The following is a 57,671-nucleotide window of genomic DNA, read 5'->3' as shown; positions in this document are numbered from 1 at the left end:
TGGTGTCCAAATCAAATGTATAGGTGCCAACTTTTGCGGAGTCTAAGACTAACTGTAGTTTGCGTTCTTTCTGAGCGACTATTTTGTGAAAAGCGTCGGTTTTATCTTTGATAGCTACGGCCTGTGTGATATCAAGCACTATTCCAGAAAAATAAATCGGTTCATCATGCTCGCTGAAATAGGCTTTTCCTTTGGCATGAATCCAGGTAGGTTCTTCTCTATTTTCGTGTATAATACGGAAAGTAATGTCATAGTCTTCCTTGAGTTCTGGAGATAATGCACGCGTAATAGCTTTTTCGACACGTGGTCTATCTGAAGGATGCATGTGTTGAAGAACGTGTTCAAATTCAACTACATCCAATAAAGAGAACCCATATAATTCTTTTGTACGGTTGTCCCAATGAACTTTAGAACTTCTAACGTCCAACCGCCAAGTGCCTATTTTCGCCGAAGTTATTGCTTGGTTTAAGCGTTCTTCGTTCTCTACAATTTGATCATTGGCTACTTTAAGAGATTCGATTAAATTTTGTGTGGTATATTGGGAGGAGAGTAGCATTTCGTTAGTGACTTGATACTCCTCATTTATCGCCATAAGCTCTTCATTGGTGGTAGCCAACTCTTCGTTGACAAGTTGAAGTTGCTCGTCGCGGTTTTGTAAATCTTCGATCATTTTGACCTCTGCGGATCTATCTCGCACCGTTCCTATAAAATTAATAGGGCGAGATGCACTATCAAAATACACCTTTCCGGTGGCATGTACGTGACGAATTACACTATCCATCGCACCAATAGTACGATAGAAGATATCAAAATTACCTGATGATTTACCTTCTTCGTAGGCTAGCTCGATAGCACTTAAAACCCGGGTTTTATCTTCTGGATGAAGGCCATTAACAAAATCTGACGAATACGAAACTTCTTTCATAACAGGAACACCAAACAGCTCCTTGCAGCGCTCATCCCAGACCAGTTTGTCGTTAGCTACATCAAGGTGAAATGTTCCCAGACCACCAGATATTTTTGCTAATCGTAACTGATTATATGATAATTCCAATGCTGCTTTCGCCTCACGTTGGGCAGTGACTTCCGTGGCAGCGATTAACACACAATCTACCGCTCCTGACTTATCAAATATTGGCTGATAAGCAACATTATGATAATATGTATTAGGGTCGTCTGCAAAGTATGTTTCGACTTCGCTACGAACAAAATGTTCTTTGTTAGTTACAATTTTAGATATTAACTTCGATAATAACTCGCTTTTTTCCCTGGATAATACGTCAATAAATCGCTTTCCAATGGCTTGTTCATCGGCATGTATAAGTTTTAGAAAATGCCTGTTTGCATACTGAATGTTTTGTGTTTTTACATCAATTACACCTAATCCCAGTGATGCATTTTGTATTATTTGGCGTAATTGATTTTCTGAAGATTCGATCTGATCGTATGAATTTTCGAGCTTTTGTACTGTTTCACCTAACTCTTCCATAGTAGAGTGCAGTTCTTCATTGCTAGCTCTGAGTTCTTCATTAATAGCAGCTTCGCTGGCTTCACGTTCGAGCACTGTTTTCCAGGCGAGCATGCGGTCCGAAACTTCGGTTGCTGTATGCAACACTGCGATAGTTTTGCCTTGATTATCTTGAAGTGCGCGATATTCAAAATCAAAGTAATGAGTCTTAAGCTCACCATCTATTAAAATGTTAGCGGGCGTCTCCTTTGCAGTATAAGTTGTACCAGATAACCAGACATTTCGTAGCAGCGCATCGAAACCTTGTCTAACATGTTCAGGAAATACATCACCAAAATTTCTTCCTACGAGATTGTCTTTACGATTCCAGATCTCTAGCATTTGTGCATTTACAAATGCAATGTTGAGATCTTTACTGTCATATATTGCTACTGCGTGAGGTAAATGGAAAAATACTTCGACGATTCCCGTTAAGGTGATGTTCATTTGAGGTAGATATAGTCTGTAAAGATAATCTTAAAAACACTTACAAAAAATAGCTGTGCATATAGTTGGGAATAATGATATTAATAAATTGCAATTTTAGAGTTTATCGAATGGTAGTATTGATCTATCAGTACCTTCGTGACATTAAATCTTCTGCTGAGACGCTGCTTTTTCCTTAAATACCCTACTAGCATATCATTAATTTCCTACAGAGATTGCCGATATGCAGGATGGTATAGAGCCTTACTCTTTCATCCAGCTATGCATACAGCACAGCGATCGCATTTACCACTGGCGTCCTATAGAAATCGTTATCCAATAAAAAAGCCTTCTGCTGCAACAATTGGCAATAAAAAAATATAGTGCATGGAAAGGTTCTTCTGTTCGAATACTTTTTTCAGTGCGGCAATGGCTTTGGAGCGGGCGAAATACACGGTGCTTGCACTAGTCTGCAACTCATCGCATATCTCTTGCGTATTGCGTCCTTCCATCATCGCTAGCTGAAATACCTTGGCTTGCTGTTTAGGTAGTTTTTTGATCTCAAGAACGATAAGCTCTATCAGTTCGTTGTAAATAATCTTTTTAAGAATGTCGCTATCGGAAGCCACTAGATCCTCGAGAAAAGTCTCCTCGTGGGCATATTTATTTCTGCTCTCCTTCAGGTGGTCCAAACATGCATTTCGGGTAATCAGGTATAGAAAGGATTTTATGCTGTATGCCTCGTGGAAATGGGTGCGTCGATCCCATAGTTTCACGAATGAGTCGGAAACAATTTCTGCGCTAGCTTCCTTATGTCCGATCATTTTGAAGGCAAAAAACTGCAGCGCAGCGGCATACTCATCCATAAAGAAACACAGTGATGTTTCTTTGCCTTGTTGCAAATCAACAATCTGTTTGTCAAACTTGTCCATACCGGTAGATGGTTTATAGCAGGTTTATACTACATAGGTTTATACCCAAATCTACTGTAAATTGTATACAATTAAAAGTGCTTTTGCTGATTTTTTTACATCTAAGCACGCGTATTGGAAACGGCTTTTTCTTGCATCTGGAAAGAAAAACGCCTGGTCTTTCGGCCAGGCGTCTTAATATGTAGCGTTGGTGCGCGTTGCTTATTCTGCGCGGAATACCCAAAACCAGGCGGTACCCCATGCACCGGCGCCTGGCTCGGCATAGGATAGCACCATTTCCGTATCATTGATGAGCAGGATATCGTACTCGTATACGGGTGCGTTCCCTTCGTTAGGTGATATTCCGCAAAGAACGGTAACTCCTTTGGTGGTTAATTTACCTTTGGCCCAAACGGTACCATCGTCGAGCGTTACTTTTTTGGTCATATCAAAAGAGAAGGAGCCAACTTCCGTTTGTCCGTTCGATTTGATTTTGGAGAGCCTGGCACCGCGCAAGGCAAATTCCATTTTTGCGCCTGTTCCTTCTCCAGCAGCCTGCCCATTAATATCAGCTTCTCTCAAGGTCCACCACGCGGGAGCATTGTTGCCCATGTAGCCACCATTGCCCCAAACTGCCGGTTTACTGTTGTCCCAAACCCAGTTTTTCTCGGCTCCGCCGGTGAGCATGCCCCATTCCAGTGGAACGGGAAAAGTTAATTCATCCACCGTGACTTGCAGCGACTTGGTAATCTTGCTGCCATCAGGATTCAAGCCGGTGAAAATGATCTCATTGTCGCCAGTAGATACCAGCAACACCGTATCGGTCTTGCGCTGTGTAAGCCCCACGCCATAGTCCCAGGACGAAAGTACCGGACTTTTGTTGTCTAACACGACCTTGTTGCTTTTCTTACCGTCGACAACGACGGGAGTAGCAGTGAGTTGTAATTGTTCGGCGCTAATGGCCGATCCCAAATCCATTCTGTCTTCAATTGCCTCACAACCTGCCATGAGCAGGGGAAGACAAATACAGAGGGTATACCATAATTTTTTCATAATGTGTTTTCTAAAAGATTACCAACCTGGAAATTCATGTGTAGACTCGCCCCAACCTTTGTTTTGCGTAAGCACGCCATTGGAGAGTGCGATCTGCGAGGTAGGAATAGGCCAGAAGCCACCTGTAGCCTCATAACGTGCCCGGTATCCGCCTCCAAAACCGCGCATTTGCGTATCGATTCCTTTGTTGCGGATGGATACACCTTCTTGGCGGCCGAGCGATGTGCCTGCTTCTTGCCAGCGCATCAAATCGAAATAGCGCAATCCTTCAAACGAAAGCTCCCACCGGCGCTCGCGTTTGAGGGCCGCTAGTGAGTAGCCTATAGGAGCCAGATTGGCGCGCGCACGTACCCGGTTCAGGTTGGTGTTGCTTTCGGAAAGCTCTGCGTGCATCAAAAGCACATCTGCAAAGCGAATCAATACCAGATCCTGTGTATGGGCCAATTGGTATTCCGCGGCTGCGGCATCGGCCAAGATCGCGTAGGAAGGGATTAGCCTGCCGCCATCGTAGGCCGTGATGGCGATATATTTCTTCTGCCAAAAGCCGGTTTCTTCCATTTGATTGTCGGCGCCGAAGATATAGCTATCTACATCGGTCGCTACATTGATAATTGATCCCGCGCGGCGTACATCGGTAGGCTCGGCCTGGCGCCACTCATTCCACAGACTAGTATTGACCGGACCGGCACCCCAGCCCTGTCCGAAAGGGAAGGTGCCTGCCTGCCCATTATTGGAACGCAGGCTGAAATGCAGGTTAAGCTGATTGGAATAACCCAACATATATTGATCACCCCAGTCGACCAGCGTACCAAATTTGACCGCGAATACGGTTTCTCTGTTGCCATCGCCAGCATAACTCAGGTTATTGTCCTGGGCGTACGGGTAATCCTTCTTGGTAAACTCGTTGGAGTAAGGCCATAGGTTCCGGAAATCGGCTACCAAATCGTGTCCGCTGTTGGCAATACATTCTTCCAATCCCTGCTGCACCTGAGCTTTGGTGATGCTGCCGCCGGAGGCCAGAGGTAGCTCGCTTTTGTTGTAATAGCCGGTGTAGAACAAGTATACTCGTGCCAGCAGCGCTTGCGCAGCCCATTTCGTGGCATGACCCGAAGCTACGCTGGTATAGGGATTCGCAGGCATCAGGCTGATTGCTTTTTGAAGATCGTCGGCAATGAGTGCGTACGTTTCATCGGCCGGAGCCTTGGGCAGGTTGGTCACGTCGGTGCTACTGACCAAGGGTACCTCGCCAAAAAGTTGAGATAGCTCAAAGTAATAGAGCGCCCGGAGGAAGTACACTTCGCCCAGCACTTGGTTTTTCTGTGCGTCGTTGGCCCAGCCAGAGACCTGATCCAATGTCTCCAGCGCGGTATTCGCGCGAAAAATACCTTGGTAGCGCGCGGTCCAGAAGGTCAAAAAGCGATCGGGTTGCGTATTCATGAGGTGATCGAGTCCTTGCATGTCGCGGTCATTTTCACCTCCGCCACCAAAGCGATCGTCGGAGGCCAGCTCGGCCATATAGAAATGGGAGTGCTGTACATTGGAGATGGCGGCATTCAGGCTGGAATAGATACCCACGAGCATGCTATTGGCGTCGGCCACGGTAACGGGAAAGTTTCCGGTATTCTTTTTATCGTAGCTTTCTGTATCCAGAAACTTGTCGCAGGAGCTCAATAGTCCTAAAGCGAGTACGATGAGTAGGGTCTTTTTCATGTCTTTCATTAGAATTTAAGGTTCATACCAAACATTACAGTACGTGGTTGTGGGTAGAAGCCTAGGTCAATACCATTCACCCATGGCTGATCATAGCCGTATCCGATCTCTGGATCCATGCCGCTATAGTTGGTGAAGGTAAATAGGTTCTGCACGGTGGCATAAATCCGTGTTTGGCTAAAAGGTGCCTTTTTCCAGATTTGCTTGAGATCATACCCCAGCGTGATATTCTGGATTTTGACGAAGTCCCCATTTTCGATGTAGATGTCGGAGATATACTGGTTATTGGTATGGCTTCCGCTGGTTAAGCGGGGCAAGCGATTCGATGTGCCTTCCCCGTGCCAACGCCCGAAGACTTCCGTGGTGTAGTTTTGCAACGGGCTATCGGCAAACGAACGGTATGACTTCGCGATTTGGTGGCCGAAAGAACCGATAGCGGTGACGGCCAGGTCAATACCTCTATAACCGAATGTCAGATTTAATCCACCGCTGAAAGCAGGATGCGGATTACCGATCATCATGCGATCATCGTCGGTAATTGCACCGTCCCCATTGATATCACGGAAGAATACATCTCCCGGCTGGGCGCCAGGAAGAACGCCATGTCCTGATGCACGCACGGCATCGATCTGTTCCTGTGTTTGAAAGATGCCGTCGGTTTTAAAGCCGTAGAAATAGCCGATCGGGTAGCCCACCTGTGCGCGGTACATCTCTTTGGTACCCTGACTCAACACATCAGGATTACCATGGATAATGCCCTCGCTGTTTGCGATGCGCGTAACCTCGTTTTTGTTGTACGCACCGTTGATGCCGATGCCATAACGAAACTCACCTTTGGTATCGTTCCAGTTGACGCCCACTTCGAAGCCCTTATTCACGATGTCACCCCCATTGATAAATGGCGCTTGGGTACCATAAATCGCCAAAATTGGTGCCTGAACCAGCCAGTCGATCGTGGATTTGCGGTACCAGTCCAAAACTACAGATAGCCTGTTGTTCACAAAGCGCGAATCCAAACCGATATTCAGCTGCTCCGAAGTTTCCCAGCTCACGTTTGGATTGGGTAGAATCTCGGGATAAGCACCGCGGAGCAGGGTACTTTTGCTGTTGCCGAAGTAATAGCCGTTTCGGGTATCGATGGCTACGGTGGCTAAATATTGGAACGGCAGGATGTCCGCATTTCCATTCTGGCCCCAGCTTCCGCGAAATTTTAAGAAATTCAGCCAGGACTGATCCTGCAGGAATGCCTCATTGCTGGCTACCCAGCCTAATGAAGCGGAGGGGAAGTAACCCCAACGATGGCCGGGTGCGAAGTTGGACGAGCCATCGGCGCGCAGCACAAACGACGCGAGGTAGGTTTCTCTGATGTTGTAATTGAGTCGACCAAAGTACGAAGCAATGTTGAACTCGGGCCAATGCGCGCCGCTTACAGTAGGTACAAAGCCGTCATAGCCCTGCCCGTTGCCCAACCAGGCTTTGTCCCACTGCCCAGGGAAGGAGGAGTTGGCCGTTGCAGCACCTATCCCTTCACCCAGACCATTTTTCTCGATAGACTGTCCTATCACCATATCTAACTGATGATCTGTGAAAGGTTGAATCTTATAGCTCAAGGTGTTTTCCCAGAGAAACTTGTACCCGAGATCCTGATTTTGGGAAATATCGTCTATGGCGTTGACCGTGGTGGTCGACAACTCGAACGCTGGGGTATACTGGCGGTAGGAAGAGGCCGTAAGCCGATAACCGAAGTTAGATCGAAAGATTAGATCTTTGATCGGTTGTACCTCCACGTAGGCGTTGATCGATAGCGCGTGGTTCTTGCTGAGGTTCTGTCCGCGGCGGTAATCCATGTCGGCCACCGGATTGGCAGTAGCGCCATCTAGCGCCCAACCATCGGCCACCTTGCTGGCCTGATCGTAGTAGCCACCGTTGGCGTTACGGATTGGCAGGAGTGGATTGCCCACCAGCATATTATGGATATCGTTCCAATAAATGTTGCCGATGCCGATGCCCGAACGTTTTGTGTAAGAGTAGTTAAGGTTTTCGCCAAATTTAATGATATCGAAGTCATCATTCTTAAGCAGGATGTGCTCCGAGTTAAGGCGTGCGGTTTGCCGCTGAAAATCGGGCTGTACCGGAGCACCGAGGATACCGTCGCGGTTGGTGATGGAGTAACCCATCGAAAAGCGGGACTGCTCATTGCCGCCCATCATATTGAGCGAAGTGTTTTGTAGCAAAGCATTTTCATTTTGGATCTCTCTCATCCAGTCTGTCCCGTTCCAGCTGCCGTTCATAATTTGCTCGTACTGTTTCGGAATAAGCTGCTCCCAGTTGAAGGGCGCTGCGCCTTCATTAAAGCGTCGCTCATCCTGGATGGTCATATATTCTCTTGCCGTTAATAGCGAGGGCATTTTATAGACGTTTTGAAAACCGGCATAGCTGTCGAGGTGCAGCGAAAGTTTGCCATCGCGGCCTTGCTTGGTGGTGACAAGCACTACACCATTGGCGGCACGCGACCCATAAATGGCGGCCGAGGCGGCATCCTTGAGTACGTCGATACGCTCGATATCGGAAGGATTTAATGTGTTGATGTCGCCACCGGGAATCCCGTCGATCACGTAAAGTGGGGAAGAATTGTTGATCGTACCCAAACCGCGGATGGTGACTTTAAAACTTTCGCCGGGCATACCGGAGTTTTGCGTGATCTGTACTCCGGGAGATTGGCTCTGCATCGCCTCCAAAATGCTCGGTGTACTTAGTCTTTCCAGATCCTCACCCTTGATTTCTATGGTGGCACCAGTGACTAGTTTTTTCTTCTGTGTACCGTAGCCTACAACCACCACTTCATCCAGATCACCCAAGCTAGCCTTCAGCGTAATTTTCAACGTTTGTTGATCGCCGACATTCACTTCAGCACGTAGGAAACCTACATAGCTAACCTGTAACACGGATTGCGCGCCGCTCGGCAGGGTGAGTTGAAAATTACCCTGCTCGTCGGTATTGGTGCCCACGCTGCTGCCGGCAACTTGTACGGATGCCCCTTGAATAGGGACGCCACGCTCATCGGTCACCGTGCCACTGATCCGGCGCTGTTGCCTCTCGGCAGGTACTGCAGGGGCTGCTACGGCTGCCGATTGCCGACGTAGGATGATGGTACCATCGGAAATTTCCCATGCGATGGGCTGGTCAACGAACAGCAGGTTGAGTGCTTTTTCTAGCGGTACTTGCTTGATGTCGGCCGTAAGCTTGGCGCCAGCAATGTCTTTGCCGCTAAGCAGAAAAGGCATGCCGCTCTGCTTCTGTACGGATTGCATAATATTTATCAGTGGGGTGTTGGCAGCTTTGATAGAAATTTGCTGCGCAAAGCCACTGGCGGTCAATTTTAAAATACTTAAAACGGTAAAAAAGATGGTTAGCTTCATAATGATTACCCAACGTTTAATTTTAGATCTGGCCGTATTTTGAGCACAATCGATCTGTTGTATAAAAATCATATTTTCGTACAATTATAGATGTTGATGAATAAAGGTTTATTTAGGTTAGTAGCGCTTTTCTCGACAGGTGAGTAATAGGACTGAACATAGGCGTGTGAAACCCGGTCAATTTTTTACTCCCCGCCGTTTCGCTACGTAGGATAGCTTTTGGTAGATGTTTTCATAGTTTTGTAGATTTGTATTTAGTCATGTTTAACCTGAAGACGCACGTGGCTGCCTTCTTTGTTTAGTTCAAATTTTACACCTGCCTTTTCTAAGATGCGCAGTACCTCGGCCAGGTTCTTTTCGCGGGAAATCTCGCCATAGAAATAAGTAGGAGGTATATCCTTTGGATAGCTGACCTCAACGGCATACCACCGGCTCACTTGTTTCATCAAGTCGCGGAGTTCAGTTTCAAAAAATAAAAAGGTATTGTCTTTCCAAGCAATGTATTGTTGTACGTCTATAGACTTCTTGTTTAAACTGCCCTCTCGTACCGACGCCTGCTCGTTAGGACGTAGCGATAGCCGGCCTGTAGCAGTCTCGATTTCTACAGAGCCCTCCACGAGTGTGGTGTATGTATACGTGTCATCGGCATACGCCGAAACGTTGAAGCTGGTGCCCGTGACACGGATGACCTGATCTTTGGAGCTGACCTCAAAGGGTATCCGCCTGTTTTTTTCATATTGTTGCGATACCTCGAAGTAGGCTTCACCGGCTATACTCACTTGTCTTTTCTCGTGATTAAATACGAGTGGATACACTAATTTGGACTGTGCATTAAGATGTACACGAGTGCCGTCGCTTAGCGTTACTTTGTATTTTCCGCCCACAGGAACAGTAATACTGGCTGTCATTTGTGCAAGCTTTGCCTTATCGATGGCAAGCAGGGGCGTGCCGTCCGAATAGCTCAGCTCATCGGAGAGGATAATGCCATCTTTGTCGCTACGCAGGTTGATCTTTTGTCCATCGGAAAGGAGCAGTTCGGCTTTATTGCTGCCGGGAAGTACGCTGGATGCTTCGATAGGTTCGGACCATGTTGGATGCTGCCGCCAATGAAAGTAGCCGAATAAGGATGCACAAAGGAATAGGGCGGCGACTCCCCGGTAGATCAGTCTCGAGCTCCAGCGGCGACGCATCGGAAACGGCTGTGCGGTACGAAGCTTGCCGAGGGTTCGTTGCTTGATGTTTTCAAGCTGCTGCTTGGCATCCTCATCCTCCATATCTATCCAGCGCAACGCATCGGCAAAAACCGCTTCGCCCTGCGTAACCTGTTGGAAGAAGACTTCGTTGGCAGCATCATCCTGTCGCCAACGTGTTAATGCATCCGATTCTTCGGGCGTAAGCTTGCCTTCGATATGTCGTTTGATAAGCTCGGCTATTTTTTCCGTAGCATCCATAGGTGGTTATAGTGGTTATTGATACTATAACGACTGATCGTATTAAATCTTAGTAGATATTTTTCTTTTTTTGAAATACGATTTAATAAATAGGTCAGTAAAAAATTGGAGAAGGTTCCGTATTTTGTATGATTATCCCACTTTCACTATAGCTGCAATATTATATGGAAAACCACGAAACATTCATGCATCGCGCTATAGCCCTTGCAGAACAAAACCTAAAAACATTAAATGGAGGGCCTTTTGGCTGCGTGATAGTGAGAGATGGAAAGATATTGAGTGCTAAAGGCAATTCTGTTACATCGGATTGTGATCCTACCGCTCATGCCGAAATCAACGCGATACGTGCTGCTGCAAAAAAGATTGGTAAACCAGACTTGAGTGGCTGCATATTATATACAAGCGCGGAGCCTTGCCCAATGTGTCTGAGTGCCATATATTGGGCAAACATCACTCATGTTTATTATGGCAATACAAAGCGAGATGCAGAATGGGCTGGGTTTGGAGACGAGTTTATATCAGATGAATTAAAGAACAAGATTGAAGATCAGTCTATTAGATTTGAACGCATTTGTGCAAGTGATGCAATAAAAGCGTTTGAGAAGTGGGTTGCATTGCCTTCTGGAGAAAAGGGTAGGGTGAAAGATGGATCGTTGTAGTTTGCGAAACCGATACTAATATTTAAACACGTAGCCTCATAATTAGGCTATCACTAAGATGTTGAAATGGTTCGATAACTTTATTAATGTCCCAGAGAAATCATTATAAAGGAATTTACCGAAGATGTATTATATCTAAGGCAATTATAGATATTGTTTGCCGTCTAAGTAAATCAGATTTCATCAATTTTAATACCGTTATGGAGGATTATCTAAAAAACTCCATAACGGTAAGATAAGCTCCTATGATTTGGCCAATTCCTTATACGGCTTTTTCGCCGCTTCGATCAGTTCTGTCATTTCCATTTTTATATAATCCACATTGGGTGTAGACCCTGTCAGGAAGTAACGAATGTGACCTTCTGCGTCGATGATGAATTTAGCGGGGATTCCCCTTACGCCTAATTTTCCGGCCAACACTTCCCCGGTTTGTGGGTCTTTCTGATCGTCATACAATACCTCGAACGGGTACTTGTTTTTCTCGATAAAGGAGACGACATTCTTCTTGTATTCCTTGTCGCGCTCCCAGGTGTTGATAAATAAGAACTGTACATCTTGGTCGTCTTCGTATAGTGCTTGAGCCGCCTTCATACCCGGAAAAGAGCGGATACAGGGTTGACACCAGGTTGCCCAGAAATCTAGTACCACCACTTTGCCTTTCAAGCTAGCCAAACTCACTTTTTCGCCTTTCAAATTGAGTAATTCAAAATCGGGAGCCGCTTTGTAGGTTGCCATCTCCTGAATATGCGTTTGGATAGTTTTCACCAGTTCTTGTTTCAGGCCAGCGTTGAAGCGCTCATAGCCATTCATAGAACCGTTCAATTCTGCGTACATGTTTTTTAGATCGTTTTCAACATCAAATCGACCCTTAGAATACAGTTTAGTAAGCACATTATAGCCTTCCAATTTTCGCCCAGTACCTACCAGTGATTTGTAGTACACCGTAGATAAGCCGTCGGCCTGTTCGGGCGCTACATCCATCGCTTTTTCGATGAGATCCAGTGCTTCGGCATAAGAGCCCCTATTCACTAGTATGCCGACGTATGCCGACATAGAACTCGCGTATCCCATCGCCGCAAACTTAGCTTTGTTGTCTTTTTGTTCTTCCGGCAGGCTGATGTAATAATAAGCGTCATCCATTGCTACCTTCAACAACGGGGCCGCAGACACCGTGTCGCCCGCTGCCAATAGGGTTTGCCCCACGGGCAGATACCCATTTCCCCGCCAGAAACGCTCGTGCATCTGTTCCAGGTAGTGCACCGCTTCTTGGGGCTTTTCTTCTTTTGCAAATGCGCCTGCCAGGTTAGCTAGTAGGTAATCGTAGGTGAGCTCCTGCTCCGGGAAGTTCTTTACGGGCCATTTCTTGACCACCTCCTTATAGGCTTTCTCTTTGGCAGCCGTCCCTTCGGCTTCGTAAAACACCTCCGTGATGTAGGCGTCTCTGGTTAAGCTGCCTTTGGGGAATTTTTTCTTTGCCGTGTTGCTCACGGTCTCCATATTCTCTTCATGGCCTAAAGCGCGGAGCATGTTAATGGTGGTTCGGTAGTCCTCTTCTTTTTTTAAGTTTTTCACGTCGCTGAATAAGACGTTGGCTAATGAATCCTTTTGTTCGAGCGTTCCATTTTCCAGAATACCGCGATGGCGCTGGTATACATTTTCGGACTGCTGTTGCGCGTAACTCAAACTAGCCGTTAGCGCAAACGAAATAAATAATGTGCTTTTCATATGATGTATATTTCTATGTTTTGTAGTGGACGGATTGATAAATCCATTAGTTTTCATATCCCGGGTTTTGGGCCAAATTATTGTTTAGTAGGATTTGTGCATTCGGAATCGGAAATAGCACGTCCGTGGCTTGCCAGTCGGCCTTGACGGGGGATAATACTGCCGTGGCGCGGCCAGTTCGCTTCAAGTCAAACCAACGGTGTCCAAACTCTCCGAAAAATTCATGTAAGCGTTCTGTCTCGATGGCCGTGAGCAGTTGCGTCTGGGTAAGTGTGGCAGGTAGTGCGCCCAGTCCGGCACGCGTGCGAATGGCGTCCGTATCTTCCTTCGCACCAGCGAGGTTGTTGCGGTTAGCACGTGCTTCGGCGCGGATCAAATATTGTTCTGCCAGACGCAATACGATGTGATATTCATTGCCTGTGCCAGCAGATACCTTATATTTTGAAATCGCATAATAAACCTTGTTGGATACCGTTTTTGGCACCGTCCAATTCGTTCTTCGCAAATCGATTGCGGGCGTAGTTTCGAACGTTTCGTACACGGCGTCGCGCAAGGTATATACCGGGATCACATTGGCCACGGTGATGTAGTTTGCGCCAAATGTGGTCACGCCATTTAAATTGGCGATTTGGAAAATCACCTCACTGCTGGTATTCGTAAAGTTGCTGGTCGTTGCCGGGAGACCATATTCGGTAGCCTGCAAGACTTTAGTGGCTTGCAACTCCGCCTTTTCCCAATCATTTCTGTATAGATATACCCGAGCCAATAGCGCGCTCGCGGCATGCTTATTTACCCTTGCACGAAAAGTGCCTTCATAGGCCACAGGCAATTTGCTTTCGGCATCAATTAAATCCGCGATGATCTGCGCATACACCAGATCGGTGGATGTCCTACCTAAAGACGCCTGTTCAAAAACCTCCAAATCACCCAACAAATGCAGCGGCACATCGCCATATAAATTCACTAAATACAGGTAGGTGTATGCCCGCATAAACTTCGCTTCTCCCAGGAGCTGCTCTTTAACAGCAGGTGTTAGTGAGGCGGATTTTTCCAATCCGATGATACTGTTATTTGTGTTTTTGACGAGCTGATAAAGGCTTCCCCACAAGTTATTGACATAGCTATTGGTGTTCAACAGGCCGTTGTTAGCAAACTCGAGCAAACCGGCATCCGCCGCATTATATTGCACGTCATCTGCCGCCATACCCGAATAGAAAGTCGTGGTGCCCACGTTGCCTACGCCGGAGACGTAGAGTCCGAGAATAACACTTCGTGCGGAGGCATCCGTAAGAAAAGCCTCTTCTGATAATACTTGTGTGGGAGGTGCGCCCAATTCAACAAATTTTTCGCAAGAAGTGGTGAGCACGAATGTAGCCCCGATGGCTGCTGATACAATATGTTTATGTAAGATGCTTTTCATGGTGGTGATTAAAATTGACAGTTAAATCCAAAGACAATAGTTCTAAGCGGTGGCAGCACCTGTCCAATGGTTCCTGTGCCTAATCCGGAAGGGCCACCTTGCACCGTAGTTTCGGTATCGAGCACGTATTTGTTCTTGGCCCAGGTAAATAAGTTTTGCCCTTGGGCGAAGATGCTGCAATTGGATAATTTGGTGCTGGAAAGCCAGCTGGAAGGCAAGCGATAAGACAAGTTTACCGAACGAAGCTTGATGTAAGAAGCATCGCCATATACTGCATTGGAATTGGTGTATTGATTATAAGAGGTATACAGCGCATTGCCTGGTGTGGTAGTAGCCGCAGGAATGTCCGATGCCGTATTTTCCGGCGTCCAGCGACCCAGCCAGTAATCGTTCTGGTTCACCATCGCACCCGGCCGGGTATTGAGGATTCGGGTCACGCCAAACCGGTGGTTGAACTGGAAAAAGACACCGAGCTCAAACCCTTTGTAGGTAAATGTATTATTAAAGCCGCCATAAAACGGGGTGCCTAGATCTGCTACGTATCGATCATCTGGGCTGATAATTCCATCGCCATTGCGATCTTCATATATCGCGGCGCCCGTTGCCGGATTCACACCTTGGTAATTGTAGAGTCGAACGAGATTAATCGGCTCGCCCACGATGAAGCTGCTCGCAAAGAAAGACTGTTCCAGATTCGGAAACTCCAATAGCTTGTTTCGGAAGAAGGTGAAGTTCACCGAAGTTTTCCACGAGAAATCGTTGCTTTCTATGTTTGTCGTATTCAAATCAAGCTCCAGTCCGGTATTTTGAATCACCGCTGGAAGATTCGACGTATAGCTGTTGTACCCTACCTGTGTGGGCAATCCTGCCGACGTAATCTGATCGCCGGATCGATTTCTGAAATAGTTGGCGGTAAACAAAATCCGATCCTTCAGGAAGCCCAGATCCAGTGCAAATTCTAGCTTTTGCGTGGTTTCCCATTGAATAAATTCGTTGGGTAAGGTGATCAGGTTCATGGTGGCATTTCCCAGATACGCCGCGGAAGAAGAATAGAGTTGTAGATATAAATAGTTGGAGATTTGATCATTTCCGGTGGTACCGAAGCTTCCACGTAGCTTACCAAAGCTTAGGAAGTTCAGATTGTCGGCGACAAAATCCTCTTTCGAGAAGATCCAGCCCATCCCCACCGCGCCAAAATTTCCGAAGCGATTTTTTGGACCGAACCGCGACGATCCATCCCGGCGGAATGTCCCGTTGAACAGGTATTTCTCTTGCCATTCATAATTGAGCTTACCAAATATCGCATGATATTTATAGGCCACCATGTTGTTATTCGCGGTGAACAAGCCTGCGGCATTCAGTGAGCCAAGAAGTGCGTCATTGCTGTAGTTTGTGCCATTGGTCGTTTGGGTGGCTGAAGAATTCTGCTGAAAGCTCGTTCCTACGAGTGCCGTTAGGTTTCCGTCGCCGATAGCCTTGTTATAGTTCAAGGTCGGTTCGATGATCCAGTTCTGCGCTTTGGTATTCGAAAATGAAGAAGTGCCTAAGGTAGTGGGTAGGGTATTGTTTAAGCTCGTAGACGGCGTTTGGTTATTTTGCTGTAGCTGCGTGATCGTATACCCAAAATTTGCCTTGGCGACTAATCCGGGTGCGATATTATAGCTTAGGTTAGCATTTGAAATCAAGTTATTGGTTTTGCCGATATATTTTCGGTCCAAAAGTGCTATCGGATTACTGATACCAAAGGAGGAAGGCAACCAGTAATACGTCCCATTTTCGTTATAAATCGGATAGTTGGGCGCCAGGTTGTAGAAAGAAGACACATCCGAACTCGGCATATTCGACTGATCATTGGCATAGCTTACCGAGAAAGCCGCGTTAAACTTACCGTCGCTGGATTTGTGATCCAGGTTTAAACGGGAGGTAAAACGGCTATTTTCGCTGTCTCCATAAAACACCGTGCTTTCTCTCCGATAGCCCGAGTTGAAAAAGAAGCGGGTATATTCATTTCCACCAGACAGATTCGCCTGTGCATCGGTAACATGTCCGGTATTTCCGATTAAAAGCTTTTGCCAGTCGGTGGCCGCCTCCTGATCCCAGACTGTCAGGTCTGGTGCATTCGCGGTAGTTGGCGTGACACCATCATTTGCGAAAGCCTCTTTGCGCAGGGTGAGGTAGTCAGGTAAATTCAGCATGGGAATAAAGCGATTCACTTCGGTGATGCCGGTATTAAAGTTCACCCCGACACGTGTGCGCCCCGACACACCCTTTTTTGTGGTAATCAATACTACGCCATTTGCGCCCCGACTTCCGTATATGGCGGTCGCATCCGCATCTTTCAAGATGTCAATACGTTCAATATCTGCGGGATTAATCATGTTGAACGGACTTAGTCCGCCAGAGGCACCCGAGATACCAAAGGCATTCAGGTTATCTGTAGCAGGAGCGCCCCCGTTGAAATTGGTGAAGGGAACGCCATCCACCACATACAGTGGAATAGATCCAGACGTGGTGCCACTTAGCGAAGCTTGATTTCTGATCTGCACCTGCACCGCACTGCCAGGCACGCCATTATTCTGCGCAATTAGCACGCCGGGCATTCTACCGGATAGCGCCGCAAGGGGATTACCTACGGGTTGTGATTCTATATCTTTTGCGGTAATCGAAGCGACAGATCCGGTATTGAGTCGGCGTGTCGTGGTGCCATAGCCAATGACGACGATCTCCTCCAAACTTCCTTTTTCCGGTACGAGCTTGATCGGAACGGCGGTTTTAGGTAAGTCTTTCGCCAGGATTTCTATTTTCTGATATCCGATAAACGAGAATATCAACGGCACATTATCCTCCTCCAGCAACATGCCCCAGATACCGTTGGCGTCGGTCGCCGTGCTGGTCTGTACATTGCGGTAATCCATTTTCTGGTAATTCTTAATCACAATAGACACGCCCGCTAATGGTTCCCCCATTTCATTGACCACCTGCCCGGTGACGTGTATTTTCGATTTTTGATTCTCCTTGATCGCGATGATATCATTATTCATCAGTTGCCAGGTTAGGTTGCTGCCTTCCAAGGCTCTGCGCAGCACTTCTTTGACCGTTAGTTGCTTCCCGACCAGATTAATCTTTTTATTGGGGAGCTTATCTTTACTGTAAAACATTTTGTAGGTGCTCTGCTCATTGATCGTGTTGAACACATCTTCCAGTTGGCCGTCTTTAATCGAAATATCCAATTTCTGTGTTTGTGAATAGACGTGTTGGGACGCGAATAGACACGCAAAGATGGACAACAGGACGGCCAGCCTCGCTGTCCCGCTTAGGTTAAGTAGTTTGTTATTCATATATGTATAGATGCTATTAGTTTTTTGCTACTGAGCTATTTCGATATGCCCCTGTTCATTCTTCCGGTATCGGAAAAACGCCACCGCCTGCAGCCCTTTCAAGACATCCTCCATCGGTTCATTATCAAATGTCGCGGAGTAGACCTGATTGGCTGTGGCCTTATCTTTAATGCTGATTTTCACCCCGTATATCCGCTCTAGCCGGCGGGCAATCTGGGCAAGTGACTCGTTCTCGATTGTTACTCTTTTTACCATCCACTCGGTTTCGATCGCGTTGCCATCTTTCTCCGATATGTCAAACGACTGGATATTGATCGCCATCTGGGGATTTTTCTGTAGCGCTTTTTGCTCGGTGATCGGCGATAATGTTCGCGGTTCTTCGAGTACAAATTTCTCTTTCGGTTTTAAGACAAACTTAGTTTTTTCATGGCCAGCTTTCCACACTTCGACTTTGCCTCGAATCAGCGATGTCTCGGCCTGTTGATCTTCTCGATAATCACGTACGTTAAACGCCGTGCCCAGCACCCGGATCTCCATGCGTGGCGTGTGGATGAGGAAAGGTTGTTGTTCATTTCTGGCAATATCAAAAAACGCCTCGCCGATAAGGGTGACTTCCCGCGCCGCCTTGTTGTCAAAAGATTTGGGATAAATTAGCTTGCTGGAAGCATTCAAGGTGATTTTTGAACCGTCTGGCAAAATGACTTCTCTCATCTCTCCATCGGGTAGCTGAATCTCCAGCTGCTGACCAAAGGAGGTATTCAGGTAATAGCCAAGGATAAGCAGGCCACCGAGAAATGTCGCTGCCACGGCAAAACGAAATCTCCTTTTTGGTATGCGATAGGGAGAAAGAGATCGTTTGATGGTGGCTTCTATTCCGGATAAGTTTTTGTCAAGTTCCAGATCATCGATCTGGTGAGTTGATCTTTTGGCATAGTGTACGTAAAAACTATCTAGCCAGCGGCGTTCGGCAGCGCTTAGTGGTTTGCCTTCACGATGCCGTTGCAGTAGCTGCTGAATTTTATTTTTATCCATATCCATCTGGCGTGTTGTCCGGCATTGCTGACGGTTAGTTATAGATATGACGGGGAACTAAAGGAAAGGGAGTACTAAAAAATGAAAATAATATATAAAAAAAGAGAAAAGAGCAGTGTCGCTAGCTTTGTGCGTAGGTAACGGAGGGCGTTGTGTACTTGTTTTTTGACCGTATGTTCGGATATGGATAGTTTTTGGGCGATTTCCTTGTAAGAAAGCTGCTGTTCTTTGTTTAATTCGTAGATTTCTTTCGTTCTCTTCGGTAATTCAGCCTTGTTTAGCTCGATTAGTTGTAAAAGCTCCTGTTCTAAAAGGTGCTCATCGGTAAACACATGACCAGTTTCCTGAAAGTCCAGCATGTCACTCATGTAGCGGTTCACAACTTTTTCATGGCTGATGTGATCCAGTATCTTATGTCGAACAGCCTGATACAAATAGGCCAGAGGAGTGGTGCGGATATGCCAGTCGGCATGCTTCATCCAGATGCTCAGAAATACATCCTGGATAATATCATTGCATAATTCCGTGTCGCCAGTCATGCGGAAGGCATGGCGGTATAAGGTCTGCTTGTGACGCGTAAAAAGCTCTTCGAAAGCGTGATGATCGCCCTCGTTGATTTTGTCAACAAGCTCACGATCAGCCAATTCCACCCGCGGATTATTCAAGGTATTCCTGTTTTTCTGGTTTAGATAAGTTAAATTTAGTCATTTATCGCATAAAAGCAATTAAAATCTACTAAATTAATAGATTTAATTTTAGTTGTATACTCAAGTCAGTTGGTAAGGCATATTTTTGTCGGCGTTACCATACTTAGCTCATAGCTTCCATAGATGTTTGTAAATCGGATTACTTTGAAGAACAAAAATAAAATATATGAGGTCTTTTGAGCATTATGGATCTTAGCTTTTATGAATTATTTTTTAAGCGATGTACCTATCTAGAAAGCAAATGTGGGGTTAATAGTTATTAAACTAGTAGACATGTTGTCGGCATTTTCTCCATTACGAAAGATTAACATTTTAAAAAAACAAAGCCTTATCTTTTAATTTAATGACAGATTTTCCGTTAAACACTTATCGTCGGCCAGTGAACAATAATTAACAAGAGTCAATTATCTATTGCTTCGGCAGACCACACTGCTGTAGAATGTTTTTTGTGAATTATAGAACCTTTTTTGGATGTGAGAGGTTATTAGCAATGTGTTCTATTATATAGTGCACTTAATCATTACATCTACATAACTATGGCAGCTGATACTCCTACTTCAAAAAATCGAAATGTGTTTAAAGACCATTTTTCAATTCTTAAAAACTCCGGAATGGGGTTCACTGAGGAAGATTGTTTAAAATATAGTGCCTCTTTAGCTTATTATACCGTATTCTCTCTTGGGCCGATTCTAGTTTTGATGATTTCCTTGGCGGGTATTTTCTTGGGAGAGGATGCTATTCAGGGAAAAGTATTTCAAGAATTAAGTGGTTTAGTCGGTGCCAGTGCTGCCTTACAAGTGCAGGAAGTGATTAAAAACCTTTCTCTTTCCGGAAAATCTAGTATTGCATTAGTGATCAGTGCAGTGACCTTACTAATTGGTGCAACGACGGTATTTGGGGATATCCAAAACTCAATTAATAAGATATGGCATGTTCGTCCGAAAGTAAAAAAGGGCTGGTTAAAGATGCTGAAAGATCGGTTACTATCCTCTTCCTTGGTTATTGGTTTGGGTTTCTTGCTCGTGGTAACGCTGGTGATTAACGGCGCCATACTCGCATTTACCGATAGGTTACAGCAATATTTGCCTGACAGTACGGTCTTTTTAGTGAGTGGCCTAAATCTCGTGATTTCTTTCGGGGTCGTCTTTTTGTTGTTTGCTGTAATCTTTAAGGTACTTCCAGATGTAATGATTTCCTGGAAAACAGTATCATCAGGTGCATTATTTACTGCTTTGTTATTTGTGTTGGGTCGTTTTGGGATCGGGTTTTACATCGATAGCTCCGACACGGAATCAACCTATGGCACTGCAAGCGCTATTGTATTGATACTACTATGGGTGTACTACACGGCAGCAATTTTATATTTTGGCGCCGTATATACCCGAGAATACGCAACTTTTCGAGGTGTTCCAATTGAACCTTCTGAGTTTGCGGTACATGTAGAACTTACGGAAACCGAACGAGAAGTGAAAGAAATTCCACCAGCGGCGTTGACAGAGGAGGAGAAAGACCTTAATAAACCAGAGGAGCCGGGATCCAATCGCGAGCTTCCTGAATAATAATTTTTCATGATGGTATTAAGCGCGCAGACAATGCGTTTGTGGATGCCTAGAAAACGGAGCCGATCCGCGCTTTATGCCATGGCCCAACATTCTTCTATAACATGTCCTAAGTTCGTGTAGAAGGTAAATTAATCTGTGGAAATGCCAAATTGCTCGTAATCTCGCGGCAACTCTATTTTTAATATTTATTCCTATTTATCGGAATAATAATGGATGTAATGAGGATTGGATTTAGCGTTAGATAAGGAGCTGAGAATCCCTTATTGATATTCGGAATTTAAGCACGGACTACTATAAGCAGCACTTGATAGGATCTTGCAGCACCATAAATTGCATGGGTAAAGACCTATTGATAAGCCGTGTGTGCTTGACTTTCAACATGGACCTTTTCGGTCGTACTTCTGGTGTGTATAGCATTGCTTCAATTGAATATCCTATCGGAAGTTAGGACCTGCGGCAAGCATCGGTATCGTTGCCCACGATGAATGGCTGCTATACGCATCATGATAGGATTTTTTTCATGTTGCTGAGAATTGTTATATTAGCACTCTAACTATCCAATAATGAGGACTATGAAAAAAATATTAATTCCAATAATAGCTTTTCTAACGCTTGCTTCCTGTGCCAAAGAAGCATTAAACGATGGTCATCCACTGATCGGACGTTGGCAACACCGTAAGCAAGAGGTAACGGTATACAATACGGAGACAAAGGAAATTATCGTAGAAACAGGTACCGCTACAGATTTTACAGCGCGGCCATCAGGTAATTTTATCGTGCTCAAACCTACAGGCAAGGGTGACATCATTAGTGATAAGGCCTATGTCAATGCGTTCGACTTTACGTATACAGATAACGAGATTAGGTTTATTATGGAGTCGCATCAATTGCTATATGATTCGTCAACACTGCCGAGCGGTGAATACCGTATAGCGGGCGATACACTATATATTCACCGTGACTACGCGACACCACTTGATCCGATCAGCGGAATTGGAAAGACTTACGAGTTTACATCTCTGTTACTAAGGGCTGATTAAATTATGTTATTTAATTAGCTACAGCTTACTCGATCGGTGTCTCTCCCAATTTTAGCCGTGTTGTAAAGCAGTAAATTCTGCTCTTTTCGACCAATTATTGTCAACGCGTTGGAGGTACTAAATTCCTAAATAGTGATAAGGTCGCCCACTTGGCAAACGCGGTTTATGATCTACCAAGCAATTAATATAGATACTGTTCGCGGCTATTTCAGCCCTAACCACCAGGATGTAAATTGTTGATCTTTGTCGTTAAGATAGACTACTTCACCTATCATTGGCGTTAGTAACGGAATATTGTACGATTTATTTAATTCCGTTATTTTCGATAACGGTTCGTCCCAATCATGGCTCCCCAAGACGAATTTAGAAGAATGAACGGGTAAAATACGTTTTGCTCTTAAGTCATTGGCTGCTTTTAATACATCTTCGGGTAAATGGTGGATGTATTTCCAAGCTTCATCATATTGCCCATTGTCTAAAATAGCTAAATCAAAAGATCCATGTTTATTGCCGATTTCGGCGTAATGTCGATCATACCCGCTATCTCCACCCATATAAATTTTCATAGTCGGGGTATGCAAGACGTAGGATGCCCACAACGTCTTATTGGTGGAAAAGCCTCTTCCTGAGAAATGTCTTGCTGATTCAACAAACGCTGTAAAACCGCTACCTAAGACTATCCGATCACCCCAATCTCCTTCAAAAATTTTGTTACTATCGTATCCCCAATGCTCCAAGTGCGCACCTACGCCCAGGCCACAAATCACATTCATGGTTTTCTCTTTCAACGCAATCAATGTTTCGTAATCAACATGATCATAGTGGTCATGGGAAATAAACAAGTAATCGATATTCGGCAAATCAGAGACAGCATATATATCGGTTCCGTTAAATGATTTGACCGTTCCAGGAATCGGCGAAGCATTTCCGCTGAAAACAGGGTCGACCAAAATTCGCTTACCATCGATCTGTATAAAGTAAGAAGAGTGTCCAAACCAAACTAACAGGTTTTCTTCCACAGGCAGGCTCAGCAGATCTGTTTTTATGGATGGAATACTATCGATCGGATATTTCCTCGGTTTATATTTGATATAGGATGTATAAAGTACTTCAAAATAGTTGTGCCCATCCGCGAGCGTAGTTGTTTTGCTTAGGTTTTGGAACTGACCATCTCTGTAATTCGGCGAATGCTTGATTCTTTCCAGCCGAGCCCCACTTGGGTTTTTGCCAAATTTGTTCTGCTGCATGTAGGACATCGTTGCTATCAACAGCGCACTTATGATTACTAATGTTGTGATCATCGAATTTTTAATTATTCTTTTCCATTTTTTACTCATTGTTTATCGATCTATCTATATTATTTGCACGTCAAACATCAATAACATTGTCCGCATAAACAGGTTATTAAACGTCGATTTTTTTAATCTACTTATGCCAAGCGTCATCGTAAAGATACCGTCTACCCAAAAGTGAGGGAGAATGGACGGGAGGCTCCAATTAAAAAATTCATGTTTTTGTTACCGCTATTAGTCCCAAGACATTAGTTTCAAATTGAGCACGTATATCCTCCATATTTTGTAAATCAATAGGATCAAACATTTCTGTAGTGGCATTATTTATCAGGCCATTTAAGCTGTCATCGTCAAGTTGCTCTTTTGGATATTTCGAAAACACAAAATTAAAGTCTACATTTGCAACATACAAGTATAAAGTATGGTTTATACTTTATAAATATTTATCAACATTTGGAATGTTATGTTAATAAATGAGTTATCAAAACGAACTGGCTTATCAATACCAACACTGCGGTATTACGAAAACTATGGATTATTTCAAGGCGTTTCAGATGAAGAGGTAAAAACCAACAATTACAAGAATTACGATGAGAGCCTTTTGGAAAAAATAGAAATGATAAAAGGAGCGAAGGAGGCCGGTTTTACACTTGCGGAAATCAAAAAATTGTTGGAAAAATGGTTCGATAATAGCCTTTCTATAGCTGAAAAGATAAAAGTAGTCTATGAAAAAATTGGTGAGATCGACGAAAAAATTACCCAGTTGAATGCCGTCAAAAAGTTGCTGTCGGATTGTGTTATCTCTATCAGAAACGGAGAGTGTTAGTAGATTTATGAGCCGAAGTGACTCATTCTCCGCACGCGGTTTCTGAATTTAGCGCTTTTTGTTTTAAACATCGTTTATACTACTATGCAACCGCATGATGAATGGTACAGGGAATTATCATATTTTCAACGATATCACTACGCGCAAGGTGGGAGAATTTAAAAAGTTTGGGGGCGTTTGGTTGGCTAAATAGTGGAGATAATCACAATCTCTCAATCACGACGTTAGACCTTCTCCGAATAGAACCCCGGCTAACCCTTCTGTCCGAACCGTCCAAACGTAAAAAATCCCTCATCTTTCGATGAAGGATTTTTCTGCGGAGAGGGAGGGATTCGAACCCTCGATACGGTTATCCCGTATACAGACTTTCCAGGTCTGCTCATTCGACCACTCTGACACCTATCCGTGAATCGTTTGCAAATATAGTATTTCTGCCTATTAACACCAAACACAATTTGCCGCCATAAAAACACGCATATCTTTTGTTAACTTTATCGAAAATGACGTCGTATGAAGCGAATTCTATCCATTGATGGAGGAGGTATTCGGGGGATCATTCCCGGCATGGTTTTATTGACCATGGAGCAGCGAATCCAAGAAAAAACGGGCGATTCCGAAGCACATCTTTCCGAGTATTTCAACTTCTTTGCCGGAACGAGTACCGGTGGTATCCTTACCGCCATTCTACTGTGTCCCCACCCGGACGACCCTACCAAGCCGCGTTTTTATGCCAACGAAGCATTAGATATTTATTTAAAATACGGGCCTTCTATATTTTATACAACCCGCTGGCGTAGGTTCCTCAGTAAGTTTGGCTTGCTGAGTGAGTTGTATGATGGCAAGGTGTTGGAAACAATCCTAGATCAATATTTTGGCGATACCAAACTTAGTGAGTTGCTAAAACCAGCGATTATGACGGCCTATAATATTGAATTGCGTACAAATCATATTTTTCGACAGCAGAAAGCAATTTCACATGGCGATGCTCGAGACTTTTATATCAAAGACGTTTGTAGGGCGACGGCAGCTGCGCCTACTTATTTTTCTGTAGCTGAGATATTTTCCATCGCAGGTATCAGATTTCCACTGGTCGATGGGGGAGTGTTTGCACACAACCCGGCACTTTCAGCACTTTTAGAAGTGCTAAAAACGTATGATACCTTTAAGATTGACGATGTGCACATTTTATCATTGGGTACCGGTATTGCCAAAAATGCCTACAATTATGAAGATTTTAAGAAAAAATGGGCTATATCCATTGGTCCGGCGCTGGTCGATATCATGACAAGCAGTTCGTCTGAAAGTACTGATTTCTTCTTAAAACAACTCTTTCGTTCTGTAAAAAAGCCACATAACTACACACGCATAGAGCCTATGAATGTATCCTCCATATCCACCTCTATGGATGATGCTACGCCCGGAAATATGCAGAAATTAGTCTCGCTGGCCGACAAAGTGATCAGTGATAATGATCGACGAATAGACGGAATCATAGACGATCTTATAGCAGATCGAGAGCAAAAAAGAGATACTTCTGTTTGGAACTTTTTGCGTAGGGGATAAAAGCATAGCGAAGACCAGCAATATATTTTTGCTCAATTCAAGTGTGTAAAAATCACACAAAGTACCTATATTAGCAATCGTGACACTGGGTTTAGTGTAATGTGAATCAACAAAATTAGAAAAATGTCTGTAGTGCAATCGTCAGAACGGGTAGTTCTTGGGATAGATATTGGTGGGACCAATACAAAGTTTGGATTAGTAAATGAGCTTGGTATCGTACTCGATAAAGGATCGCTCCGTACCAATATATATAAGGAGATTAATGATTTTATCGATGCATTGCATACTGCAGTAAAACCATTGCTCGAAAAACACCTGCCTGGCCATCCATTGGCGGGTATTGGAGTAGGAGTGCCTAATGGCAATTTTTACACCGGTACGGTAGAGCAAGCGCCAAATCTTCCTTGGAAGGGTGTCATCCCTTTCGGCGAGTTAATGTCAAACAAATTTGGTGTGCCATGCACGATTACCAACGACGCCAACGCAGCAGCGCAGGGCGAAATGCTTTTTGGTGCGGCGCAAGGCATGAAGGATTTTATCATGATTACTTTAGGTACTGGCGTAGGTAGCGGCATCGTGGCCAATGGCAGTTTGATATATGGGCACGATGGTTTTGCAGGCGAATTGGGACATACTATCGTGAAGCCCGGAGGTCGTAAACATTGGAGTACCGGATCAGAAGGCAGCTTGGAGGCTTATGCCTCTGCAACTGGCATCGGGATCACCGCGAAAAAGATGCGTGCAGAATTTCCCGAATCCATGCTTAATAACTATCCAGAAGATGCAATTAATGCCAAGACGGTATTCGAATGTGCTTCACAGGGAGATGCTATAGCGATAGAAGTATTTCGTTATACCGGACAGAAATTAGGTGAAGCATTGGCAAATTTTGTGATGTTTTCTTCGCCAGAAGCTATTCTATTATTTGGTGGAGTCATCCGTGCGGGCGACTTTATCCTTAATCCGGCAAAACTGCATATGGAAAGAAACCTATTGCCGATTTTCCGTAATAAGGTGAAGTTAATTTTTAGCGGGTTGGACGAGTCCGATGCCGCGATCCTTGGTGCAAGTGCGCTGATACTTAGCTAAATTCAATTTCTTACAGAACAAACTGCCTTGTTTATCAAACATATCTACCTATAGGTTGTTGTACTATCAAACATATAAAAGGAGGATATTATGAGTGAATTAACATGGAAAGGCCGTTGGAACGAGCTTAAAGGAAAAGTAAAACAACAATATGGTAAATTAACTGATGACGATTTGACTTACGCAGAAGGTAAGGAAGATGAGTTGATCGGTCGTTTACAAAAGGAAACCGGTAAAACCAAAGATGAGGTTGAAACTTGGTTGAACGATTTATAGGTCATTAAAGTCTTTTTTAGACTTTAGCCAATTTATTAAGTGCAGGTTACTAAGTAATCTGCACTTTTTTTATGTCTTATCACGTAGAAATTGTATGTAATCACGTAGAAATTCGCATAGCTCTCCCACAAACTTATATCGCAAAAAAATGTTATCTATATTGAAAAGCTAATCTCGCGAAAAACAAACTGATTTAGGTTTTTGTACGTTCCTTACCAAGAAAGCGACATGGTGATCATAAGTGAGATAAATAAAGAATTTATAGGGAAAGAGGTCACAATGCAAGCGACACAAATTAAAGAGCCAATGAATGATATATTATCATGTATTGGCCACACACCATTAGTGCGATTTAACAACATTTTCGTAGCGCTGAAATCCGCTATCTACGGTAAGTTGGAAATGCTAAATCCGGGTGGTAGCATCAAAGATCGTACAGCGCACAATATTGTTCGCCATGCGATGAGTATCGGGAAAATCAATGCTAAAAGCGTTCTGATAGAATCCACTTCCGGAAATATGGGAATCGGACTCGCGCGGATATGCCATTTTTATGGCCTAAAATTGATCTTGGTAACCGACCCCCACATCAATCCACTGGCAGAAAAGATTTTGCTAGCTTTCAACGCACAGATCATAAAGGTAGATGCAGATGATGGCAATGGTGGATATCTCAATTCTAGATTAAAAAAGGTGGAGCAATTACTACAAGAGATTCCGAATAGCTTTTGGCCAGATCAATACCATAATATGGATAATCCGGCAGCACATCAGCAAACCTTTAAAGAAATTGTGGAGGATTTAGGCAATGCGCCTGATTATTTATTTATACCAACTAGCACCTGTGGAACATTGCGAGGATTTGCAGATGCTATTCAGCATATGGGAGTACATACCCGGATCGTTGCGGTAGATGCCGAGGGGAGTTTGATTTTCAAAGACAAACCAAGTCCACGCCTTATTCCAGGGATGGGAGCCAGTCGCAAATCTCATTTCTTGCTGCCAGATCAGGTACACGACGTGGTGCATGTGAGTGATGCCGATTGCGTAGCTGGGTGTCATCAGTTACTGGCTAAAGAAAGTATTCTGGCCGGCGGATCTTCCGGAGCTGTAATCAAAGCAATTGAGCGTTACCAGCAGCATTTTTTACCAGGTGAAAATATCGTGGCCATTATTCCAGACAATGGTGAGCGTTATCTGGATACCATTTATTCTACAGAATGGTTGGAAAAGCACGGATTGAAAGCCCATTAGTGTATTGCGTATGATTTGGAAAAAAGAACACCTATCCTTAGCAACACTGCAAGCACCAGACATCATTAGTCAACTGATGACAACCGTGAAGGAGGTAAGCAGTAGAAATCAGCAGAAAGCAACGAAACGTATAGGTATTGTTGGCGGAGGCCCAAAGGGAATGTATGCTTTAGAGCGTTTGCTGCATACATTGCGGCAGGCGGGTGACGAGACCGCAGTACATGTGTTATGGTTCAATGAGAGTCCTGATTTTGGCAGTGGCAACAATTATCATGTGAGCCAGCCGGATAATTTGCTGATCAATTATTGCATTGGCAATATCGACGGGTGGCTACGTGAAGATGTAAACGAACAAGTGCAGGAGCAACTTTCACTCACCGATTGGATTAGAAAATACCATACCACTGATTTGGAAGTAGTTCCTACCGACTTTGCCTCCCGAGCGTTAGTGGGCTGTTATTTACAGGATGTATTGCGGCAGCTGCTTGAGGCTATGCCATCAAATGTAAGCCTTTCGCTAATCGTTGGTGCTGTTCAAGATATTGGGTACAGCACTGAATTTAAAATTTCAGTGGCAAATTCGGAAGAATTTATTGCGGTTGATTATTTGCTAATGGCGACTGGACATTGTTATGAGAATGTCCCTCCATTCAAGACATCAACCGAAGAAATACCAAAAGCATACATAGCCACTGCCTATCCCATAAACCGACTAGACGCCTTACCAAAGGGAGAGTCCGTAGCTATTATGGGATTGGGGCTTACCTTTATCGATATCTGTCTGCACTTGACAGAAGGTCGAGGTGGGGTGTTTGATGAATCTGGTCGATACATACCATCAGGAGAAGAACCGATTTTGTACCCTTTTAGCCGAAGTAATTTGCCTATTCATCCGCGGGGACCAGTGTATGGCGATGCGCGCTATGCGATTCGTGCACAGACCGATCAGGCACTGCAGGCTTTAGTGGATGTAAGGGAAGAAAGACAGATCTACTTTCAACAAGAAGTGCAACCCATAATAGATGATGAAATTCGTTTTGCCTACTATAGCACATTGCTCGGGACTACGCAAGAAAATCAAATTCAAGAATACCTGGATACACTCTCGGACGAAGCTATTTTGACATTCGACAGATTGTTGTTTCCAGAAGTGCCAACATCCAAAAACAGACATTTGGCTACCAAGACTTATATCGACCAAAGTATCGAAAGGGCGGAAATAGGCGAATTGCAGGATCCATTTATGGCGGCTGCTGCCGTGTGGCGAGAGCTAACACCGCAGATCGGACAGCTCTACAATTTCGGAGGCCTTACACCAGAAAGTCATCGATATCTGGACAAGCAGCTGTGGAGTGCCTGTTGCCGTACCAGCTTTGGACCGCCAATCGCCAATATGCGGAAAATTAGCGCGCTGGCAGATGCTGGAATTATTCAGTTCAAAATTCCTCCACAATCCCATATAAGCTATGATCCCACAAAGCAAAACTTCGAGATTGGAACAGAGGGCGAACAGTATACCGTATCTTATTTGATAGATGGTAGAATTGCTCGTAGTGAGCTAGTACGACAAAATTCCGCTTTGTACACTCGTCTGGCCGCAAAAGGAATGGTCGATATTTTTCAGAATGGTGATTATCAGCCAGGCTGTATTACCATCGAGCAGGATGGACGAACCAAGTCGATGGTAGATGGGCAGGAGATTCCGCTTTATTTTTATGGTACGCCGACCGAAGGCATATTATTTGACAATGATTCCCTATCCAGGGTACGAAACAATTTGGCTAGCCCATGGGCAGGCCGTATACTACAATTAATCAATCCGCATACACATGGAATTTACGCATACCACGACTGATGAAAAACACTTACCACTTACTCCGATTATCCATCCATGGATTCGGGAGGTGGTATCCAATCAATCGTTGTTAGAAGAGGCCGTGAGTGAGTTTCAGTCACCGCTCAACATACAATCTTTAGTACCATTTGAAGAGAATGTAAATGCTTTCAAGTCCGTATTTGACAAGTACGAGCTTCAACATCGTATTTATTTCGCGCGCAAGGCGAATAAATGCATCTCGTATACGACACACGCCGCCGAACTTGGTGAAGGTGTAGACACCGCTAGTTTTGAGGAGCTGGCGCAATGTCTCGAAGCAGGCATAAATCCTGCGCAACTGATATCGACCGCTGCCGTGAAGACCCAGCGGTTGATGGAACTTGCCGTGGATAACGGTGTCACGATTATCATCGACAATCTGGATGAGCTCGACTTGTTAGAAAAAGTGACTGAACGTAGTGGAAAGCAAGCGCACATCAGCTTGCGTGTAGGCGGATTTGATATGAATGGTGCTACCTTACATTCCCGATTCGGTTTCTCGATTGCTGCGGCTCAACAATTGGTGTTGGAAAAGTTGATCAAACACCCTACGCTGCTATATACCGGATTGCACTTTCATTTAAATGGTTATTCTATTCCAGAACGCGCTGTGGCCATCGGTCAATGTATAGCATTGGTGGACGCCCTCAAAGCCCATCAAATTGACACCTTGCATTTGGATATCGGAGGAGGCTATTTGGTCAACTATTTGAGTGACAAAGCGGAGTGGAATACCTTTCAGAGCGAACTAAAAAGAGCGGTATTGAGAAAGCGTCCAGAATTGACCTATCGGAATGATCCATTAGGCATCGTGAAAATAGAAAACACGTTATACGGCGAGGCCAAGGTATATCCCTATTACAGCGAAGTGCACAAAGCTGGATTTTTGGAAAATATATTGACTAGTGCAGTGTCCGGTTATGATGCGCCTATTCACCAACTACTTCGAGACCGTCGTATCGAAATTCGGATTGAACCGGGTAGATCACTTTTAGATCAAGCGGGCATTACCGTGGCACGCGTCGCATTTCGCAAGCACGACTCGGCCGGAAACCTCTTAGTCGGTTTAGAAATGAATCGTACACAAATGAAAAGTTCCAGTGCGGATTTCCTCTTGGATCCAATTCATCTTTCAACGGCTCCGTCATCCGAGTCGGATTTGTTGGAAGAATCTAAGCCTGTTTTTGGTTATCTCGTGGGAGCATACTGTTTGGAACAGGAGTTTATTCTACTGCGCAAAATCAAATTTCATCATTTGCCATCCGTTGGTGATTTAATCGTATTCGTGAATACTGCAGGCTACATGATGCATTTCTTCGAGTCGCAAGCGCATCAATTCGCCTTGGCCGAGAATGTGTTTTATAATAAAGATAAGTCCTTGAGGGTGGATAAATGATGAGGAACAAAGTTAGATCCGCCACGGTGGATTTTTTCTGTTTTCATCGGCTCGATATAATATAATCTGATTGCCATCGGGATCTTTCAGTCGTGCTTCTCGCCATAACCAAGATTGATCTACAGGTTCATGCTCAAAATGTATTCCTTTGGAGGTTAAGACTTTTACATCTTCATCAAGGGTGTCGGTTTCAAAATACAGCCAAGTTTTATCTGTTCCACCTTCTGCTGATTGGTGAAGCGAAAACGTTGCATCTCCATCGGTACACTCAAATCGCGCATATTTTGGCAGAGACTTTACGATGAGTTTTAGTCCCAATAATTCATAAAACAGGATGGATTTTTCCACATCCTCTACAGATATCGTTATTTGATTGAGATCGAGTTTCATATGTTCCCATTTTTGTGTACTATATTGTTTGCAACAGATTAAATATACAGTTTATGAGTAATTTTATAAAAGCTGTTTTTTTGAGCGCATTTTTCTACAATTTATGATCACATATCATCAGTATCTAGATCGATATCCTGTTACAAAGGATAGCAAAACCCTGATATTAGGAACCATTCATCCACATCGCACGGAGGAGTTTATGATTCCATTCTTTTATGGGAATAGAAATAGCCTTTGGAATTTGCTGAGTGACGCATTTCCAGAAAATTTGCCGAAGCCAATTTCTCTGCAAAACATCGTTCGTTTTTTACAGGAAAAGCATATTGCGATGAGCGACACCATTATAAGTTGTCGTAGGACCAATCGTACTGCTTTTGATCGCGACCTAATTCCAATGGAGCTGAATCACGAACTGGTGCAGCAAATTAGAGATGCTCAGATTGATCGCATACTATGCACGAGTTCTTTTGGTAAGAATAATGCCTTTAAACTATTCTATGAAAATATTCTTGGGCTAAAAATAACGACGCAGATCAAAATAGATCGGGAAGTGATCCTACCCGCAGAACTATTTGGCAGACCTATTTTGCTGAAAGCCTTACTATCACCATCTGGGGCGGCGAATATCTCCCTATCCAAAAACCCAATCTATCTCGCACACCGGGAAAAATATGCTGGTCATCCCACACCCATATATGCTTTTAAAGTAGATTATTACAGAGCCGAATTTGATCGTTAGTAGTTGACGTGATGCGCAATTTTTGACATTTTTGTTGCGGCCTTAAACTTTAGGGTTATCACATCAATCCAATAAAAAAGATCATAATGAAGAAATTTACGCTTTTACTACTTTTAAGTTGCCTGAGTTTGGGCGTGTTTGCACAAAGACACTTCGTGAAGACCGATATATTTGGAAATCTCACGTATCGCAGCGATGATGGCAGTTACCAGGCTACACTGAAGAAAAATATCTTTGATGATCTGGTTTTTAGTGATAATAGGCGTAATGAAATTACCTACGAGAAGAAGTATCTTTTAGAACAGTATCCGGGTATCCTAACGAATAGCAATAAACAACAACATGTCTTTATAGATTTAATCCGTGAGAATAGAAGAAGTGAGAATTATACCGCCAAATACAGGATTGATATTTTTGATAAATTAATTATTGAAGACAATAGAGGCTATAAACTGGAGCAAGGGACGGATATTTTCGGTTCCATTCAGCGTAACGAACAAGTTAATGGGGTAAATACAAAGCTGCATAAGACCCTTAACGGTACCTGGGAGTTTATCGAAGGAAAAGATAAAGCCTCTCTAACAAATGATATTTTTAATAGACGAATTTATAGTGATTCTTTTGGTAATGAAATTGAATTTCAGGCAAAATCTTGGCAACGCTTGGTCAATCGCTATGCCACAGAAGAAGATGCCTTTATGTCTTTGGTAGATCAATTTTTTTACCCATAACTTCTCGGCGTATCTGGTCATTCCCCGATTTATCTTACCGTTGTATATCATTCTAAATGGTGATGTTCCCAGTGCTACGAGTTCATAAATTTTAATAATTTGATAACATAAACGCATCGCTATCAACAATCGTTTTTAGATATTTTTGTCAAAATTTCCCATTCTATAGGGGCTTTTGAACATCGGTATGAAAAGCGATTACCTTGAACAACGAGACGTACAGCAATTGGCAGCAGGCGATATAAATGCCTTCAACCGATTGTATGCGCACTATCATAAGCCCGTGCACGCCAATATTTTGAAATTGGTGCACGCTCCAGAGTTGGCCAGTGAATTGCTGCAAGATGTTTTTCTTTCGCTGTGGCAAAATCGCTTTAAGTTCGAATCAAGGGAATCCGTAGGCGGTTGGCTGTTTGTCGTGAGTTACAATAAATCTCTGAATTGCCTCCGTAAGAAGTTGAAAGAGACGGTAGATTATGTCGCTGAATATCCGCATCTCTCTGCTATTTCGCAAATCGAAGAAGATGAAGAAGAATTGAATCGGCAATTGGCACTGATCGATGATGCCATAGAAACTCTCCCAGCACGAAAAAAAGAAGTATTTATGCTGTGCCGTTACGAAGGCCGTTCCAAAGCGGATGTAGCGGCCCTATTGGGCATCAGTCAGCAATCGGTGAGCGATTACCTCAAACAATCCAACAAAGCCATCAAAATGCATGTGATGCAGCATTATTCTTCGCCGATGACACCATTATTGCTCCTGTTTTTTCTGCTGTAACAATACACGTTCAATTTACAATTACTTCATTATTTCTTAACGTAAATAGGCATCCCCAATCGGTGTACATCGGTGTATTTACTCATGATGAAACATCCTATTGGAAGACGTATTGCTGATCTGTGGAAGGGACTATTAAGTCAGAAAGAAAAGGCTATTTTTCTGAAAGATCTAGAGCGCGAGGAAGCGAAAGTAAAAGCGAAATTAGAACAAGCATTCTTCGAAGAAGTAGACCAAAAAGATTCGGGTCTGCTTACGGATCGGGAATATGCCGAGATATTGCAGCAAGTGCATTGCAAAATGGGTGTGCAAGATAAGAAGCCGCGTCGCCTCAGTACTACTTGGACGATAGCAGCAGCGATGTTGTTACTTATTGGCGTGGCAGCGATCACCTTTAAAGTACACTATTCCACATCGGAGCAGCTGCTTAGTAGTGTTCCAAAAGTAAGACAGGATACCATTAGCCTATTTAATACCCAAAGCTACGATCGCTCTGCGCGCTTAAAAGATGGTTCGTTGGTCACCTTAGCTCCGGGAGCTGAGCTTCGCTACACAATAGCATATGGCCAATCCGAGCGTACACTGCACTTGCGTGGCCGCGCTAAATTTGAGGTGGCTCATGATACAAGTCGTCCTTTTACCGTGTGGACAGATGGATATAGCACCACGGCATTGGGCACGGTATTCCTAATCGATGCCAATGCAGAGAATAGCATTGATATCTCCCTGTTATCTGGCAAGATCGTGGTAAAAGGATCACCCACTCATGGAAGAGTGCTGGCCGAGCAATACCTAGTAGCTGGCGACAAATTGTCGATAGATCGGGAAGCAGCCACTTTTGTGTTGCAGTCGCCTAAAAGATCTAAACCAACCATGGCCACTGAAGAGATTGCCCGTGATAGCGAGGGCAGTACACCAGCGCCTTTGCGTTTTACAAATGAGCCGCTACAATCGGTATTTGACGTCATCGCGCAGCGTAAGCAAGTACAAATCGTCACTGCAAATTTGGATCTGCACGGGTTGACCTTCAGTGGTGAATTTGCTGCTTATGAATCGGCCACGATGATGATCCGTGTGATCTGCCAGATGAACGATCTGCACTGCGAAGAGACGCCTACCGCATTGATTATTAGCCAAAAAATAGAAGCGAATCAAACCGTTCCTACAGGAATAAAAAACCAAACAACAAATTAATAGATGAAAAAGAGAAGCATTTTTAGAAATGTTCGGTTAGCGATGAGTGGCGTAGCCTTCTTCCTTGCGGCCAATGCCTGGGCACAGTCTTCCGGACAGTTGCGTGGCACGATCATGGACAATACCGGCACCTACATACCAGGCGCTAACGTGCAGTTGGTCGATGCGAACGGAAAATCGATCGCTCAAGTATCTACCGATGCGAAGGGTATGTTTGTGCTGGAAGGCGTTAATGCAACCACGCAATACCGCATTCGTGTGAGTATGGTAGGTTATCAGCCGTATGAGACAGCGACCAAAGCATTGAGTGCAGGCGAGAGCAGTTCGATGTTGATTAGACTAGAGCAGCAACAGTCTGAATTGGATGAGATTGTAGTAGTAGGTTACGGGCAACAACGTCGCGGCGATCTGACGACGGCAGTGAGTTCCTTGCCCAATGTATCTGATCAGGTAAACCGCCCTTTGAGCAATATTGCCGATATGATGCAGGGCAATGTAGCCGGATTGACGGTGATGTCTCCAGGTGGCGATCCAAGTGCGAATCCAAGGGTCATGGTACGCGGTATGGGAACATTAAATGCTGAAGAACCCCTGTATGTGGTAGATGGTATGCCGTATTACGGTGGTCCCATCAACCCGAATGATATAGAGAAAGTAGATATTTTGAAAGATGCCGCTGCTGCAGCGATCTATGGAGCGCAAGCGTCTTCCGGAGTCATTGTCATTACCACAAAGAGTGGAAAAGCAGGTGCGCCAAAATTAAATGTAGACCTGTACCGTGGTTGGCAGTCGGCTAGCAACTTGCCAAGCGCGCTGGATGCGGCACAATATGCTAATGCCTACAATCAAGCGTATGCGACGAGTGGACTAAACCTGCAAGCAGGGCATGATGCGCAACAGAATCCTTGGGGACAGGTGACGCGTACCAACTGGATGAATGAAATTTTCCAGACCGGGAATATATTGAATGCCAATGCACAGCTTTCTGGCGGAGGAGAGAAATCCAGCTACAGCAGTTCATTCGGTTACCACGACCGCGAAGGGATGTTGCTAAATACCGGTTACAAACGCTTTGCTTACCGCCTTAAATCGGAATTTGATCTCACCGATCGTGTCACCATTGGTCAGAATTTCTACGTCAATCAAACGACGACACGCGGTACCAATACCAGCAGTAGCTATAGCGGCGCTATTATCAATGCGATCTATATGAATCCTGCGGCACCGGTATACGACGACGCGGGTAACTTCCACGGTACAGTGCCATCCGATCTATCAGGATTCTCGAGTATCTATGGCGATACGTATAATCCTGTGGCTTTATTGTTGAGACCTACGGTCAATAATCCAACGCTCAACCTGAATGGTAATGCCTTTGTCAAAGTGGATATTTTGGATGGGTTGACCTTCAAATCCAACTTTGGCCTGAATATGAGACGTTATTCTCTAAAGCGTTTTGATCCAAGAATTCCAGAAATAGGTCGCGCTAGTTTGAATAATTATCTGACCCAGGAAGAATCCAAAGAAGACCGTTGGATCTGGGATCAACAATTGAACTACACCAAAAGCTTTGGTGATCATAACTTCGATGTAGTGGCCGTATATTCTGCGCAAAGAACGCATTATGAGCAGTTTTATGTACAGGGAATGGGCTTCGAACGTGAAGATGATTGGTACCAATACATTGGCAACGCCGCATCATTGCCTACATTGCCGACCAGTAGCGTATGGGAGGATGCTTTGACATCGGCTATCGGACGGGTAAACTACAACTATGCAAATCGTTACTTTATCGGTGCTAGTATTCGTAAAGACCGTACTTCTCGTTTGTCATCGCAAAATCGTTCCGATGTATTCCCGTCCGTTTCAGGTGCATGGAAGATCTCGTCCGAACCATTTTTCCGCAGCTCATTGATCAATGATCTAAAAGTGAGGGCATCATGGGGGCAAATTGGTAATATTCAATCCGTAGATCGATATGCTTTCAATATTCCATTGTCTACCGGTACGATTACGCCGATTGGAGCCGATGGCCAGTTGGTACGCCATTTTGCCGTGAACAAACAATTCAACCCAAATTTGTTGTGGGAAGTCTCACAATCGTTTGATGTGGGGGTAGACATGACGATTTTGAATAAAATTACCATCGCGGCCGATTACTACGAAAAGAAAACATTGGGTATGGTATATACCAATGATGCCAACCCACATGCCGGATTTTCTCAGGGACCGACGTCCAACGTAGGTGATATCCTCAACAAAGGATTTGAGGGATCTGTACGGTACAATGATCGGTTTGGAGAATGGGGCTTTGGTGCGCAGGCAAACATCAGCGTGAATGACAATAAGGTCTTAAACCTGGATGGTTATTTCAATGATTTTATTCAGCATCCAGATAATGTACGAACCGTACTATTGCCTTACCGCTCTACACCTGGGCAACGCCTTTATTCGTATTACTTGATTCCACAAGCGGGTATTTTTAATTCTCAGGAGGAAATCAATGCGCATTCGAGAGATGGTCAATTAATTCAGCCGCAGGCTCGTCCGGGAGATTTTCGTTTCGTGGATACTAATGGCGATGGCCGTATTAATGACGATGACCGTGTATATATGGGTAGTGCTATTCCTCGCTTTACCTATGGTTTCTCCCTCAACTTGGACTATAAGCAATTTGATTTGAACGTATTGACCTACGGCGTATCTGGGTCGAAGATTTTTAATGGCTATAAATATACCGCCTACAATGCTGCTTCTAACGGGTACAACTTAGATAGCCGCGTACTGGATGCTTGGACGCCTCAAAATACGGATGCAGATATTCCTATTTTATCTCGTCAGGATCCAAACAATAACTTTGGAACTGCTTCCGACTGGTACTTAGAGAGTGGCGATTACTTCCGCATCAAAAACGTCACGTTTGGCTATACCTTGCCTTTAGGCAAACTGCAGTCGCGTATATACATCGCAGCAGAGAATCCATTAACGTTCACTTCGTACTCTGGTATCGATCCAGAGGTAGGTACAGTAGGCTTAGATGTAGGTAATTACCCGTTAGCAAAAACATATACAGTAGGTTTAAATGTTAATTTTTAATCCTTAAAATCAACGATAATGTCTTTAAAAATGAATAAATATATCGCGATGGCCTTAGTGAGTATGGGGTTAGTCGCACAATCGTGTTCCACCGATTTTACAGACCTTACTCCACAGGGATCAATTACCGATGCGAACTATTGGAAAACAGAGGCTGATGCGATCTTCGCTGCAAATGGACTATATCAGCATTTCAATGATGGAGATTTGTTTGGAAGAGGGTTATTCTGGCTTGTGAATGCTTCGGACGATATGGTGACTGGCCGTACCGATGCTGGTTCTGCTGCGGTGCGTAACTTCACCGCCAATGGTAATGAAAGCCGGGTGAACTCCATGTACAAGCGTATCTATCAAATCGTACAACGTGCCAATACCATCATTAGTAAGGTGCCAGCTATGGAAATCACGGAGCAGACGAAGCAACGCGTGTTAGGCGAAGCTTATTTTATGCGTGCCTATGCTTACTTTTATTTGACACAGCATTATGGCGATCAGCGCGCAGGGCTTCCGATCGTGACCGAAGAAAACATGTTGGAGACACGCTTTGAGCGTCCTGCCCATGTGCGTGAAAACTTTGCAATGATGGAAGCAGACCTGTTAAAAGCTGCCGAAATGCTACCTTTAGTAACGACCTACGGATCTGCAGATTTGGGTCGTGCAAATAAAGATGCAGCCTATGCTTATTTGGCAAAGACAAACCTGCAATGGGCGCGTTATGATGTGGCGAAATGGGCTGAAGTGGCGAAGTATTGTGATCTGGTAACCAATTCTGGTTCGGGTAGAAAGCTGATTGATACCAATAATCCAGCAGAAGATTTTGCCAGTGTTTTTTATGTGGCTAACAATTACTCGAGCGAGTATATCTTCTCGGTAGTGTCTAACAAAATTCAGGGATCGATATTGCCTGCCGTTATGTTTGAAAACACAGGGTACGGACTATACAATGGTTGGGGATATTTTCACCCTACGTTAGAATTGTACAATTCGTTTGAAGCAGGAGATGCACGCAAAAAGGCGACTATCTTGGAGTTCAATGATACCTATACTTTGTTTGGATCGGAGCGCCGATATTCTTCTTCCAACTCGCAGACTGGTTTTCAGTTTAAGAAATACATGGATCCGTTTAAATACCCTATTGCGCAGCATTTAAATCCAAATGGAGATTACCCAACTTCGGATCTGAATGTGCCTTTGGTACGCTACGCGGATATTTTATTGATGAAATCAGAAGCGCAAATTATGCAAGGACAGAATGGTGATGCAGGTATCAACCTCGTGCGCGATCGGGCAGGGTTAGCTCCACTTACAGGTGCCACGATGGCACATTTGAAACGCGAACGTCGTTCGGAATTTGCTGGTGAGTATACCGACAGACACTCCGACTTGGTACGTTGGGGAGATGCACAGGCAGCGTACGCACGAGTGGCTACTGGCCGTCAGCATGTGACCAAGACCGATCCGGCTTCTACCTTTACCACCATCACCGTCTGGCCAGCACGTAATTTCAATCCAACGGTTCACCACGTGTGGCCAATTCCTCCGCAAGATGTGAGTAATGCGGGTATTGCGCAGAATGAGGGCTGGTAAATAAGAATAGAATGAATAAATTAAGCTATGCAATCCCAATGGTTTTCTAGGATCGAAAGGGCTTGCATAGCTTTGGATGTAAATACGAGAAGATGAAGAATTTTTTAGGAGTATCGTTAGCCTGCCTATGTTTCTGTTGGAACCAAGAGCCGGTAGTCGCACAAGAAGCCAGCAGTTTGAGTCAGCGTTTTGAGCAGCTGATGTTTGCCGACAAAGAAGCCGGTATACTGAATGTGCGTGGCCATAGCCACAATGATTACGAGCAGGCGATTCCATTCCTTACCGCGTACCATGCTGGGATGGAATCGATCGAAGTCGATCTGTTTTTGAGAGATGATACTTTGTATGCGGCGCATGACCAGAAAGATATTACGGTAGGTCGCACTTTAGAAAAGTTGTACTTACAGCCTTTAGCAGAATTGTATCGTGCGAATGGGGCGCATCCATTTGCCGATACTACTAAGAACCTGCAATTACTGTTGGATTTTAAGGAAGATTATCAACGCTTGATGCCAAGCTTGATTGCGCTGCTGCTTAAATACGATTTCTTATTTGACGATGCCCGATCTGCCCATCCGGTACACATTGTGATCAGCGGCAATATGCCTGCTCCAGAACTGTTTTCTCAATTTCCGACATGGATTAAGTTTGATGGCAGGCCGAATATCCCTTACACCGACGCACAACGCAAACATCTAGGCATGATAAGCCAAGATCTGCGCGTTTACAGCCAATGGAATGGTAAGGGTGAGCCTGCTAAAATGGAACTGCAAAAGATCATGCAGGATGCCAAGCAAGCGGCAGATTGGGGCGTATCATTTCGACTTTGGGGTACGTCAGACAATGTAAATACCTGGATTGTGCTCGAAAAGATGGGCGTCACCTGGCTCAATACCGATCATCCAGCGCAGCTGAAAGTGTATTTAGATGAATTGCTTGCGTCTCGTTTTCAACTCGTAAAACTGTATCCTGTTTATTCTCCAACGTATGCTAGCGATGGTGCGAAGAAGGAGATTCGCAATGTAATCCTCTTGATTGGTGATGGGATGGGTTTAGGACATCTGCAATCGGCTATTATCGCCAATCGTGGTGAATCGAATATAAAGCAAATGCGGCATATTGGTTTTTCATCGACGACATCGTACAGCTTAGGAAATACGGACTCTGGTGCTGGCGGTACCGCTATTGCTACGGGCATGAAAACTTACAATGGACAAATCAGCGTGGATACCAATGGTGTTGCTTTGGCAGCGATTCCGGATCGGATTAGGGAACGAGGCATGCGCACGGGCATTATTTCCACTGGTGATGCATCGGATGCCACGCCAGCGGTATTTTACGCAAAACATAAAAACAGAAATGCTTCCGAAGACATCACACAGTCTTTGGTCACCAACCAATCCATCGATATCTTAATTGCTGGGCGACCTAGCCCATATCGTGATGTCGCAAAACACCAAAAACTGGTTACAGATCTTGCGAAGAACGATTTTACACTGCTCGAAGATCTCGTTTCGTTTCAGCAATCGAAGGCAGAGAAGTTAGTGACATTTTTGCCCGATTCCCTTACGCGTCCGGCAAAAGAGGGTAGAGGACCAGTCTTGTCGCAATTAGTAAATCTCACTATTCAAAAGCTAGATAAGCGGGATAAGGGATTCTTTATCATGGCCGAAAGTGCGCAAATCGACTACGGTGGGCATGCGCGCGATCTGACTTATGTTGCTGCAGAAACGGTGGATTTTGATCAAGCAGTAGGAGAGGCGCTTCGCTTTGCCGATGCCGATGGCCATACGCTAGTATTGGTCACGGCCGATCACGAAACAGGTGCTTTGAATTTATTGGATGTAGATCAGGCTACTGGAAAGATTCAAGGACATTTTGCTTCTAACGATCACAGCAGTATGCTGGTTCCGGTATTGGCGTATGGGCCAGGAGCGCAGGCATTCATCGGATTCTATGAGAACACCGAAATTTTTCATCGCTTGATACAATTGTTGGAAAAGAAATAATCTTTGGGGCTATATTATAATACAAAGGGTTGCCGATCCTAAACTGGCAACCCTTTGTTGTTTTTGGAACTTTATTAACCTTATCAATTTTCTGAACCTTATTAACTAAAAGAAGCGTCCTTGCGAACCCGAGGGACGAGGGTGCGGCAATCTAAATTTTACGCACATAAGATTGCGTTGTCGTACCTCCGCGCAATGACGGAGTAGGGTGTTAAATTACTTCCAAATAGATTCTGCCTCAAATACCTCCAAATTGGTGACGTCAATATTATTTCCCCAGAAGTGAAAACCTTCCTTATTATTACGGTCGGGTTTGCGCTCCATCGAGTAAGAATATTTTCCGCCATCGATGAAAACTTCGATAGACGTGTTGTCAATAAATATATCTGCCGTAAGCTCCATGCTGGTCATATCCTCTGGCGAATAGAATACACCATTGATGGTATTGTGGTTCATGTCGTATCCGACAATACGTTGTCCGAAAAGATTAAATCCCGCGTCGGTAGCATGAGATAGCTTAAAGGTCGTTTTGATACGCAGTTGTTTGGCATTGTAATAGGCCTTTAGCTTTTCGTTTGCTTGATCCGCTTTTAGGTTCGACCAGCTTTGCACTGGCGTGAATATCTTTTCTATTTCTTCAACAGGTTGGCTGAAAAGACGAACACCATTATTTGTGGTTTTTAAGGTCAGTTCGGTAGGTAATAGAAACATACCATTGAAAGGCATGCCGGGATGCGCCACCCGTCCCCAACCGATTTGAATCCTTCGCCCGTCACTTTCCGGAATATTAGAGAATGTCTGTGCGGCATAAATAGTTCCAGTTCCTAGTTGATGCTTTCCGCTTTCCGGCGTAAAAATTTTGCCATCAAATGAGCCGATCATATAGGTGTTGGAGGCACCATACATTACCCATTTCTTATTGTTCTCATCCCCATCTATAGGCAGTTCGAACAACTCTGGACATTCCCAAAAGCCCGTGGTATGGCTCTCGTATGTCCAATCCTTCAAGTTGGAAGACGTGTAAATAGATTGGCCATCCCGTTCGTTGAGTACCATAACCCAGTGCTTACTTGGGGCATACCAAATAATCTTGGGATCGCGGGTATCTACGCTATTCCATTTCTCTTTGCTATCAATAACAGGGTTATTAGCGTATTTAGTCCAGGTTCTTCCATGATCCAAGCTATATGCCATACATTGCACTTGTTTATCGCTAGAATAGGCCGTATAAGACGCCACCATCGCTGGCTTTCCGGGCTTTCCGAATCCGGAAGTATTGTCGTAATCAATGACGGCTGATCCGGAAAACATGGTGCCTATTTTATCTGGATGCAAGGCCACAGGAAGCTCTTCCCAATGGATTAAATCTGTACTCACTGCATGTCCCCAAGACATATTCTCCCATTCCCGTTCATACGGATTGTGCTGGTAAAATAAATGGTATTCGCCCTCAAAAAAAATGAGGCCATTTGGATCATTGACCCAACCCCGGCGTGTGGTGAAATGAAATTGAGGTCGGTTTACTTCCTGATAGATGGAATCCTGTCCGGCGATTCTATCATCCTGATAGATCTTGCTCAGCGCACTTTCATCTCCATCATAGCTTAGCATGATAGTTTTACCTTTATAGGCGGATACATCGGTGAATACCCAATATTCAGGATCTCCATTGGCGAGCCTAATGTTAAATTGACGATCTTCTTTGCCATCAACCGTCATCTTCATGACCTGACGATCCACCTGGTGGGAGATAGGGAAATTAATGTATTGCTTGGTTACTTTGATTTTTATATCTGCGGCCTGCATAGACACTGCGAAGCATGCCAATGCAATGGTGCTTAAGATGTATTTATTCATGATGGTATAAGCTTGTAAATAGCGGTTTATTGTATGTAAAATCAAATCTGCAAATTATAACCAGAGTAACCTGTCATAATCGTCTCAATTTTGTTTTATTTTCTATCATTTTGGCTTACTCTAAGTTCATTTATTCGTGGCTCGATACCAATTATGGTCGACATGATCTAAATCGAAAGTTCCCAATAAATCCAATCCAACTTTTCTTTTTCAAATGAATTAGTTGATATCTTCTCGATATCAATTACCATATTTCCTTGATCGCAATAAATAGAGTAAGTTGATAACTTTATGTTAACATAATAATGTCTACCTTTTTTGTAGTATTATTTTGTATTTATGATATACTTTCATAATTTAGAATATAAATATAAGATTAATAGCTTTTTAAACTGTTTTCTTATAACCTGTTGCGATCAGGGGGTGTTTTTAGGTAATTAATCAATAAGAAATCCAAAGGTTTATCCATTTTATAATCGAGCTAATAAGACTTCTTTTGCTATCAATATTTAACAAAAACTATAAAGGATGAGTGAACAATCAAAACAAGGACAAACCGCACTCGGTGACGTTGCCGCAAGGCATTTGGCGATTGCTACCAGAACGACTGGTCAACTAGAAAGTGTCTCCCCGCGTTGGGTGGTACATTTGCTACAGTGGCTGCCGGTTGAGTCGGGCGTATTTAGATTAAACAAAGTTGTGGGAGAGGATAGTATTCAGGTAGATTGTTCTCGTAGAGATGAAAGTGTGCTACCACACACCTTTGTCGATTACGACGAAAACCCGAGAGAATATAATCTACAGGCTGTGAATACGCTGATTGACGTACATACTCGCGTGTCAGATCTTTATAGTAAGCCTTATAACCAGATCAGCGAACAGCTTCGTTTAGCCATTGAGAAGATCAAAGAGCGGCAGGAGAGTGAATTGATTAATAATGCAGACTACGGTATTTTGAGCAATGTGGCGGCTAAGCAAATTATTAAAACAAGAAGTGGCGCACCCACCCCAGATGACATGGACGAATTACTGACCAAAGTCTGGAAGCAGCCGGGATTTTTTCTGTTGCATCCGCTCACTATTGCAGCATTTGGCCGGGAATGTACACGTCGCGGTGTACCACCTCCGACAGTTACTCTGTTTGGATCGCCATTTCTGACATGGCGTGGCATACCACTGATTCCAAGCGACAAAGTACCTATAGTAAAAGGCAAGACCAAGATATTGCTGATCAGAACCGGACAATCCAGGCAAGGAGTTATAGGACTTTATCAACCAGACTTGCCAGGAGAGCAAACACCGGGTCTTTCCATCAAATTTACCGGCATCAATGATAAGGCTATTGCCTCTTACCTGATTTCCTTATACTGCTCTTTAGTTATTCTGGTAGATGACGCAGTTGCAGTATTGGAGGATGTAGATATCACCAAATACCACGAATATAATTACGGTTAACGAGTACAGCGTGGATAGAGAAAATATATAAAGGATAATCGGCTAAAATGATGCATACTTATGTCTGAATTAAATGTTGAATTCGAAAATTTTTTGAAAGAAGAAGCCAACCGCTATTTCAAAGCGCCACCTAATGAATCGGAGGCGAATGCTAGTCAACTGGCACAGGACCGCGAACATCGGGATATTATTAACGACGTGGTAAAGCCGGAGGTATATTTTCCTTATGAAATAGGAAATTCATCTGTTGATAGGCTATCGGCAGGTCATTCGAACAAGCGCTCATTGTCCCACATCGCATCAGGACACGAAAATCATGGTAGCATTAATCCACCAGTGGATTTTACAGATTCTGCTAACTTTGGAGGGTCTGCAGATTCGTCGCTTACCGAAGTAGGAGGTATTGGCGGTAAATCTGTGAAATCATCAGGAAATGGTCTACTTTACGATCCTGCGCGACTTACCTTGCCATATCAAGAAAGATATGAACAACCAATAATCGAATTGTCCGAAAGATTAAAAGGAGGACATTCATTTACACATGGTGCTCAATTTCCGGTAGACAACCAAGAATCTGCATACTACTTTTTAGCTGAAAACCCCTTTAAAGATCATCTCTTGACTGAAGGGATCGATTCTTCGGTGAAAAATGTGACTGCATTAGATGTTGGTGCTATCCGTGCTGATTTTCCCATTTTGAATGAGTCTGTCAATGGCCATCCATTAATTTGGCTGGATAATGCCGCGACAACGCAAAAACCTCAGGTGGTGATAGACCGTCTGGCTTATTTTTATGCGCATGAAAACTCGAATATCCACCGAGCTGCCCATAAACTTGCTGCGCGGGCAACGGATGCTTACGAAGAGGCAAGAAATGTGGTTAAAGACTTTTTAAACGCTTCGTCTGCAAATGAAATTGTCTTTACACGCGGTACCACAGAAGCAATCAATTTAGTTGCCAGCAGCTGGGGAGAAGAAAATATTGGAGCACAGGATGAGATCATTCTGAGTAACTTGGAACATCATGCGAATATTGTACCTTGGCAATTGCTTAGTCAGCGAAAGGGGTTTAAAATTCGTGTCATACCAGTGGATGATGCTGGTGATTTATTGCTAGATGAATATACAAAAATACTATCTCCGAAGACCAAACTAGTCTCATTTACTCATGTAAGTAATGCCCTTGGCACCGTGACGCCGGCTAAGCAAATTATTGATCTTGCCCACCAGGCTGGAGCGAAGGTTTTGTTGGATGGAGCACAATCGGTATCGCATATGCGGATCGACTTGCAATACCTCAATCCCGATTTCTTTGTGTTTTCAGGGCATAAAGTTTTTGGTCCGACAGGTATTGGCGTACTCTACGGAAAGGAAGAACTGCTTAATCGTATGCAGCCCTACCAAGGTGGAGGTAATATGATCAAGGATGTCCGTTTTGATCAGACGACTTACCATGATGCACCGAATAGATTTGAGGCTGGCACAGGCAATATTGCCGATGCCGTTGGTTTGGCAGCAGCATTGCGTTATGTGCAGGGTGTTGGTTTGGAAGGTATTAGCGCCTACGAACACTATTTGCTAGCCTATGCCAGCAACCTACTCCAACAATTGCCGGGCATCACTTTAATCGGTACTGCACAGCATAAAGCCAGTGTTCTTTCGTTTACTATTAACGGTATCGCAAATGATGAAGTTGGTGCCGCACTCAATGAGGTAGGTATTGCTGTTCGGACAGGGCACCATTGTGCACAGCCGATTTTACGGAGACTGGGACATGAATCCACCGTGCGACCATCACTAGCATTTTACAATACCTGTCAGGAAATAGATTTTTTAATACATACTTTAGAGCAGTTTATCTGGCAGAGAAAACGTTATTATTAGAAAGTACACACCCAAATGATAAAATAGATATGGCAATCGTGAAAAATAAGTCTTTACTGTATGGCGACGCTACAGTAATACGATTGGTCGCTGCACAGGTTTTCGTAATTGCTATAGTGACATTGTTTACTCATTCCGTGTTACTGATCGCTTTTTTGCTAGTAGACTTTGCTATTCGAGCATTTTCTAACCAGCCTTCGGTATTAAAATGGCTTGCTCAAAAAATTACTACACGTCTCTCTGTTTCGCCTAAACCTATTTTCCTGCCGCCTAAGAAATTTGCTGCTCTACTGGGTTTTATTTTCACTGCTATCTGGTTGGTATTCTTGATTTTTGGTAGACCTGATTTGGCATTGGTGGTAGGTGTTGTCTTGTTGATATGTGCTTTTTTGGAAGCCGTATTTCAGGTATGTGTGGGCTGCTACGTATATAATTGGGTGGTCGCGCCATGGCTTAGGCAATCGAATAAGTAACGTTAATAAAAAACTATTTAGTCTTTCAAATACTGCTGTATATAGCTTAAGATCATTGCTCTTTCTTCCGCCGTGGCATCGTCATCCATATTGCTATGGTTGATATCGACAAACTGAATGGTCATGCCTAAATTCGCGGCCTCTTCTTCACTCGGCAAGACACCATCATCCGCCGGATAATCGTTGGATCGGATGGAATATATTTTAGGGCTAGTTACCCTTGGCAATGGCATCCGTCGGTTGTCCAGAGAAATGACTTTATGAATCAACAATGGATACTCGTGCGCAAAAAGTACCGACATATCTCCGCCATTGGAGTGACCGATAAGGGTAACGTCGTTAAATTCCAAATTGGTATGTTGTTCTTTTAAAGTCGATAATACGAAATGAATGTTTTCCATACCCCGTTTCCAATTGGGCATGCGCGTTTCCAAAAATTTACCTTCCATAGATAGCAACTCATCGCTGGGTAGTTCATGCTGTATGCTAATCACGAAGTAACCTTCTTGCGCTAGAGAATTGGCTAGATAGCTGTATTGTAAATAATCACCTCCTTGATTTTGTCCATAACCATGACTGATAATGGCTATCTTTTGGAATTTGACCGGCTTTTTTTGCTCATCGATATAATAGGCGAGGGGTATTTGCCGATTGCGCGTTTTATCAAAAAATTCGTCGTGAACCACCGTCACAGAATCTTCGCTCAGATAAATACAGTTAGAAGCTGTATTCGCTGCGCTATCAGAAAACATCAACAAATAGGCAGTTAATAGGAGTAAATAGGTTTTCATGAAGTAATAGTTTTTATATTGGATATTTTTCCATCGATGTAGTCGAAACTATACTTATTATTACCTTTTTCGATAACGGTAGTGAATGGGGCACATGCTATCGTGATATCTGTCGGAAACCAGGTTTCTTTTACCCTGTAGTTAGGCAATAAAAATAAACCATACTGCGATCCGCTAGCGGCGAAACGCAACAGATCACCCTTCCATAAACTAATACCAAAATTAGTTTCCAATTCTTCCAAAGTTTGGCTAATATCCTTTGTTGGTAATCCAATTTCATTCACACATAAGAAATCCGAAATATTAAAAGAAAGGTCTGACGTATTTTTTAGGTCATGCCGCACAATACATTCTGCAATATTACCTGCACCATCGTAGAAGTAAAAAGAGTGCGGATTCCAATCGTCGAAAAACACAATTTTTTCGTTGGTTTCCGTATCTATGATCGCAACTTTAGATTCCATCCAGGCCAATGCTTCGTACAATTTATTGCTGGGAATAAGGAAGCAATAGTGGTAAAGGTGGGCTTCTTCACTTTGCCGAAACTCCAGTCTACTCCAGCCCACCTCAATCACAAATGATGTTTCCATCTCCTCGATTAATGGAAATCCCAAGACATGCAGATAAAAATCTTTTTGTTCGGGTAACTTATTGGTATAAAGAGTGAGCTGTCTAATCTTCATAATCTGCACTGATCTTTATTTCAACTTCACGATTAGCTTATCGTTTAAGTTTTCGCTCGTAGCGACCAGCTTATTATCTACCCATACACAAAGCATGCTTTGATCGCCCGTTTTGTTTTTATCCCAGTCTTTTTTCCAAACGATATCTACATCATGTTCATGATAGCGTAGCTGTCCCAGGTAAAAATACTCCAATTCCTCGGCAGGAAGCAACGGTTCGATCTCAAATTGATCCGCGTGCACAGCCTTAAAACCGAGTAGGTCTTCAATAATAATATCCGGATAAGTGGAATGGAAATAATCCTGTTCGCCGCCGAATTCCTGACCATCACTAGGGATGTACCATTCCCCAATATTGGGTTTGGCGGGATTGTGCAGGGCCGTCAGTTCGCTGATATGCTTATATAACAATTGCCGGTCTTTTTCGATAATGTCTGATTTGTAATCGCGCAGGTAATTAGCATAAGCTTTGTATACCACCGAATTTTGAAAAGGCCAACCACGTCCATTCCAGGCATACGCTTGCTCATTGTAGTAGGGGTGCTGTCGCTCCGCAGTAGTCATTCCTTTGCCGTTGGAAAAGCCCTTCTCACTGGCAAACATCTCCCAGGCAGCGGCATATTTTTCTGCCTTTCCAGGAGGAATCATGCCAAAGTACCAAGGCGTGTAACCAACTGACTCCCGAACCTTTGCTTCAAAATCACCTATGCCGAAAGTGTTGTCCCCAGCACTATAACTATTGAAAAATTGATCGTTTTCATTCCATAAGACCGCCATTGTCTTTTGTTGTAAATCCGCTGAACGATTGGCGTAATAAGCTGATTTTTGGGTAGAGCTGGCCTTTTCGGAAGTTCGTTCATCTAGTGAATACAATGTGCTTAGCGCCTTTAGATTGCCATAAGCATAGCTGTTTACGGAGGGACGAACCAAATAAAAATCTGGATATCCTTTTCGGTATGCTTTTGCGTATTGCGTCGCCTGTGCTGATTTAGCGGCCTTATCCGTCGTATTCCATCCCAGATAATATTGCTTCCAGTTTTCCGCCGTGTACAAATCATATGCGCCCTTACTTTCGATTAACCCCAATACCGCTGAAAGGCTAAACTCCATGCCATCGTAGAGGTCTAAGATTTTGTATAACCCATTTGTTTTTGCATTCGCGTTTTGCACCGTAAATAAGCTATCCCACACCGCTTGATGCTGTTCCATATAAGGTAGGATGTCGTGCATCCAGCTGTGGTTGGGATGAATACGTAAGTAGGCATCCACGCCATCTACCATCCAGCTAGAAAAGTGATGGCTTTCCGGGCGACTCTTATACGTTAAGAAATTTCCGTTTTCGCGCTGCTGTAATTTGGAAGCCGAACCGCGCATAAAATAATCGGCATAAGACTGCAGGTATTTGGGGTCGCGTAGCCATCGTACATCATAGAACTGATGCCCGGCAGGGCAGGTGATCGCGCCGCTAAGGGAAGCCCAGGGTTTGTCGCCAAAAAATTCAGTCACCACCCAATAATTTTTGCCATCTATTGGGTCCGCATACTCTTTCAAATGTTTGCTGATCATCCACCAGCGATAGTTGTAGACACGGTCCATCGCATTGTTGGAACTACTAAACAGCGGAATATTTTTTAGCAGAAATGCTTCGTTATTGCTGCTATCGAATGGCCCATCGGAATCTGGCCTATCCGGATAGGTATTGAATTCCCTCACATTGGCGGATAGATTTGCAACGGCTATTTGTTGAAGACGAGTGCGCTCAGAATCGTATGCAGCCTTTCTCTGTTGACTCTTACATGAAGCCAGAAGCACACCTACTAAAATGTAGAAAAAAAGGATTTTTAGTGAACGGATACGGTAAAAATAGATCTGCATAAAAGGCATTGTTATTGCGCGATTGCGTTTCCTAAAGATAGTAATTAGAGGAAGCAATAGCAACAATAACCATCGCTTTGATCATGGTGAGTAGTTTATCTATCTGTACTATCTACGATGTCTTGAGCAGATGTCTATTTATAGCGAGTTATCCTTTTCAAGTTATCTGTTCGAAGACTATACTACGCATGGTGATTCTGGTTGCCACTAAAATTAGCGAGCGATAAGTAAGATAGAATTTACATTCATTAATCGGGCTTGTATGTCTTAATTCTGCGTGAAAGGCTTTTTCGTATAGTGCAAGCCAAATAATAATCTGTTGGATCCGGAAATCCGTTAAATTGTACAATTACTCCCGGTTCAACAGAAACAGTTTGACTCACTTTCTTGGCTAAAAGAGCAGAAATACGATAACTGTCGAAGGGCTGCTCGCGCTCTAGATTCATCCGGATTTCATGCCGAAAGATTAAGCCCCAGACCGAGTTTTCGGCACGATCCAGCTTCCAAAATGAATTGAATAAATACCGTGCCCGAAATAGAAAGCGTTCATTAAATAGAAAACGTTCTTCCAGACGAAATCGATGCGCTATAGAATATCTTGGACTAACCACATTGTTAAAGGTGATCTGTTGAAATAGTCGGTGTTCGGGAAGACTAAACTTTTCTCCGAGACTATTATAGGGCTCCAGCAATAAAAACATGTAACCTCCACCTACAAAAGTGTTTGTGTTTTTCAGTCGGTATTCCAATGACCCGTTGATTAGACTTAATCTACTATTCTGAACTGGGACATCGTAGAACCGTTGCTGAAAATTCGCATTATATCGCCAATTATCCGAAATTTCACCTTGTAAATTTCCATGAAACCAGCTGTTTAACCCACCGGGTTGTGCTTGGATTGATAATAGGTTAGCAGCGTACAAGATGATAATGATCAGTAATCTTTTAATGAATGTAGTCATGTTGTAAAGTTTATTGGTTAGATAAAAAGCAAGAACGCTTATACGATATTAAAAATATAGAGCATAGCGATCAGGATTATACTGAATGCCCAGGTATAGAAAAAAGCGTATTTTAGGTATTTTCCTAAATCAAGACCCGTCAAACCCAAGGCTAGCCAAAGTGCGGGAGATAGTGGGCTAATAAAAGTTCCAACGATATTTCCGACCATCATGACATGCATAGCGGTCAGCGGATCCACTCCGTATTGGGTGGTAACTTCTAGGATGACTGGAAAGAGTGCAAAATAAGTCGCGTCTGTACTTAAGATTAATTCAAGGGGTAGTCCTAAAAATCCGATAATGAGATGTAAATGTGGAATAGCAGAATCCGGAAGAATGGTTAGTAAATCGTGAGACATCGCTTCTAACATGCCCGTACCATTCAATACGCCCAATAAAACTCCTGCTGATACAATGATGATGGCCATCAACAAACTTGCCGGAGCATGTTTTTGTAAAACATCCAGTTGCATCTTTTTCGCCGGATAATTTAGAATAAGCGCTATGCTTGTTCCGATCATAAAGACCAAACTAGAAGGGACGACATCGAAAAATAGGCTTGAAATCACTATTACGGTTAAAGTAAAATTAATCCATAACGGGGCTTTCATACCATTTATGTTAGGGATAATACTCTTGGCTGTAATGCCTGTTTCTGATGCATAGGCTTCGTGAAGTGGCGGGTTTAAGGCAGCACGCCGTTGTTCACGTAAGCCAAAAATGTAAGCGATCACCACCATAAAAAATATTCCGATTAATTGTATCGGGATAAGAGGCTTCCACACATCAGTTGGTTGCATCCCGAGCACGATTGCTGCACGGCCGGTAGGTCCAGCCCATGGAATCAAGTTGACGATACTGGCACTAATAGCGATTAGCGTGAGCAATAAGTAAGGGTTCATATTGAGCCTTCTATACAGTGGGAGTAATGCAGGTATAGTAATCAAAAAAGTAGCGGCTCCCGATCCATCAAGGTGCACCACCGCCGCAATAAGGACGGTACCACAGGTGATGGCAATTCTGTTAGATTTTGTGAGTTTTAGTACTTTGGATATGAGTGGGTTGAATAACCCGATGTCGTTCATAATCCCAAAAAAAATGATGGCGAAAATAAACATAATGGCAATCTCGAATACTTTTGCAACACCGGCTTTGTAGTATTCGGTGATCTGAGAAAGATCGAAGCCGGCTACAAGCGCAGCCACTATAGGAATAGTGCACAACACAACAAAAGGAGAGAAGTATCTACTCATCATCAATGCAACGATTGATACGAGCATGACAATACCAATAATACTTAGCATAGAAATACGTACTTAAAGTTTATAGAATGGTTATCTTTTTATCCCGGAGGATAGTTCTCAAAACTAGATACCTCGTTCTTAAATAATGAAACGATATTTATTCCGAAGGTTAATTTTTTTAATATCTATATTTCCGAAAAGCCATATTTTTTCGGAAATTCGTCGGAAAGCAATTGGAGAGGGCATTATGGAGATACTGACCGGTAAAGAAGAAGTACATTACCTTATTAGAAAAGTTATAGTAAAATTTGAGGAGGCGAGCGGTCAAGTCATTGTTTGTAATACGAATCGTGAAAATTACGCTGCTATAGCACAGCAACTGAGTCTGATTAGTAACGAACTCCCTTTTACAGCTCAAGAAAAACAGCATCAGGAGTATCCAGTACCTAATGATAAGGAGCTGAACTTACAGTATCCTCACCGACAATATGATCTTACTGGAGGACAGATCAAAGATGTGTATTTTGGACTGGTAAAAAAGCCACGCCCGCAGTTAGTGGATGCCTGTTACATCTATTTGTATGGGGTAGGAAGATTGGGGTTCGAAAAAAATCCAGTAGATAATAATTTACTTGTTACGAATACGGAAAAATTGGCCGATTCAACCCTAACAAAGAAGCCTTCATCAAGAAGGTTTTTGATTTTACTTCTCCTCATTCTTGGTCTATTTACGCTATCTACGATCTATCTATTGGTGTCCCATTATGATAAAGCAGGAAACGAAATGTGGACATCGTATCAACCTTCGGATGACGAGATAGCGAGCATAACAGGCATTTGGATGTATCAAACCGGAGCTCCGCAGGCAAGGTCTAACGAAGCAAACAGATATCGTCGTTACGCCAATAATATTATGACCATCAAAAAAGTAGGAAACCGCCTACTGCTTGAACGGCACGGAGCCACGATTAATCATAGTGGTTATGTAGAATTTACTTCACCAGGCATATTATCAATCCACTCCTTTGTAGCACGATCTGCAGATGGTTCATTGGTAAATCCAAGTCACTCCCTAGCAAAATTAGCTCCAGGAGATAGCGTCATGTATGCCATTTCATCCACTTGGAGTTTCGAGTCTGATGACAACAATGATCTCATCGGAGCAAGAAATATTTACACCAAATTAAGTGACATTGGAGAACTTCGTACGATTGTGAATACACCCGAAAATGCGGCATGCCATTGTAAAATCGTAGAATGGACGCGCAGTGATGGTGCCACAGAAAAATTCAATTTAACATACGCAACAATTGAACCGGGTAGTATCGAAGAGGATCTGGATGAGAATAGTGTGATTCTACGAAAACCAAAGCAAGGCGTTTTGTTATCTCAGCCGTATCCAGTAAGATGAAATCGCTGTGATCTTTTCCGATACCGCCTCGGTTAGACTGTAAGATATATGCATGGCAGAATACCTAAGAGTTGCTTTTGACCATAAGGTAGTCCTATCCCCTCTACCAGGCTATTTCCCCCGTTATCGGATTCGTTTCCTCACTAAAGAACTTGCCGGTCGGCCCATCCTCACCGATGAGTGCATATTTAGCGATACGTTTAGCTGCCACGCCAACATCATCGCCCTGGTGCCCGGTGAAATCGGTGCTGGTGTAACCTGGGCATACGGCGTTTACCTTAAATGCGGTGTCTCGTAACTCATAGGCTAAATGGATTGTATACATATTCAATGCCGCTTTAGAGGTTGCATAAACCCCATATTTCGCGTAGTGGTAGGCTGGCCAATCTGGATTGCTCTGCAAAGTCAATGACCCTACGCTCGTGCTCACATTAACCACACGTGGGGCAGGAGCTTTTCTCAATAGATCCATCAATGCCTTGGTCACCTCAGCAGTACCCACCACATTAGTGTGGAATGCCGCTAAATATTCCGAAGCAGTCGCCTCTAAAACCGTGAAGGGCGCCGTGCCTCCGTTGATTCCCGCATTGTTAATCAATACATCCAACACATCGGTTTCGTCACCGATTCTTTGGCGCGCTTCCCGGATCGATGCCTCGTCTGTTACGTCCAATGAAATAGGGGTTACCTGATCAAAACCCACTGCATTTAGTCGATCGACTGCCGCCTGGCCCAAGCCTAGGTCGCGGCTACCTAAGTAAACGTAAAAACCAGCTTTTAAAAGCTCTTTGGCTGTTTCGAAGCCAATACCTTTGTTAGCTCCTGTAATAAATGCTTTTTTCATATTCTTCTTTTGTATCGAACAAAAGTGCCATGGATAAAAAGAAAATTTTTTACCATTTGTTAAAAAGAGTCTTATCGGATGTTTTTTCGAATTCGGCTCAACGAGGGTAACGTAATGCCTAGGTAGGAGGCGATGTCGGCCAGCGAGACGCGATTGATCAATCCAGGATAGTTTTGCATAAATTCCAGGTATCTGTTCGTCGCATTTTGTGAAATAACCGGTCCTTTGCGTGATTTTAAATGCATACAGCTTTGCACCATTTTATTTTTTGCGGTATCCCAATTGGCAATCAGATCGGAAAATGCGAGCCAGTCGGATTTGGAAAAGATCAACAACGTGCAATCTGTGCAGGCGGCGAGGTATTCTGTAGATGGGCTAGCTCTTTCGAAATTCATGTAATCCACCGCCAGATTTCCTTCCGGAATAAAACAACGGGTAACCGGCAATCCGTCGCTGGTATAATATACGCCTCGTAATACCCCTTCCAACACGAAGCATACCCGTGTAGGGACGCGACCGGCCTCCGAAAAATAGTTGCCTTTGGACAAGCTGACGATTTTTGCTTTTTCATTCATCAGACTAATATCGTCGTCCGTTATCCGGCCAAATTGTTGTATGAATACGCTCCATGATTCCATACCTGCAAGGTACTAAAACTCAATATAAAAATAAATATCTACTAAAAACATAGACTATATATTTATTTTTATATATTTGTGCCGTCGGCTATCACAGGAGAGGTAGCCACACTCTTTATCTGGCATAATTTCTAATCAAATGGAGACATTTACACGATCTGATGTAGTTTTTAATTTTTCCCTATTTTTCCAGAAGCGCATATGCTGCCCAAGCATGCGAATGTGTAGCTAATCAAAGCTATTACACACGATGATGTCGGCACCACCTATTCGATATTGTCGATCCATTAAAGCATAAACAATCCATTTTCTTATCCTAATTCATTCGTTTTATGAAAAATATAACGATGCTCGGATATACCACGGGTATACTGATCATTTTTCTATGCGCAAGGCCGACATCGCTGCAGGCGCAAGAATCCCCACGCACTATCGTCAATGCGTCATTTCGTGGCGTGGTTGTCGATGCGGAAAACCGCGCCCCAATAGAAGGCGCCACCGTAACACTCTATGGCGTGACACACGCCGTAACGACCAACCGCCAGGGTTTATTCACCTTCGTGACCGGACAAAATTTGCCCGCCCGCGTGGTAGTATCGTATGTTGGATATCAAGAACAAACGGCGACCATTCGCAATCCGGGCGATACCGTTCGTCTTGTTCCTAAAAGCAGTTCAGTAGAAGAAGTCGTTGTCGTCGGGTATGGTACACAGAAAAGACGTGAGTTTACCGGCGCTGCCGCTAGTGTCTCTTCAGAAGATATCAAAGACATTCCGGTGCAAAGTTTCGATCAGGCGCTGGTCGGGAAAGCGGCAGGGGTGAGTGTATCACTACCCAATGGATTGCTTAATAACCCACCCGTAATCCGTGTAAGGGGAGTGAATTCGATTTCGCTAAGTTCTTATCCCTTAGTCGTAGTCGATGGTATTCCGATCAACACCGGCAATATCGGATCTAATAATATCCCGAACAACCCGCTGGCAGACATTAATCCGGCAGATATTGAGTCTATTGACGTATTGAAAGACGCCGCTTCTACCTCCATTTATGGTTCTCGTGCGGCAGGTGGTGTACTGCTCGTCACGACCAAAAAAGGGAAGGCAGGTCGATCACGGGTCACCTACGATGTGTGGGGTTCGGCGGTGCGCGCCGCACGCTTACCTAAACTGCTTAATGCCCAACAATATATCGATATAAAAAACGAAGCCGTACGAAACAGCAAAATTCTCTCTGGCAACCAAGATAACCCGGCCGTAGCCGATGCGCTTTTCTTTCCGCAATATGATGAAGCGGGGAATCTGGTCGAAACGAACTGGTATGATCACGTTTATCAGACCGGTTACAGCCATAATCATAGCTTAGCCATCAGCGGAGCAAATGAAAAAACCCAATACTACATGTCGGCAAACTTTTCAGATCAGGAAGGATTTTTCGCCCGCAATAAATTCGAACGTCA

The 57,671-nt window shown here is 43.9% G+C and carries 43 protein-coding genes and 1 tRNA gene (2 of these 44 cut by a window edge); 22 read left to right on the top strand and 22 right to left on the bottom strand.

The window, feature by feature from the left end:
- The 6 genes from M8998_RS04970 to M8998_RS04945 form a co-directional block, all read right to left on the bottom strand.
- Window positions 1-1,954: the 5' portion of a PAS domain S-box protein gene (locus tag M8998_RS04970; RefSeq protein WP_249991022.1), read on the bottom strand. It extends 980 nt beyond the left edge of the window; only the first 1,954 of its 2,934 coding nucleotides appear in the window; it begins with the start codon at window positions 1,952-1,954; its stop codon lies off the left edge, out of view.
- Between the two features lie 311 nt (window positions 1,955-2,265).
- Window positions 2,266-2,865, bottom strand: coding sequence for an RNA polymerase sigma factor (locus M8998_RS04965; RefSeq protein WP_249991021.1), 600 nt, complete (start codon window positions 2,863-2,865; stop codon window positions 2,266-2,268).
- 201 nt (window positions 2,866-3,066) lie between these two features.
- A complete protein-coding gene (locus M8998_RS04960; RefSeq protein WP_249991020.1) occupies window positions 3,067-3,897 on the bottom strand; it encodes a hypothetical protein in 831 nt (276 codons plus the stop codon).
- A gap of 18 nt (window positions 3,898-3,915) precedes the next feature.
- Entirely contained in the window at window positions 3,916-5,607 is a 1,692-nt protein-coding gene (locus M8998_RS04955) for a RagB/SusD family nutrient uptake outer membrane protein (RefSeq protein WP_249991019.1), read from the bottom strand.
- An 8-nt stretch (window positions 5,608-5,615) separates the two neighbouring features.
- A complete protein-coding gene (locus tag M8998_RS04950; protein ID WP_249991018.1) occupies window positions 5,616-9,098 on the bottom strand; it encodes a TonB-dependent receptor in 3,483 nt (1,160 codons plus the stop codon).
- A gap of 182 nt (window positions 9,099-9,280) precedes the next feature.
- A complete protein-coding gene (locus M8998_RS04945; protein WP_249991017.1) occupies window positions 9,281-10,477 on the bottom strand; it encodes a FecR family protein in 1,197 nt (398 codons plus the stop codon).
- Window positions 10,478-10,641: 164 nt separating this feature from the next.
- On the opposite strand from M8998_RS04945, the gene M8998_RS04940 reads away from it, so the two are divergent.
- On the top strand, window positions 10,642-11,136 hold the full coding sequence (locus M8998_RS04940) for a nucleoside deaminase (protein WP_250045089.1): 495 nt from the start codon (window positions 10,642-10,644) through the stop codon (window positions 11,134-11,136).
- A gap of 243 nt (window positions 11,137-11,379) precedes the next feature.
- Here M8998_RS04940 and M8998_RS04935 read toward each other — a convergent pair whose 3' ends face one another.
- The 5 genes from M8998_RS04935 to M8998_RS04915 all read right to left on the bottom strand — a co-directional run bounded on the left by M8998_RS04935 (window position 11,380) and on the right by M8998_RS04915 (window position 19,316).
- Entirely contained in the window at window positions 11,380-12,861 is a 1,482-nt protein-coding gene (locus M8998_RS04935; RefSeq protein WP_249991015.1) for a TlpA family protein disulfide reductase, read from the bottom strand.
- A gap of 46 nt (window positions 12,862-12,907) precedes the next feature.
- A complete protein-coding gene (locus M8998_RS04930; protein WP_249991014.1) occupies window positions 12,908-14,281 on the bottom strand; it encodes a RagB/SusD family nutrient uptake outer membrane protein in 1,374 nt (457 codons plus the stop codon).
- Between the two features lie 8 nt (window positions 14,282-14,289).
- On the bottom strand, window positions 14,290-17,619 hold the full coding sequence (locus tag M8998_RS04925) for a SusC/RagA family TonB-linked outer membrane protein (RefSeq protein ID WP_249991013.1): 3,330 nt from the start codon (window positions 17,617-17,619) through the stop codon (window positions 14,290-14,292).
- A 27-nt stretch (window positions 17,620-17,646) separates the two neighbouring features.
- The gene (locus M8998_RS04920) at window positions 17,647-18,651 is read right to left on the bottom strand and encodes a FecR family protein (protein ID WP_249991012.1); all 1,005 of its coding nucleotides are present in this window, start codon (window positions 18,649-18,651) and stop codon (window positions 17,647-17,649) included.
- 74 nt (window positions 18,652-18,725) lie between these two features.
- Entirely contained in the window at window positions 18,726-19,316 is a 591-nt protein-coding gene (locus M8998_RS04915; protein WP_249991011.1) for an RNA polymerase sigma factor, read from the bottom strand.
- Between the two features lie 653 nt (window positions 19,317-19,969).
- On the opposite strand from M8998_RS04915, the gene M8998_RS04910 reads away from it, so the two are divergent.
- Together M8998_RS04910 and M8998_RS04905 are read left to right on the top strand one after the other, a co-directional pair.
- Complete coding sequence (locus M8998_RS04910; protein WP_249991010.1) at window positions 19,970-20,917, top strand: YihY/virulence factor BrkB family protein; 948 nt, start codon at window positions 19,970-19,972, stop codon at window positions 20,915-20,917.
- A gap of 575 nt (window positions 20,918-21,492) precedes the next feature.
- Window positions 21,493-21,960: a hypothetical protein gene (locus M8998_RS04905; protein WP_249991009.1), complete on the top strand. Its 468-nt coding sequence runs from the start codon at window positions 21,493-21,495 to the stop codon at window positions 21,958-21,960.
- Between the two features lie 203 nt (window positions 21,961-22,163).
- Here M8998_RS04905 and M8998_RS04900 read toward each other — a convergent pair whose 3' ends face one another.
- Entirely contained in the window at window positions 22,164-23,261 is a 1,098-nt protein-coding gene (locus M8998_RS04900; protein ID WP_249991008.1) for an MBL fold metallo-hydrolase, read from the bottom strand.
- Between the two features lie 454 nt (window positions 23,262-23,715).
- Here M8998_RS04900 and M8998_RS04895 point away from each other — a divergent pair, with 454 nt between their 5' ends.
- Window positions 23,716-24,078 carry a MerR family transcriptional regulator gene (locus M8998_RS04895; RefSeq protein ID WP_249991007.1) on the top strand — a complete coding sequence of 121 codons (363 nt, stop codon included), beginning with the start codon at window positions 23,716-23,718 and terminating at the stop codon, window positions 24,076-24,078.
- A 317-nt stretch (window positions 24,079-24,395) separates the two neighbouring features.
- On the opposite strand, the gene M8998_RS04890 is transcribed toward M8998_RS04895, so the two are convergent.
- Window positions 24,396-24,483 (bottom strand) — tRNA-Ser (locus tag M8998_RS04890).
- Window positions 24,484-24,588: 105 nt separating this feature from the next.
- Here M8998_RS04890 and M8998_RS04885 point away from each other — a divergent pair.
- The 6 genes from M8998_RS04885 (at window position 24,589) to M8998_RS04860 (ending at window position 31,532) form a co-directional block, all read left to right on the top strand.
- Entirely contained in the window at window positions 24,589-25,641 is a 1,053-nt protein-coding gene (locus M8998_RS04885) for a patatin-like phospholipase family protein (protein WP_249991006.1), read from the top strand.
- Between the two features lie 123 nt (window positions 25,642-25,764).
- Window positions 25,765-26,730, top strand: coding sequence for an ROK family protein (locus M8998_RS04880; RefSeq protein WP_249991005.1), 966 nt, complete (start codon window positions 25,765-25,767; stop codon window positions 26,728-26,730).
- Window positions 26,731-26,820: 90 nt separating this feature from the next.
- On the top strand, window positions 26,821-27,006 hold the full coding sequence (locus tag M8998_RS04875; RefSeq protein ID WP_249991004.1) for a CsbD family protein: 186 nt from the start codon (window positions 26,821-26,823) through the stop codon (window positions 27,004-27,006).
- A 306-nt stretch (window positions 27,007-27,312) separates the two neighbouring features.
- A complete protein-coding gene (gene sbnA, locus M8998_RS04870; protein WP_249991003.1) occupies window positions 27,313-28,260 on the top strand; it encodes a 2,3-diaminopropionate biosynthesis protein SbnA in 948 nt (315 codons plus the stop codon).
- A 10-nt stretch (window positions 28,261-28,270) separates the two neighbouring features.
- The gene (locus tag M8998_RS04865) at window positions 28,271-30,115 is read left to right on the top strand and encodes an FAD/NAD(P)-binding protein (protein ID WP_249991002.1); all 1,845 of its coding nucleotides are present in this window, start codon (window positions 28,271-28,273) and stop codon (window positions 30,113-30,115) included.
- Window positions 30,090-31,532, top strand: coding sequence for a Y4yA family PLP-dependent enzyme (locus M8998_RS04860; protein ID WP_249991001.1), 1,443 nt, complete (start codon window positions 30,090-30,092; stop codon window positions 31,530-31,532). Before M8998_RS04865 ends, M8998_RS04860 begins: the two co-directional genes overlap by 26 nt.
- Window positions 31,533-31,544: 12 nt before the next feature.
- Here the strand turns inward: M8998_RS04860 and M8998_RS04855 are convergent, their stop codons facing one another.
- Complete coding sequence (locus M8998_RS04855; protein ID WP_249991000.1) at window positions 31,545-31,922, bottom strand: VOC family protein; 378 nt, start codon at window positions 31,920-31,922, stop codon at window positions 31,545-31,547.
- Window positions 31,923-32,025: 103 nt separating this feature from the next.
- On the opposite strand from M8998_RS04855, the gene M8998_RS04850 reads away from it, so the two are divergent.
- The 7 genes from M8998_RS04850 to M8998_RS04820 all read left to right on the top strand — a co-directional run bounded on the left by M8998_RS04850 (window position 32,026) and on the right by M8998_RS04820 (window position 42,059).
- A complete protein-coding gene (locus M8998_RS04850; RefSeq protein ID WP_249990999.1) occupies window positions 32,026-32,664 on the top strand; it encodes a uracil-DNA glycosylase family protein in 639 nt (212 codons plus the stop codon).
- An 86-nt stretch (window positions 32,665-32,750) separates the two neighbouring features.
- Entirely contained in the window at window positions 32,751-33,395 is a 645-nt protein-coding gene (locus tag M8998_RS04845) for a hypothetical protein (protein WP_249990998.1), read from the top strand.
- 187 nt (window positions 33,396-33,582) lie between these two features.
- Window positions 33,583-34,173 (top strand): RNA polymerase sigma factor, encoded by a 591-nt coding sequence (locus M8998_RS04840; protein ID WP_249990997.1) that lies wholly within the window; start codon window positions 33,583-33,585, stop codon window positions 34,171-34,173.
- A gap of 84 nt (window positions 34,174-34,257) precedes the next feature.
- A complete protein-coding gene (locus M8998_RS04835; RefSeq protein ID WP_249990996.1) occupies window positions 34,258-35,367 on the top strand; it encodes a FecR family protein in 1,110 nt (369 codons plus the stop codon).
- A 3-nt stretch (window positions 35,368-35,370) separates the two neighbouring features.
- Entirely contained in the window at window positions 35,371-38,463 is a 3,093-nt protein-coding gene (locus M8998_RS04830; protein ID WP_249990995.1) for a SusC/RagA family TonB-linked outer membrane protein, read from the top strand.
- A gap of 30 nt (window positions 38,464-38,493) precedes the next feature.
- Window positions 38,494-40,050 carry a RagB/SusD family nutrient uptake outer membrane protein gene (locus M8998_RS04825; RefSeq protein ID WP_249990994.1) on the top strand — a complete coding sequence of 519 codons (1,557 nt, stop codon included), beginning with the start codon at window positions 38,494-38,496 and terminating at the stop codon, window positions 40,048-40,050.
- Window positions 40,051-40,142: 92 nt separating this feature from the next.
- On the top strand, window positions 40,143-42,059 hold the full coding sequence (locus M8998_RS04820; protein WP_249990993.1) for an alkaline phosphatase: 1,917 nt from the start codon (window positions 40,143-40,145) through the stop codon (window positions 42,057-42,059).
- Window positions 42,060-42,275: 216 nt separating this feature from the next.
- On the opposite strand, the gene M8998_RS04815 is transcribed toward M8998_RS04820, so the two are convergent.
- Window positions 42,276-43,916 carry a glycoside hydrolase family 32 protein gene (locus tag M8998_RS04815; protein ID WP_249990992.1) on the bottom strand — a complete coding sequence of 547 codons (1,641 nt, stop codon included), beginning with the start codon at window positions 43,914-43,916 and terminating at the stop codon, window positions 42,276-42,278.
- 528 nt (window positions 43,917-44,444) lie between these two features.
- Here M8998_RS04815 and M8998_RS04810 point away from each other — a divergent pair.
- From M8998_RS04810 to M8998_RS04800, 3 genes are read left to right on the top strand one after another with little or no spacing between them, the layout of a single operon-like run.
- Complete coding sequence (locus M8998_RS04810; RefSeq protein ID WP_249990991.1) at window positions 44,445-45,371, top strand: family 2A encapsulin nanocompartment shell protein; 927 nt, start codon at window positions 44,445-44,447, stop codon at window positions 45,369-45,371.
- 60 nt (window positions 45,372-45,431) lie between these two features.
- A complete protein-coding gene (locus M8998_RS04805; RefSeq protein ID WP_249990990.1) occupies window positions 45,432-47,255 on the top strand; it encodes a family 2A encapsulin nanocompartment cargo protein cysteine desulfurase in 1,824 nt (607 codons plus the stop codon).
- A 29-nt stretch (window positions 47,256-47,284) separates the two neighbouring features.
- Window positions 47,285-47,728: a DUF4395 domain-containing protein gene (locus M8998_RS04800; RefSeq protein WP_249990989.1), complete on the top strand. Its 444-nt coding sequence runs from the start codon at window positions 47,285-47,287 to the stop codon at window positions 47,726-47,728.
- A gap of 17 nt (window positions 47,729-47,745) precedes the next feature.
- Here M8998_RS04800 and M8998_RS04795 read toward each other — a convergent pair whose 3' ends face one another.
- The 5 genes from M8998_RS04795 to M8998_RS04775 all read right to left on the bottom strand — a co-directional run bounded on the left by M8998_RS04795 (window position 47,746) and on the right by M8998_RS04775 (window position 53,382).
- Window positions 47,746-48,519, bottom strand: coding sequence for an alpha/beta hydrolase (locus M8998_RS04795; protein ID WP_249990988.1), 774 nt, complete (start codon window positions 48,517-48,519; stop codon window positions 47,746-47,748).
- Window positions 48,516-49,202, bottom strand: coding sequence for a VOC family protein (locus M8998_RS04790; protein WP_249990987.1), 687 nt, complete (start codon window positions 49,200-49,202; stop codon window positions 48,516-48,518). Before M8998_RS04790 ends, M8998_RS04795 begins: the two co-directional genes overlap by 4 nt.
- Window positions 49,203-49,217: 15 nt before the next feature.
- Complete coding sequence (locus tag M8998_RS04785) at window positions 49,218-51,077, bottom strand: MGH1-like glycoside hydrolase domain-containing protein (RefSeq protein ID WP_249990986.1); 1,860 nt, start codon at window positions 51,075-51,077, stop codon at window positions 49,218-49,220.
- Window positions 51,078-51,325: 248 nt separating this feature from the next.
- Complete coding sequence (locus M8998_RS04780) at window positions 51,326-52,039, bottom strand: DUF2490 domain-containing protein (RefSeq protein WP_249990985.1); 714 nt, start codon at window positions 52,037-52,039, stop codon at window positions 51,326-51,328.
- A gap of 38 nt (window positions 52,040-52,077) precedes the next feature.
- Window positions 52,078-53,382, bottom strand: coding sequence for a CitMHS family transporter (locus tag M8998_RS04775; protein ID WP_249990984.1), 1,305 nt, complete (start codon window positions 53,380-53,382; stop codon window positions 52,078-52,080).
- Window positions 53,383-53,569: 187 nt separating this feature from the next.
- Here M8998_RS04775 and M8998_RS04770 point away from each other — a divergent pair, with 187 nt between their 5' ends.
- Window positions 53,570-54,733, top strand: coding sequence for a hypothetical protein (locus M8998_RS04770; protein ID WP_249990983.1), 1,164 nt, complete (start codon window positions 53,570-53,572; stop codon window positions 54,731-54,733).
- 103 nt (window positions 54,734-54,836) lie between these two features.
- On the opposite strand, the gene M8998_RS04765 is transcribed toward M8998_RS04770, so the two are convergent.
- Window positions 54,837-55,577, bottom strand: coding sequence for an SDR family NAD(P)-dependent oxidoreductase (locus M8998_RS04765; RefSeq protein WP_249990982.1), 741 nt, complete (start codon window positions 55,575-55,577; stop codon window positions 54,837-54,839).
- Between the two features lie 71 nt (window positions 55,578-55,648).
- Window positions 55,649-56,215, bottom strand: a complete 567-nt coding sequence (locus tag M8998_RS04760; protein ID WP_249990981.1) for a Crp/Fnr family transcriptional regulator — start codon at window positions 56,213-56,215, stop codon at window positions 55,649-55,651.
- Window positions 56,216-56,547: 332 nt separating this feature from the next.
- Here M8998_RS04760 and M8998_RS04755 point away from each other — a divergent pair, with 332 nt between their 5' ends.
- On the top strand, window positions 56,548-57,671 hold the 5' end (the start) of the coding sequence (locus tag M8998_RS04755; protein ID WP_249990980.1) for a SusC/RagA family TonB-linked outer membrane protein. It continues 2,080 nt past the right edge of the window; only the first 1,124 of its 3,204 coding nucleotides appear in the window; it begins with the start codon at window positions 56,548-56,550; its stop codon lies beyond the right edge, outside the window.

This window comes from Sphingobacterium sp. lm-10 (genome assembly GCF_023554555.1).
GTDB lineage: Bacteria > Bacteroidota > Bacteroidia > Sphingobacteriales > Sphingobacteriaceae > Sphingobacterium.
The sequence above is the reverse complement of the archived record's forward strand: the minus strand, read 5'-3'. Positions and strand labels throughout refer to the sequence as shown.

What these genes read in the sequence shown, in the direction of transcription:
- M8998_RS04820 (WP_249990993.1), top strand. Translation starts at nt 40,143, where the DNA reads ATGAAGAATTTTTTAGGAGTATCGTTAGCCTGCCTATGTTTCTGTTGG.
- M8998_RS04905 (WP_249991009.1), top strand. Translation starts at nt 21,493, where the DNA reads ATGAAAAAAATATTAATTCCAATAATAGCTTTTCTAACGCTTGCTTCC.
- M8998_RS04965 (WP_249991021.1), bottom strand. Translation starts at nt 2,865, where the DNA reads ATGGACAAGTTTGACAAACAGATTGTTGATTTGCAACAAGGCAAAGAA.
- M8998_RS04825 (WP_249990994.1), top strand. Translation starts at nt 38,494, where the DNA reads ATGAATAAATATATCGCGATGGCCTTAGTGAGTATGGGGTTAGTCGCA.
- M8998_RS04950 (WP_249991018.1), bottom strand. Translation starts at nt 9,098, where the DNA reads ATGATTTTTATACAACAGATCGATTGTGCTCAAAATACGGCCAGATCT.
- M8998_RS04830 (WP_249990995.1), top strand. Translation starts at nt 35,371, where the DNA reads ATGAAAAAGAGAAGCATTTTTAGAAATGTTCGGTTAGCGATGAGTGGC.
- M8998_RS04925 (WP_249991013.1), bottom strand. Translation starts at nt 17,619, where the DNA reads ATGAATAACAAACTACTTAACCTAAGCGGGACAGCGAGGCTGGCCGTC.
- M8998_RS04845 (WP_249990998.1), top strand. Translation starts at nt 32,751, where the DNA reads ATGAAGAAATTTACGCTTTTACTACTTTTAAGTTGCCTGAGTTTGGGC.
- M8998_RS04945 (WP_249991017.1), bottom strand. Translation starts at nt 10,477, where the DNA reads ATGGATGCTACGGAAAAAATAGCCGAGCTTATCAAACGACATATCGAA.
- M8998_RS04765 (WP_249990982.1), bottom strand. Translation starts at nt 55,577, where the DNA reads ATGAAAAAAGCATTTATTACAGGAGCTAACAAAGGTATTGGCTTCGAA.
- M8998_RS04860 (WP_249991001.1), top strand. Translation starts at nt 30,090, where the DNA reads ATGGAATTTACGCATACCACGACTGATGAAAAACACTTACCACTTACT.
- sbnA (WP_249991003.1), top strand. Translation starts at nt 27,313, where the DNA reads ATGAATGATATATTATCATGTATTGGCCACACACCATTAGTGCGATTT.
- M8998_RS04775 (WP_249990984.1), bottom strand. Translation starts at nt 53,382, where the DNA reads ATGCTAAGTATTATTGGTATTGTCATGCTCGTATCAATCGTTGCATTG.
- M8998_RS04840 (WP_249990997.1), top strand. Translation starts at nt 33,583, where the DNA reads ATGAAAAGCGATTACCTTGAACAACGAGACGTACAGCAATTGGCAGCA.
- M8998_RS04760 (WP_249990981.1), bottom strand. Translation starts at nt 56,215, where the DNA reads ATGGAATCATGGAGCGTATTCATACAACAATTTGGCCGGATAACGGAC.
- M8998_RS04910 (WP_249991010.1), top strand. Translation starts at nt 19,970, where the DNA reads ATGGGGTTCACTGAGGAAGATTGTTTAAAATATAGTGCCTCTTTAGCT.
- M8998_RS04900 (WP_249991008.1), bottom strand. Translation starts at nt 23,261, where the DNA reads ATGATCACAACATTAGTAATCATAAGTGCGCTGTTGATAGCAACGATG.
- M8998_RS04865 (WP_249991002.1), top strand. Translation starts at nt 28,271, where the DNA reads ATGATTTGGAAAAAAGAACACCTATCCTTAGCAACACTGCAAGCACCA.
- M8998_RS04795 (WP_249990988.1), bottom strand. Translation starts at nt 48,519, where the DNA reads ATGAAAACCTATTTACTCCTATTAACTGCCTATTTGTTGATGTTTTCT.
- M8998_RS04930 (WP_249991014.1), bottom strand. Translation starts at nt 14,281, where the DNA reads ATGAAAAGCATCTTACATAAACATATTGTATCAGCAGCCATCGGGGCT.
- M8998_RS04935 (WP_249991015.1), bottom strand. Translation starts at nt 12,861, where the DNA reads ATGAAAAGCACATTATTTATTTCGTTTGCGCTAACGGCTAGTTTGAGT.
- M8998_RS04875 (WP_249991004.1), top strand. Translation starts at nt 26,821, where the DNA reads ATGAGTGAATTAACATGGAAAGGCCGTTGGAACGAGCTTAAAGGAAAA.
- M8998_RS04920 (WP_249991012.1), bottom strand. Translation starts at nt 18,651, where the DNA reads ATGGATAAAAATAAAATTCAGCAGCTACTGCAACGGCATCGTGAAGGC.
- M8998_RS04780 (WP_249990985.1), bottom strand. Translation starts at nt 52,039, where the DNA reads ATGACTACATTCATTAAAAGATTACTGATCATTATCATCTTGTACGCT.
- M8998_RS04880 (WP_249991005.1), top strand. Translation starts at nt 25,765, where the DNA reads ATGTCTGTAGTGCAATCGTCAGAACGGGTAGTTCTTGGGATAGATATT.
- M8998_RS04805 (WP_249990990.1), top strand. Translation starts at nt 45,432, where the DNA reads ATGTCTGAATTAAATGTTGAATTCGAAAATTTTTTGAAAGAAGAAGCC.
- M8998_RS04785 (WP_249990986.1), bottom strand. Translation starts at nt 51,077, where the DNA reads ATGCAGATCTATTTTTACCGTATCCGTTCACTAAAAATCCTTTTTTTC.
- M8998_RS04810 (WP_249990991.1), top strand. Translation starts at nt 44,445, where the DNA reads ATGAGTGAACAATCAAAACAAGGACAAACCGCACTCGGTGACGTTGCC.
- M8998_RS04850 (WP_249990999.1), top strand. Translation starts at nt 32,026, where the DNA reads ATGATCACATATCATCAGTATCTAGATCGATATCCTGTTACAAAGGAT.
- M8998_RS04855 (WP_249991000.1), bottom strand. Translation starts at nt 31,922, where the DNA reads ATGAAACTCGATCTCAATCAAATAACGATATCTGTAGAGGATGTGGAA.
- M8998_RS04895 (WP_249991007.1), top strand. Translation starts at nt 23,716, where the DNA reads ATGTTAATAAATGAGTTATCAAAACGAACTGGCTTATCAATACCAACA.
- M8998_RS04790 (WP_249990987.1), bottom strand. Translation starts at nt 49,202, where the DNA reads ATGAAGATTAGACAGCTCACTCTTTATACCAATAAGTTACCCGAACAA.
- M8998_RS04800 (WP_249990989.1), top strand. Translation starts at nt 47,285, where the DNA reads ATGGCAATCGTGAAAAATAAGTCTTTACTGTATGGCGACGCTACAGTA.
- M8998_RS04960 (WP_249991020.1), bottom strand. Translation starts at nt 3,897, where the DNA reads ATGAAAAAATTATGGTATACCCTCTGTATTTGTCTTCCCCTGCTCATG.
- M8998_RS04835 (WP_249990996.1), top strand. Translation starts at nt 34,258, where the DNA reads ATGATGAAACATCCTATTGGAAGACGTATTGCTGATCTGTGGAAGGGA.
- M8998_RS04815 (WP_249990992.1), bottom strand. Translation starts at nt 43,916, where the DNA reads ATGAATAAATACATCTTAAGCACCATTGCATTGGCATGCTTCGCAGTG.
- M8998_RS04885 (WP_249991006.1), top strand. Translation starts at nt 24,589, where the DNA reads ATGAAGCGAATTCTATCCATTGATGGAGGAGGTATTCGGGGGATCATT.
- M8998_RS04955 (WP_249991019.1), bottom strand. Translation starts at nt 5,607, where the DNA reads ATGAAAAAGACCCTACTCATCGTACTCGCTTTAGGACTATTGAGCTCC.
- M8998_RS04770 (WP_249990983.1), top strand. Translation starts at nt 53,570, where the DNA reads ATGGAGATACTGACCGGTAAAGAAGAAGTACATTACCTTATTAGAAAA.
- M8998_RS04940 (WP_250045089.1), top strand. Translation starts at nt 10,642, where the DNA reads ATGGAAAACCACGAAACATTCATGCATCGCGCTATAGCCCTTGCAGAA.